This window comes from Spirochaetota bacterium (genome assembly GCA_035477215.1).
GTDB lineage: Bacteria > Spirochaetota > UBA4802 > UBA4802 > UBA5368 > MVZN01.
This window is the reverse complement of sequence record DATIKU010000053.1, coordinates 57,421-115,091: the sequence shown is the minus strand read 5'-3', so window position 1 is coordinate 115,091 and position 57,671 is coordinate 57,421. Positions and strand designations below refer to the sequence as shown.

Genomic DNA, 57,671 nt, shown 5'->3' with positions numbered 1-57,671 from the left:
GAAGTGGTTGATGAAAATATTGAGAGGATAAAGAATGTTCTTGCCAGGTCCATCGACGAGCTCGAACTTTCCGTAAGGGCGTACAACACCCTCAAGAGTCTCGACATCAATGATCTTGAGAGCCTGGTGAGGAAGACCGAGGAAGAGCTGAAAAAGTCCAAACATTACAGCGATCAGATACTCAAGGAGATTAAGGGAAGGCTGGACGTCAATCACCTGAGCCTTGGATTGAAGGAATAATCGAGGAGAGATTCAATGAGACACAAGAACAGCGTACGGCAGCTCGGCAGGACGCAGTCGCATCGCAAGGCAATGTTCGCCAACATGGTTACCTCTTTATTCGAAAAGGAGCGGATAATCACGACGAAACAAAAGGGGCGTGAGCTGAAAAGGATATCGGAAAAGATAATAACCCGTGCGAAGGATAATATAGATCTTCCCGAGGATGCGGCCGATAAAAAGCTGCATAACAAACGCATTGTCATGAAGACGATAAAAGACCGCGACGTGGTGCAAAAGCTGTTCGACGACATCGCGCCGAGATTCAAGGGGCGTAACGGCGGATATACGCGTCTGTATCTTCTGGGGAGAAGGCCCGGAGACGCAGCGGAAATGGCGATCGTCGAATTAGTAGAGCGCAAATCGGCCGCGAAGAAGGCGGGCGAGAATAAGGGCAAAGCGAAGGACAAGCCGAAGGACAAGCCGAAGGACAAGCCGAAGGACAAGTCTAAAGACAAGAAGTAGTTATTAGCAGTCAACCGGCCATAAAGAAAGCCCCGTTCCAGGGGCTTTCTTATTTTATCGAAAGCAGATATGCCAGAGTTTATTTTCCGATTGCCTGTTGCTTCCTGGTCAGACGCTCTTTTTCGATCGAGTGGATTAGCTTGATATTGTCGTTCGCATCGACCTTGAATTCTTCGGGGATGCGGTCATCGAAAATAGGCTCGAGTGTCGCGCCGGGCAGGTTATACTTGCGCTGGATATCCCCCATCTGGTGGACCTTTATCATTTTATGTATCTCGATTCCGTACTGTTTGGCCAGCCTGCAGTTTTCGACGGCAATGGAATATCGATGGATTAAAAAATCGAGGTTGGCCGATGTCTTGTTCTTTTTGGCCTTGATTACTTCAAGATCCGGGTCCGCAACGAGGTTTCGCGCGTCCTGAAGATTTTTATAGCCTCCGCGAAGATAGCGTTCGATGGTCTCCCGGCTGTGGAAAAAGTGGTATTCCTCCTCCTTATACGGTTTGATGTCTTCGAGTGGATTGAATGGCTTTCGAAAATATTTCGCCATCGGCCCCCCTCTGCCGTAATTGATAAGTATGTCGAACGAGGCCTTGGAGGTCGAATCGAGTATATCCTGCGAGCGCTTGATATACATCGCGGCGATTGTCTCCATGAAAACCGAAAGGCGCTCTTTGAGGTTAAAGAATTTTTGATACGATGAGACGAAGTTCTGGGCGTAGAATTCCTCGGAGGCACGGTTGAATACGGTTTTAATTTCATCAAACTGCTTTTTCTGCGCATCATCGCCGAAATTATCGACTATTACGCGCAACTCGCGGATGTGGTTGAGTGTGAACACGTAATCCGACTGGGATTTAACGGCGGATGACACCGCCAATCCGGGGAGGGGCGCCGAAGTTATCGCAAAAAAAATAATTGCGCCCGATACAAAGGCTTTTCGCGTGTTCATTCCGAACCTCGAATACGGTATTTTACTCATTATCGGCAGGTCCTGTTGTACTCTTAACACAGGTGAGCCATTCCGGACGGGTCGTGATTTAGGACGCGGACCGGGGTATCCGATCAATGAAAATTGCTGAAGTTGAATCTGGACAGGCGGACAGCACCGGCCGGTTTTAGGTAAAAAATATGGTTGAATTATCCTTTATGCTGTGGGATTAAATAGGCCAGCCAATGTAGAGGAATGGTTTCATCCGCGCTATGGACGAAAAGAAGATATCCTTCAGGCAGAAGGAAGCGACTAAGTGCCCGATCTGCTCGTACGAATTCCATCGGGAGGAGATGCTTACAGGCGGAGGTCGCCTGATAGCGGGTACATTGACCGATGAATTACGACGCATCTTCGAAAAAAACGCGAAATTCGGGAAAGTTTACCCGCTTGCGTACCTGGTAATCGTCTGCCCCCGGTGTTATTACGCGGCTTATCCAAGGGATTTTTCGGAAATCACCGGCGCGGAGACCGAAAAGATCAGCGCGACGACCCGGGCCCGGGTGAACTCGGTAAAAAAGTTTTTTGGCGATGTGAGCTTCGAGCGGAACAGGGACCTTCTGCTGGGGGCGGCCTCATACCTCTTGGCCGTGGATTGCTATACCTTCAGGATCAGGCAGGTGGCCCCCACGTTCAAGAAGGCGGTCTCGTCGATCAGGGCGGCCTGGCTCTTCAGCGACCTTGCGGAGGAAATGCCGGAACGGCCGTATAAAAAGATTTCCGCCTTTTTCTACCAGAAGGCCTACCGGTTCTACCAGGAGGTCCTTGAACTCGTACAGAACGGCGGCGAGACCATGGAGGCGGCGGGGAATATCGGCCCGGACTATGACAAGAACTGGAGCTATGAAGGCATTTTATACATGAACGCGGTGCTTACGCTCAAAGTGGGGGGGCTCGAAACTGATATCGCGAAGCGCATCGAAAATTTCGAGAAGACGAAACGCTACCTGAGCAGGCTTTTCGGTTCGGGGAAATCGTCCAAGTCCAAACCTGGGGCTTTAATCGATATGACCCGTAACCTCTATGACCGTATGAACCAGATGCTCGATCAATGGAAACAGCGGACCGAACCGGAAGCCTCGCCAGAATAGCGTTACTTATAGAGTACGATGGGAGCGGATTCAACGGCTGGCAGGTGCAAAACGGCGGTCGAACGGTCCAGGGAGAGATCGAACGCGCGGTAAAAATCCTTACCGGCAGGGCGTGCAATCTGACCGCTGCGGGAAGGACCGATTCCGGTGTACATGCCCTGGGGCAGGTGGCTCACCTGGATTGCTATTCGCCCGTCAGGCTCGACAGGCTCTGTATCGGCCTTTCGGGCATTCTGGATCGGGACGTCGCGATAAAAAACGCCTACGCCGTGCCGCCGGACTTCCATGCGCGTTTCGACGCCGTCGGGCGCGAATACCTCTTCCTGATATACAATGGCCGACAGCGGAGCCCCTTTATGCTGCGTCGGGCCATGTGGGTGCACCATCCTCTCGATGTGGGCTATCTCCGCGCGGCCGCGGGTCATCTTGTGGGCGAGCATGACTTCGCTTCCTTTTGTAAAAAGATATCCGCCGGCGGGGGCACGATGCGGCGAGTGGATTCCATTACGATCGATAAAAATGATGAGCTTATCGCGATTCGCATACGGGGAAACGCCTTTCTTCATAATATGATACGCATCATTGTCGGCACCCTGTGTGATATGCACAGGCGTGGCGATCCGCCGGTGCGCATGCTCGAGATACTAAAGCGGCGCGACAGGGACGAAGCGGGAGTCACCGCGCCGCCTTACGGACTTTATCTGAAAAATGTCGAGTACGATCCTGCGCTTGTGACTTTTGAGTCGGCGTATTAGTTTTAATTTAATTGACATCAGATCGGGCATTTCCGATAGTACCTCGACCGCAGACGACAGGCGGTAACATTTTTTCATCAATGGATACTGATTAATTGTACCTCCGGCACCGGCGAATGAAATCGATAAGAATAGCGGCTGTAATTGCGATAATCCTGGCAGCCTCCGGCGAGGCGTTCGCGCAGCGCAGGGCGGCGACCGATTATTTTTTGCGCCCGCAGGCGGGCGTGTGGTTCGGTCCGGTTACGCCGGTCTACACCACGCGCGATGACGTCGATACCAATCTCGGGGGCGGGCTTTATTTCCGCTATAATACGCCCTACAAGCCGCTCAAACTTGGGTTCGATGCCTCGTATCAGCGTTTTAAATCGGACGGGGTCAACGAACTGACGCTGTGGCCGGTGTACGGTTCCATGATATACCGGATCCCGATCAAGTTCGCGCTCGCCTTCCAGGTGAAGGCGGGCGCCGGGGGCGCCAACGTGGAAATCAAGCCCGATAACGAAAGCCAGTGGGACCCCATGGGCATGATTGGTTTCGAGACGTCGTTTCCGGCGGGGCGCTACATCAACATCGGGCTGCGCATCGATTATCTCTTTATTTATGAAAGCTACCTGCCGGGCGCAACGCATAACGGCCATATCGTCAATACCGGCATAACGCTGTATTTCAACCTGGGGGGGAAATGAAAAGGCCTGGCGTGAAATGGTTCGCGGTGATTGTGCCGGTCTTTATGGCGGTTTTTACCGCGTGCGGCGACCAGGCGCTGTTCGACGAGCTTGCGACCAATCGACTGAAAGTGGTGATCAAGGGAACGTACGAGTCGAACAATTCACGGCCCCTGGACACCGGAGTTATCCTCGATGATGTGGAAGTTGATGATTCCCTCAACAGCGTGGTATATGAAACCGACGGGGTTACCCCGTATGAGATGGATTTCCCGACGCGCTTTATGATCGATTTTGCGGAGCTTCGACTTGGCGGAAAGAAATTCGCAAACTATCGAGAGACTTATAACGCGGGCATGGACGACCTGGAGCCTTTTTTTACCGATGGGATAGGGTATTCGAACGACGACGTGCCCAATGGTACCTACAGCCATGTGGGTATGTATATAAGAAAGATGATATTCAACAACGCCGCCCAGTTTGAAAGGATCAGCGGCGTGTGGACTTATTCGCAGAATGTCGAGACTATTTTCGCGGAGAAGGCCGTGGAGGGCTTTGATTTTAACCAGCTCCAGGTTAACTCCTACTACGATAGCCTGCGATTGGAATCCGGCCGGGTGAACCGCATTTTCCCTTTATCGATTCCAATCGATGGCGGCCTCATTTATGACAAAGAAGACAAAGAGACCGTTCTCGAGATCAGGCTTGTGGTGAAGAACTTCATAAAAGTGTATGAATACGATTATACCGGAGGTCTGGTTCACTATTTCGGCCTGTCGGACTGGTTGCGGGATGTCCAGGCGGACGAGAAGGATATAGGCGGTAACGTGATCGCCGTGGCCCGTGCGTACGTGCCGGGGAAAACGGCGACGATTAATGATAGCGGGGCAGGCGCCAATAGCTATGTTGTTGCGATATATGCCGAGAACGACATTGCGGATTATACCTTAGCACCGGGAGCGGGGGATCGGAGTACTACCCTTTCTCCTCCCAAAGCGCCGATACTCGCGGATTCGACAGATATCGAGGCCTATCTTGATTATTTTCTTCAATACGAAGTTTACAAGGAAGACTATAACGCCTTTGCCGTTATCGTCAATGATGAGACGACGTATGAAAGTGATTATGCGGTTCCTTGGGAAGATTACAATGACGGCCTGAAATCGTTCAGGATCCCGCCGCTTGTTACCTATACGACGACTGGCACTTTCACTTTTACAAACGTGCCGGTCGGACGCACGTACCGTGTTTACTATTGGAATGGAGCGGTAAATCCGGGTGAGTTGCCGGGGCGAGGTGCGAATTTCGTTGAACTTACCGGTGTCCCTCTGGTCATTGATGAGACTGATGCCGGAACAATCGTGAATATTCCATGATCGCTTTCGTTCCAGATTATAAATATATTTATTTTAATATAAATAACTTGGAAGTGCGGCTTGTCACCCTACTGTAAACGCGCAAAAACCATCCGGCCCGGCCCGACTCTTTCCGGCCGCCCGTCTTCTGTGCCGCATTCTTGAAAATTATTGTAATGCCGGGTGAATTATAGTTGTGCAATTTAATACCAGCCGCTATTAGCGCATGATGATTTATCATTGAATTGTGTATGTACGAGGCAAGCCATGTCCGACCTTAAAATCATCGTCCAGAAGTACGGCGGCACCTCCGTTGGGACGCCCGAGCGGATAAAGGCGGTTGCCGAGCGCATAAAGACCTATGTGGGCGACGGCTATTTTGTCGTGGTGGTTGTTTCGGCGATGGGTAAATCGACCGACGCGCTCGTAAAACTTGCGGGCGAAATCAGCGCGAGTCCATCCAAACGAGAGATGGACATGTTGCTGGCCACCGGCGAGCAGGTTTCCATCGCGCTTCTTGCCATGGCGCTTCATGAAATCGGCCTGGGCGCGATCTCGTACACGGGCTCACAAATACGGGTGCTCACCGACGGCAACCATTCGAACGCGCGAATAGCGAGCATCGCCACTGAAAAAATCGTTTCGTCGCTCAAAGACAACAAGGTTGTGATCGTCGCCGGGTTCCAGGGCATCGACGCCGATGAGAACATCACCACCCTGGGGCGCGGCGGATCCGACACCTCGGCGGTGGCGCTTGCCGCGGCGCTTGAAACGCGCGATTGCGAAATCTACACCGACGTGGACGGCGTGTATACCGCCGACCCGAGGGTGATCCAGAATCCGAGGAAACTGAAAGAGATCAGCTACGACGAGATGCTCGAGCTCGCCCGGCTGGGGGCGAAGGTGCTGCATCCGCGCTCGGTCGAGTTCGCCAAGAAATTCAACGTACGACTGCACGTGCGGTCGAGTTTTATCTACGAAGAGGGGACTATCGTTATGCCAAAGGGAGAGATGATGGAAAAATTCGTCATAAGCGGCGTTACCCACAAGGCCGACGAGGCGAAGCTCACCATTCGAAACATCCCCGACCGCCCCGGTATCGCCGCCACGCTTTTCGGAAAGCTCGGAGAGAACAAGATTTCGGTAAACATGATCGTCCAGTCGACCGGGCACGACGGAATCGCGTCGATTTCGCTCACGGTGCTTAAGAGCGAGCTTAAGCGGGCGCTCGAGATTTGCGAGGAGCTGAGGGAGGAACTGGGCGGAACAAAGGTCGATTACAAGGAGGATATCGCGATCGTCTCGGCGATCGGCGTGGGGATGACCTCCAGCTACGGCGTGGCCGGGCGCATTTTCAAGGCGCTCGCGGACCACGGTGTGAACATCGAGATGATATCCACCTCCGAAATAGGGATTTCGTGCGTGATCGACGCCAAGTTTATGGAGCTTGCGTCAAAGGTCATTCACGCGGAGTTTCTTGAGAAGTAGGACATGATTAAAGTCGGATTACTCTACGGCGGAAGGTCGCTCGAGCACGAGGTGTCGCGCTGCTCGGCCGCGTCGGTGTTTTCCGCCATCGATACGGCGAAGTATGAGGTGACTGCCATCGGGATCGACCGTACCGGGCGCTGGTACGTGCAGGAACCGGCGGAGATTATTGATGATAAGGATTTCGGCAAAGTGCTTGCCATCAAAAAGACCGGCACCTGGCTTGTTAATCATTTTGAAAACGGCCGGAAACTGTGGCTGCACGATATCGACGGCTCCCGGCGGCGATATGTGGATGTCGTATTCCCGGTACTGCACGGAACATTCGGTGAAGACGGAACGCTGCAGGGTCTTCTGGAGCTTGCCATGGTGCCCTACGTGGGCGCCGACGTTATCGGCTCGGCGGTGGGGATGGACAAGGACGTCGCAAAGCGGCTGCTACGCGACGCCGGGATCGCCGTTGTGCCCTGGATAACGATTCGCAGGGCGCAATGGGAAGCTGAAGCGAAACGGATCGTTGAGCGGGTAAAGAGCGAATTCGGTTTTCCCGTTTTCGTAAAACCGGTTACCGCGGGCTCTTCGGTGGGTGTGCGAAAGGTGACCGGTGCGGCCCTGATCGAAGAAGCGGTTGAAAACGCGTTTTTGTTCGACACCAAGGTAATGGTGGAGAAGGCCGTCGGCTGCCGCGAGATTGAGTGCTCGGCGCTTGGCAATGATCTGGTCGAGGTGTCCCCGCCGGGAGAGGTGATACCGCGCCACGAGTTCTATTCCTACGACGCGAAATATATCGATCCCGAAGGGGCCGATTTGCGTATTCCGGCGGATCTGCCGGCGGAGCTGTCCGCCGGCATCAGAGACGCGGCCTCTCGCGGGTATCGGGCGCTCTGCTGTTCGGGAATGGCGCGGGTCGATTTTTTTCTCGAGAAAAACGGCACTCGATTTTATCTCAATGAAATCAACACGCTTCCCGGCTTTACCTCGATCAGCATGTATCCCAAACTGTGGAAAGCGGCCGGCCTTTCATATCCGGAGCTCATCGACCGGCTCATAGGGCTGGCTTTCGAACGTCACGGCCGGCGGGTGTCGATAACCACGGAATTAACCAAACAATAAGCGCGGACACTATATGGAAAAATGGAAAATCGCAGCACAGGTCGTTTTCTATGTCGTAATTCCGGGGATAATACTGTATTATCGCTTCCGCAAGAAGTTCAGAACCTTGTTCGCCATCGGCATGGCTCTTACATCCATTTTATTAGGTTTCCTCGTTTCGCAGAGCTTCAGGGAGTCGTACCAGGACGCGTTTGTTCGGCTGATGAATGAAGACAGGTTCGAAGAGGCCCGTGTCGAACTGAAGAAGATGCTGCAGCGGGATCCGGCGGAATTGAATGATATTAACCTGCACCGGATGATAAACCCCGTAATGTATGAGCGAATGAAAAAGGAGCTCGCCTCGTATTATGCCGCCGAAGCCGAAAAGATAGCGCGATCGATCGATATGCCCGCTGCGCTGGAATGCCGGATTCTTCACCAGCGGCGAGTGCAGTTGCACAATATGAACCATGCAATGCGCCTCTGCGGCTTCGCGGAAACCCTCGGGGCCCCTTCCCCGCGATGGAGGGACGTCATGTCGCGCCGGATCGAATCCGAGAAAGAGTTGTTGTCCCACCTTGAGGAAAAGTGCAGGTAGCGTACGCTGGGCGGATGAGCGCGTTCAGGTCCATCCTCTTCGATATGGACGGCGTGATCGTCGATTCCATGCGGCAGCACGCGGAATGCTGGATTCGGGTTTTCAGGGAACACGGGCTGACGCTCTCTACAGAGGATATTTATCTTAGGGAGGGCATGTCGGGAATCGGTTCGATAATAGACATATTCCGCTCGAAGGGCCAGGCGATCCCGTCTCCCGATGAAATGAAAAGCCTGCAGGAGAGGAAGCTCGAATTGTTCGAACGGCATCCGGTACATGTGTATCCGGAAGTGAACGGGATCCTCGAATTTCTATCAATGAAGGGGGTCGTCCTGGGCCTTGTGACGGGCTCGCTTCGAAGATCGGTCAACTATGTCCTGCCCGGGAGCATTCAGGAGCGCTTTGCAAGCATTGTAACCGTTGATGACATACAAAACGGAAAACCGCATCCGGAGCCCTATCTTAAAGCGCTCGAAGAAGTGGGTTTTCGACCCGAAGAAGTTCTCGTAATTGAAAACGCGCCGCTCGGTATCGCCTCCGCAAAATCGGCCGGACTCCGTTGTTTCGCCCTGACGACCACACTTGACGCGGAAAGGCTCGCGAATGCGGACCGCGTCTTCTCATCCCATAAGGAGCTCGACTCATGTTTTAAGGACGAGTTTTGAATCGGTCTGGCGTATCTTCGCCTTTTTTTCATTGACAGGGGGCCTGAATCCGAGTTTGTTTGTATGATGAAATCCGGGTTTGGCGCTTCGTAAGCGTTTTTACCCCGCCGTGTTTTCCGTGCGGGACGAACGGCCGCTGGCTACGTCACACTTAACAAAAGGGATCGACATGAATCTGGCGTGGATGCCCAACTCCCTGACAATGGGGAACCTTCTCTGCGGTTTTACATCGGTTATTTTTGCAAGCGCGGGTACGCCGCAGGGTTTCATGGTTGCGGGCCTTTTAATCATGGGAGCGGCCCTGCTTGATGGTCTTGACGGGCCGATTGCGCGCGCCCTCAAGGTCGACAGCACCATCGGTGCCGAGCTCGATTCCCTTGCGGACTGCGTTACTTTCGGGGTCGCGCCCGGTTACCTTGCCTATCAGGCCTACCTTTCGGGCATGATCGTACCCGTTTTCGGAAAATCTGTTGATATGGGCATTTTCCTTGCCTCGATATTCCCGATTTGCGCGGCCTACCGGCTTGCGCGGTTTAACGTAACCCATGTATCCAATTCGTTCAGCGGTCTGCCATCGCCGGTGGCGGGGATCGTTATAGCGCTGGTTCCCGTCTGTTTCCATGGGGACGAAATCCCCCGGATCGGTTTTGCCGTCTTTTTCGTGATCATCGCCCTTTTAATGGTTTCGACCTTCAGATACCAGAAGCCGCAGGCCTCGCTGCTTAAGAGCTACCACAGGGTCAAATTGCTGCTCTTTTTCGTAATTATTGTCCTGCTGATAGTTTTTCTAAAACAGTGGGCGGTGTTTGTCGTGATCTCTATTTATATTCTTTCCGGGATTTTAAGTTTTGTAATCCAGCTTATTCAGGACCATAAATACTGACAATGGCGGATTTCAGCCATTATAACGCCGAAGGGCATTCGCGGATGGTCGACGTTTCTTCGAAGGCGGTGACGGCGCGCAGCGCCAGGGCGAGCGGATTCGTCAGGATGAGTCCCGAAACGATTGAAATGATCTCCGGGAACCTGCTCCCCAAGGGGAACGCGTTCGAGGCGTCCCGGATTGCCGGGATAATGGCGGCCAAAGAAACCTCTTCCCTTATTCCGCTCTGTCATCCCCTCGTGATAAACTATGTCGATGTGCAGATGGCTGTCGATCCGGATGCCGGTGGGGTGCGGATTTATTCCGAGATTAAAACCGAGGGTAAAACCGGGGCGGAGATGGAGGCGCTGACTGCGGTAGCGGTGGCCGCTCTAACCGTTTACGATATGTGCAAGGCCGTGGATAAGGAAATGTCAATTGAAGACGTGCGCCTGCTTGAGAAAAAGGGGGGCAAATCCGATTAGCTTCGTCATACTTGAAAATATAGACAAGAGCACCGTCACAATCGAGCTGGGCGAAGCGATCGTGCTCAATAATGAATCGTTTTACGACGAGCTTGCCTCCGTCGTAAAGAAGAGCGACCGGCGTCACGTTGTGCTGGATTTTTCCAGGGTTGAAATCATCGATGACTGCGGCCTGCAGGCGGTCACCAGGCTGGTCGAGCGCTATGGCCGTAAAGGATATTCCTTCGCGCTGCGCAATCCCCGTCGCGCCATACTTAAGCTCCTCGTATTTCGCGATATGGTTGACCGGATCGACATACGCTTCACCGACGATTACCGGCCATAGCGTACGACCCTCCTCGATCTGGAGACGTTGCCATGGTTCCGATGCCGGGAGGTATGCAACCGGGGCAGATGGTCGAATGCCTCCATCGGAAGGGCGGTGCTACCGGTTTTCTCAGTGTTAATTATCCTCCCGCATACCGTCAGGGAGGGAGAAAATCGACCGTTTAAGGCATTTTTGCTGTTGTTTTTCCCCATTATTGTCATTGCTTTAAAATAATGTACAAATAATAAGGTTATAGTATATATTTCGCTTTAAACGCCTCTCATCGTCTGAAATAGTGCTTGATCGGGGATAAAGAATATGTTATTCTTAAATTATTAGCACTCATCAAACTGAGTGCTAATAATTTTCTTGACAGTTTTATGCAGATCAAATAAAACAATTTTATGCCGTTTATACCGGGGTCCCGGGGATATGCGGGTTGAGCCTGCCGGCTGTTGAGAGTATCAGGGACCGGGTTTTCCCGGCGCGAGACGTGAATACAATAGATTGGTGCAAATCGGACTGATGGGTGGTATCGCATCGGTAATGCGGGGCGAGAGCGCCATAAGACTCCGGGTTTGCGGCAATTCTACTAAAACTTTTTTATGAGAAGGAGGAGTAACGTGGCTATCAGACCATTAGGAGATCGTGTCCTCATCGAGGTGCTGGAGGAGGAGCTCCAGAAACAGGGAGCGCTTTTTATCCCCGATACCGCGAAGGAGAAACCCCAGCAGGGGAAGGTGGTTTCCGTCGGCAAAGGCCGGTTCGAGGACGGCAAGCTGGTACCCCTGGACGTCAAGGCGGGTGACGTTGTGCTGTACGGCAAATATGCCGGAACGGAAGTAAAACATGACGGCAAGGAGTATCTGATCGTGCGCGAAAACGATATTCTTGCCATACTTGAATAACATTATTACGCGAGAGGAAGGTTGAATTATGGCGAAACTGTTGCAGTACAACGAAGAAGCTCGGCGCTCCATTCTGGAGGGGGTCATAAAGCTCAGCGACGCGGTTAGGGTCACGCTCGGGCCCCGGGGCCGGAATGTCGTTATCGACAAAAAGTTCGGATCTCCGACTATAACCAAGGACGGAGTCACCGTTGCCAAGGAAATAGAGCTGGAAGACAGCTTTGCGAACATGGGAGCGCAGATGGTGAAGGAGGTCGCCACCAAGACCAATGACGTGGCCGGCGACGGTACCACCACCGCGACTATTCTCGCTGTGGCGATCTATCGCGAAGCGCTTAAGAACGTTACCGCGGGCGCGAACCCGATGAGCCTCAAGCGCGGCATGGACAAGGCGGTCGAGGCGACCGTGAAATTCATCGCCGATACCGCGCGCGAGATAAAGGACAAAAAGGAGATCGCGCAGGTGGCGTCGATTTCCGCGAACAACGACACCGAGATCGGCGACCTCATCGCCGAAGCGATGGAGAAGGTCGGCAAGGACGGCGTCATCACCGTTGAAGAAGCGAAGTCCATTGACACAAACCTGGAGGTTGTCGAGGGCATGCAGTTCGACCGCGGCTATATCTCGCCTTACATGGTCAACAACCCCGAAAACATGGAAGCGGTACTCGAAAACGCGTACATCCTCATTCATGACAAGAAAATCGCGACGATGAAAGACCTTCTTCCCGTGCTTGAGAAGGTTGCGCAGGCGGGCAAGCCACTCCTGATAATCGCCGAAGAGGTTGAGGGTGAGGCCCTTGCCACCATCGTGGTCAACACGCTCCGCAAGACCATAAGCTGCGTGGCCGTCAAGGCTCCCGGTTTTGGCGACAGGCGCAAAGCGATGCTTGAGGATATCGCGGTTCTTACCGCCGGTCAGGTCGTATCCGAGGATCTGGGCCTCAAGCTCGAGAATACCACGGTGGACATGCTCGGAAAGGCGAAAAAGATCATCATCGACAAGGAAAACACCACGATCATCGAGGGCGGCGGCAATCAGAAAGAAGTACAGGGCCGAATCAGCGTTATAAAGAAGCAGATCGACGATACCACTTCCGAGTACGACAAGGAGAAGCTCCAGGAGCGCCTTGCGAAACTCGCCGGCGGCGTTGCGGTCATTAACGTGGGTGCGGCGACCGAGATGGAGCTCAAGGAGAAGAAGGCGCGCGTTGAGGACGCGCTTTCCGCCACCCGTTCGGCTGTTGAAGAAGGGATCGTCGCCGGCGGCGGACTGGTGCTCCTGTACGCCCAGAAGGTCATAAAAGGCATGCTCGGCAAGCTCGATGGCGATGAGAAGATCGGCGCCGAGATCATCGCGAAGGCCGTTGAGGACCCCATGCGCCAGATTGCGAACAACGCGGGCGTTGAAGGCTCCGTAATCGTGGAGAAAGCCAAGGGCGAGAAGCAGGGTATCGGGTTCAACGCCAACACGATGGTATGGGAAGACCTTATAAAGGCCGGCATTATCGACCCGGCGAAGGTTGTCCGTTCGGCGCTGCAGAACGCTGCATCCATCGCCAGCATGCTCGCGACCACCGAAGTGCTCATAACCGACAAGCCCGAGGATAACAAGGGCGGACCGGCGATGCCTCCCGGCGGCATGGGCGGCATGGGCGGCATGTACTAAGCCGTCAGCGTACAGAAAACGCACAGAGAGGGGCCCCGAGGCCCCTCTCTTTTTGTGCGCGCCATGGTGTCAGGGATTAACGCAGAGCCGCCTGATCGATGTTGATGGTTTTCTTGATACGGTAGGGCGGCATTGACTGGGACTCGTGATAGGTTCGAATTGATATTTCGGCCAGCAGGCCGAGCAGGATGAACATGGTACCCAGTATTATGAGCATCACCGTAAGAAGCAGGAGTGGATTTCGTATCATGCTGTGGCCCAGTAAAAGCTTCATGAGGATGACCGCCGTGCCGCTCAACAGGCTGCCGGAGAAAAGGATGATAGCGGCCCCTCCGAAGATATAGATCGGTTTGGTCGAGAATGAGCCCATGAACTTGACCGTAAAAAGGTCGAGGATTACCTTGAAGGTGCGTACGATACCGTATTTGGATTTGCCGAAGCGGCGAGGATTGTGATTAACCGGTATTTCGGTTATGGAAGCCCCCACCCATGAGGCGTGGATAGGGATAAAGCGGTGCATTTCTCCGTATAATTTGACCTGTCGGAGCACCTCTCCCCGGTAGGCCTTGAGCGAGCAGCCAAGGTCGTGAAGGCGTACTCCGCTGACCCGCGAAATGAGCCTGTTGGCGATACGCGATGGGATGGTCCGAATAAACAGGTTGTCCTTTCTGTTTTTACGCCAGCCGCTTACAACGTCGTAGCCCTCGCGGATTTTTTCCAGGAGCCTTGCTATGTCGCGGGGATCGTTTTGCAGATCAGAATCCATGAATATAAGAATCTCACCTCTTGAATGGTTGATGCCCGCCGCCATCGCCGCGGTCTGGCCGAAATTGCGGCGAAACTGGATGAGCTTCACCCTGCGGTCGCGGCTCGCGATTGATGACAGAACCTCAAAAGACCTGTCGGTGCTGCCGTCATCGACGAAGAGTATTTCGTAGGTGACCTTGAGAGAGTCGACCGCTCGTACGATTTCGTCGTACTGGAGTTTGATATTATCTTCCTCGTTGTACAGGGGAAGAAGAATCGAGAGATAGGGCGCGGCGCTGCTTTTTTTTCGTGGGAACTGGCGCATTGCGTGCTCCTGGGAAGAAGGCTTGATGCTCCGGCGGGAGCCATGACTACAATGGTTGGGCGAATCCGGGTAATACATCAAATCATTTTCATGAATTGGGCGTATTTTTTATTTGACCCCGATAGGGACGCTGAGATGATTCAGTGGTCGAGACGAGGGTAATGGCTTGTCAGAATTCAGTCGGAACATTGGGAAGGCGGATGGACCGGTTTCTGGAATCTATGCGCGAACAACTCGGCCAGTGGGGGACGATCGCACGGGGCCATGCTGTAAGAACGGAAAACAGGCTTGTCGGGACCGTATGCGACGCGCTGCCCCGGGAGATACTCGCGGCGTTCGGAGTTGAGGCCCTTCGTGTGCCGATACTCGTTACGGAAGGCGGTTCAACCGTTTCACCCGAGGACCGGATTGCGGCAGCGCTTCAAATCTGCGATTGCGTTATCGTACCGGAAGGCTGTGCGGCGTACAGACCGGCCCTTGAATTGAATACGGGGCGGATCATCCAATTCTCGCATCCGCACGGGTATGGGGAGGATGCGGCGATTGCGTTGCATCATTCTCTCGATTCTCTTTTACAAAGGCTCGGTTTCAAAAATATCGATCAGATGGACCCCGAACGACTGGCCATTGCCGTGGCCAAGTACGACGCGGTTCGGAGGCTGGCCAGGGGTATAGCCTCGGTCCGGCATACGCGGCGGGACGCGCTTTTGCCCAGCAACCTAATGATGGTATTCGAGGCGGCGGGGGCGTTGCCGCCGGCCGTGGTGACGGAAGCGTTGGCGGGGATGCTTGATGCACTCAATGCTTGCCCCGCATCGGACGTGGCGCCGGTCGGAAGGACGGTTCTGGTGCGGGGAGGTTTAATCCGCGGGGCGGATGTACTGGACGATATCGAACGGGCGGGTTGCGTGGTTTCCGAGGATGACAGCTGCAACGGGCGCCGGCAGTTTGATGTATCGCATAACCCCGCGTCGCGGAATCTATATTACGAAATGCTTGACGCTCTGAGCTATCGGCCCTTATGTCCGTCGCTGCGACCGCCCCGGGAGCGGTTTGACCTGTTTTACCGGGACCTTAAAAATTACGGAATTGGAATGGTCGTTTTCCTCCGCGACACGATGGATGAAATTATGCTCGAGGAGATCGAGTCCCTGCGGATTCGGCTGATGAGAACGGGAGTGGATCCGATAGTGGTGGATTCGGAGGGCGCCGGGAGGGTCCTGTCGGCGTATCTGGCCGCTACCGATACTCCTTCGCCATGACCTCTCCCCTGACGACCATAAGGCCGTTCAGGGCCAGGGTTTCCATCTCGTCTTCGCCGGGATAAATCGAAACGGGGGCGAGCCTGCCCACCCGTTCGATTATGGCGTCGTTCGTGCGCTTGTTGAAGGCGATCCCTCCCGTCAGAATGATCGCGTCGACATCGCCCTTGAGCACGGTAAACATCGCTCCGATTTCCTTCGAGACCTGGTAGGCCATCGCGTCCATGATAAGCCGAGCGCGGGAGTCGCCGGCGGCGCCCATCTTTTCAATCTCATGGGCATCGTTGGTTCCGAAGTAAGCCGTGAGACCGCCTTTGCCGGTCAGCATTTTTCTTACTTCGTCGTAAGTGTAGTCGCCGCTGAAACAGAGCCGGGCAAGGTCGCCCGCGGGCAGCGTTCCGCTTCGTTCGGGGGTAAAGGGCCCTTCGCCGTCGAAGGCGTCGTTTACATCGACGATCATCCCCCTGCGGTGGGCGCCGATCGATGTGCCTCCGCCCATGTGCGCGATAATGAGATTCAGTTCTTCGTAGGCCCCGCCGATGGCCCTGGCGTGCCTGCGTGCCACGGCTTTCTGGTTAAGGGCGTGAAAGCGCGATTTGCGCTCGAAAAGGGGGTGTCCCGTGATGCGCGCGATGTCGTCCATTTCGTCAACCACGGGCGGATCGGCAATGTATGCGACCGTATCGGGAAGACCGCGCGCGATGTCGTCGGCGATAAGCCCGGCGAGGTTGCTTGCGTGCTGTGAAAATTTCAGGCCTTCGCGGAGCGCAAGTATGACGGATTCGTTTACGAAGTAAACGCCGGATGCTATCGGTTTGAGAAGCCCGCCTCTGCCGACGATAGCCGAAAGCGATGAGGGTTCAATGCCGGCGGCGGCGAGTTCGGCAAGTATTATTTCTTTTCTGAAGTGGTACTGTTCGGCCATGTCCGAGAAGGCACAGAGTTCCCCGGTGGCATGTTTAATATTTTTAATAAATAAGGGGGATTCTCCCTCGTATACGGCGACCTTGGTGGAGGTTGATCCCGGATTGATGGCGAGTATTCTTGGTTCGGGCATGATGTTTCACTCCGCTCCTGTCTGTAGTGTTCAATGCTGGATGATTGCAGGAATTCCCCTGTCTATTATGTTTTATCTGAGAGATCGACGCTTGCTTCGCGCACCATTCGTACCGACCGGATGGCCGCCTCGGTGGTGTTTTCCCAGTTTATAATGCTGATTTCAGACAGGTCGTATTTTTTCCTCGGCGAGTCCGCGAATAGTCCGTTCGCTGCCGATAAGGGTGGGGTCGGAGTTGCCGATTCTATGCGCGGTAAAGGCGGCGTTATGCACATTTTCTTATTTGGTCGCCGGTATAACGAGCCTGCATCGTATGCTGTGTTCCTTGAGATATGATTCGAGCTCGAACGATTTGTTTAACAATGTCGCCTCCGAGCTACACTGTGCCAGCCGTCCCACTTTCCGGAATTGCCGGCGGCTTGAAAACAATGTTTCATTTACTTACCCTGTCGCCATCTGCTGTCGTATGGCAAGCACTATATCGCGTACCGGGCAAAATATTAGTATAGACGAATGTGCCCCGGCGGTTTTCCGGGGCACGGTAAACTTTCAGGATGGCGGATTCGGCGATTGCTCCGCGCAAAGAAAGGTGCGGAGCAATCAACGGTGCCAATTACTGAATGCGCTCGATGTACTCCGCAGTGATATTGAAAGCCTCCCCGAGGAAAAGGTCGTTATTTATATCGATGACCTTGTCGTTATTTTCCCGTTTAAGCTGTTTTTCCATATCGCGAACCTTGTGCTTTTCGATGTTGGACTCTTCTTTCAGGCTGATCTCCTTTGTGGCAAGCAGCTTTTTCAGGGATGCTATCCTTTCGTTCAGGTCGGCGAATTCTTTCATCCCGGCGACCCTTCTTTTGGATTGTTCCTGGAGCGCTCCGATTATCTCCCTGTTCAGATAGTTGCGGTATGGGACGAAGCTGGCGCTGGGTATTTTCTCCCATGTGAGTGGATTGCGAAGCTTCGCCTCGCCGATGTCCCATGCCGCGCTGATGTCGGGGATGATGATATCGGGAGCGATACCCGTAAGCTGGTTCGAGGTTCCACCGGGCTGGTAGAAAAGCGCGGTGGTGATTTTAACTGCGCCTTTTTTGGAAGGGAGCTGGTTGTATTCCTGCACCGATCCCTTGCCGAAGGTGGCCGTGGGTCCGAGCACTATTCCCCTGCGATAGTCTTTGATGGCCCCCGCGAAAATCTCCGACGCGCTCGCGCTGAATCGGTCGATAAGCACCACAAGCGGCCCGTCGTAATAGATGCCGGGATCATCGTCGCTCAGGACTTCCATCCTCCGGGTGTTATAGACTATTTTAACCACGGGTCCCTGGTCGATAAAAAGACCCGCGACGTTGACCGCCTCCGTCAGCGCCCCTCCGGGATTCCCCCTGAGGTCGACCACCATTGCGCCGATATTGAGGTTCGAGAGCTTGTTTATCTCGCGTATAACATCGATTGATGAACTCTTTCCGGCGGGGTCGTTTTTCTGCGCTGCGTCGAAATCGAGGTAGAATGTGGGCAGTTTAATATAGCCTATTTTAATTTCCCGGCCGTCTTTTTTCATGATGTAAATGTCCGATTTGGCCGCGCGGTCTTCGAGCTTGATCTCCTCGCGCACTATGGGTATCTGCATTCGCACGGGCTTCTGGCTTTCGTCGGCCTTTCGGAAAATGGTGAGCTTGACCGTGGTGCCCGATTTGCCCCGGATCAGGTTTACGACATCGCGCAGGTCCATGTCGATAACATCAACCGATTCGCTGTCTTTCTGGGCGACGGCTACGATCTTGTCATTTGGCTTAAGCTGCAGGGCCGTCGGGAGCTTCGCTGCGGCCCCCCCGGGAATTATGGACTCGACAAGAGCGAAACCGTCCTCCGATCGGAGTATCACGCCGATTCCCTCGAGTTTCAGCTTGGTCTGGATCATGAAATCCTCATGATCTTCCTGGGACAGGTAATTCGAGTGGGGATCGAGGGCAGTTGAAAAAGCATTGACGAACGTCGAGATCATCTTGCTCTCGTTGATCTCGTCGACGCGTTTCTTGCTGAGACGGTTCTTGTTGCGAAGCTTTTCCTTGGCCTCGTTGACGTCCTTGACGGTGGTGAGATAGTTGAGGAGCTGAAGCTTGATGTTCTTCCTCCAGCGCTCCCGCATCTCCGAGGGGCTGGCGGGATAATCGATCTTTTCCCGGTCTACGGCAACGTATTCGTCCTTGTTGAAATCGTAGTCGAGCGCGAGGAGGTCGTTAAAGAGCGTCATGCTCTCATCAAAGCGTTTTTTGTAGAGTGCGAAAATTTCGAAGACAATCCCGTATTTACCGCTTTCTATGTACTCGCCGAGCTTGTTCTCGTGGGTAATGAAACCGGCGACATCGCTTTTATAGAAGTAGAACTTTCCCGGGTCGATGAAGTTGAGCAGGTTGCTCATAGTTTTTCTGGACAGCTCCTGGTCGAGACTCTGATAGCGGACGTGTTTCGACAGAAAAACCCCGACCAGCGGCTTTATATCGGTCTGTTTTACGCCGTCGGTTCGGCTGAAACATCCGAAAACGAACGCAATTACGGTAATGGCGATGAGGGTGATTTTACGCTTTTTGTTGAACATGGCGTCGGTCTGCTCCCGGCATTGCTGGATATAGATGCGCAAATGGACTGTTAAATTAGAATGGCGGCCGAGCGCCACCATTAAAGTGTAAGGTAGACCAGTCGTGGTCTAAAGTCAATAATAATTAACGACGGGGTTTTACGGCCTGAAAAAATCATTGACCCTTGTACAGCGCGCTGCCATACCATTTTTAATTGGCGCCCGCGCGGGCCATGGAGGAACGGGATGCTGGTAGAGAAAACTATTGGCGAGCTGGCAGCGCTGCTGGCGGACGGCAAGGTTTCGGCGGTCGAGATCGCGAAAGAATACCTTGCGCGGATCGGCTCGCAAAACGGAGCGATAAACGCCTACATTACGGTGGACGAGGCCCGCACGCTGAGGGAGGCCGGAGAATCGGATGAACGCCGGGGGAAGGGGAACGCGCTCTCGGCGTGGGACGGGGTTCCGATTGCCGTCAAGGACAACATCTGTACCGCGGGCCTGCGCACCACCTGTGGATCGGGCATACTTCGCGATTTCGTTCCCCCGTACGATGCCACGGTTTATCGCAGGCTTCGCCAGAGCGGCTTCGTAACACTCGGCAAGACGAATATGGACGAATTCGCCATGGGATCCACCACCGAAACGTCCTTCTTCGGCATTACCAAAAATCCCCACGATGAAAACCGCGTGCCGGGGGGGAGTTCCGGCGGGTCCGCGGCGGCGGTGGCCGCGATGATGGCCCCTGCCGCACTCGGTTCGGATACGGGCGGCTCGATCCGCCAGCCGGCGTCGTTTTGCGGCGTGGCGGGCATAAAGCCCACCTACGGCAGGGTCTCTCGCTATGGGCTGGTTGCGTTCGCCTCGTCGCTCGATCAGATCGGTACTTTCGCGCGTACGGTCGACGATGCCGCGCTGCTGCTCGGAGTGATCGCCGGCGGCGACCCGGCGGATTCGACGTCGATAGAACGCGCCGTGGATTTCACGCCGGACACGCTTGACGGAAACGTCGCGGGAATGGTAATCGGGCTTCCCGATGAGTATTTTATAGAAATAGCGCCCGGGGTTAAAGAAGCGATTTTATCGAAAGTCAAAGAACTCGAGGCGATGGGGGCGAAGATCGAGCCGATATCGCTGCAATATACGGAATACGCCATACCGATTTACTATCTGATCGCAACGGCCGAAGCGTCTTCGAACCTTGCGCGTTATGACGGAATACGCTACGGTTACCGCCCGCCCGGGATAGGCGCGCTCGCCGAGCTCTACCGCAAAACCCGAAACGAGGGATTCGGAAAGGAGGTGAAGCGCAGAATAATCCTGGGGACCTACGCGCTCAGCTCGGGATACTACGACGCTTATTATCTTAAGGCGCTGAAGGGGCGGACCCTCGTAATCAAGGATTTTCAAAAGGCGTTCTCGAAGGTCGACTGCATCCTGAGCCCGGTCACCACTACGACGGCTTTCGCCCTCGGTGAGAAGGTGGATGATCCGCTGGAGATGTATGTTTCGGACATCCTTACCATATCGGCGAACCTCGCGGCGATTCCCGGCATGAGTGTGCCGATAGGTCGCGACGAGTCGGGGTTGCCCATAGGCCTTCAGATAATGGCAAGCCATTTCGAGGAAAAGAAAATACTGAACTGTGCGAAAGCGATCGAGCGGCATACCGAACCGGTCCGCCCGGGCCTGTAGCGCGGCGCTGGCGATTGCGCTGGCCCTCGCATGCTTGTCCTGCTATCGATACCATGCGATACGGATCGAGCATCGCGCGGACGCCGCGCTCCTGTTCGCGGGAAAAGAGGCAGGGCCGGCGGAGGCGCGCGCGGCGAATGATAAAAGTACCCGGAGCGTCTATACCATCAAGCGGTTCGCCGATGTGCGCTCATCCTCTCCTGCGGCAGTGATAAACAGAAAAGGGATCGAGCACGCGCTTGAAGGACGCTTCAATGAGGCAAGGAACCTCTTCCTGGAGGCGATAAAGGAAGATGATTCGATGGCCGCGCCATACAATAACCTCGGCATAGTCTACGAGGTGTTCGGGCGGAAGGAGGAGTCTTTCGACATGTATTCGAGGGCCTGCCTTCTTGAGTCAAACAACGACTATTTTAGAAAGAACCTCCTCTACTCCGAGGCCGGTAATTAATAAAAAGCGATGGCGGTTCCGCTCGATCCTTTTCGTAACACAGGCGCCACCTTCGTTGCGCTTTTGAAGCATCGGAAATCCGGTGGATGAAAATTATTACGGCACGGCCTTCGCCGTTTTAAAGATTGCGATAATCCAGGGTTCCTGTTATAATCGCGGCGGGGAAACCGGACACTCGCTATACTGCTCTTCGTGGACGGCGAACGCGGAGATCTATCCGGGCCACGGGAACAGTTGCGGGCTCCCGGCGGCGGGAACGCGACCGTCGAAGAGATGTAACGCAATTACGACCCGGGGGTTCGGGACGCGGCCTTTGCCGTCGTTGGAACTGCGGCCGTGGACGCGGCGCCGGCCCTTCCGGCGTACGCAAGAGGGGGCGAGATGAACGGGAGGGCGCTGCCGATGCTTGAAATGTCCTGTTTTAGTGATAGAGTGATTGACAGCGGCGAGTATGTCCCCGGGTTCGGGTGCTCGATAAAGGATGTGAAATGCTGACCGATATATACAACCGTCGGCTTGACTATCTCCGGGTCTCGGTGACGGATAAATGCAACCTGCGCTGCATATACTGCATGCCGCCGGGAGGCGTCGAGTTTCTGCCTCATGAGGAGGTGCTCCGAATCGAGGAGTTCATACATCTTATCGGTGTTTTCGCCGGGTTCGGAGTGCGCAAGGTCCGTTTTACCGGAGGGGAGCCGCTTGTCCGCAAAGGCTTTATGGCAATAGTGGAGCAGGTAAGGCGGAACCACCCGGACATGGAACTGTGCCTTACGACAAACGGCATTCTGCTGGATGAAGCGCTCGACGGCCTCCGGCGTTTCGGTGTACGCAAGCTCAATATCAGCCTGGACACCATGTCGGCCGAAAGGTACCGGGCGATAACGGGTCGGGACGAGTTCGATCGGGTCATCGGGAATATTGCCCGGGCGATCGGGAGCCGGTTTTTCGACCTGAAAATCAATATGGTGCTGCACGAGGAATCGCTCGTTGAGCTGGATGATTATATAAAATTTTTCGCCGGGAAAAACGTTACACTCCGGTTTATTGAGAGGATGCCTTTCGATGACGTCTATGACGCCCCGCGGTTTGTGCCCTCGGACAGACTGGTCGAGTATTTGCGGTCCAGGGGTGATCTCATGCGAAATCATGACAATGATACCAGCGTGGCGCAGATGTATAATTTACGCGGAACATTCGGCGATATCAGGATCGGAGTGATTCCGCCAATGACGCATAAGTTCTGTTCGCGCTGCAACCGGCTGCGGCTGACATGCGACGGGATGCTGAAGACCTGCCTTCATTCGCCGATGGAGTTCGATTTGAAAACGGCACTTCGGAAAAACGAAGGCGACAGGCCGTTGAATGATATTATTGCCGCCGCTGTCCATTCCAAGCCCGAAGCGCACCGACTGGGCGACCCCCTGGAGGCGGGGGATGGGTGTATGGCGATAGTCCGTAATAGACAGATGTCGAGGACCGGGGGATAAAAAAAGAACCCCCAGTGAGGGTTCTTTTTACCGGTAACCGTGCGGGGTGTACGAGACTCGAACTCGCGACCTCCTGCGTGACAGGCAGGCACTCTAACCAAGCTGAGCTAACACCCCGGTTCACCTTGTGGGATTACTACGACTGAAAAGAGCTTTCTGTGTCAATTAAAAAATCTAATAATTTTCAAGGCCCCGCCGTTTTCGGCGGGTTGAGGGTGAACGGGGAATGGCGCTCGATATCGTAGAGGAAATCTTCCAGGAAATAAACAAGCAGAACGCGGTTGTTGGGATGCGCGCCATTCCTCATTCCGATGACTTTATCAAGTACGTGACCTCTTCACTGGGCGTGGATGCCGATTTCGTCAGAAGGGCCCTCGGGGTGCTGCTGAGCTCCCACAGGATCTTTTCGATGGAAATAGTGGCCGAAGACGGCGCAAAGGACGTGCCGCGGGTGGAGGGCTATGTCGTCACCAACATCACAATAGTTCGTCGCCTGAAAAATTATTTCCAGAGTGAGCTGATGGTGGAATACGAGAGGCAGTTCCATAAGCGCCATCTGTTCCGCCAGATCGTCAAGGAGATTTTCCCGATGATGCGAAGTCTGAACAATACCATCGTCGGCCAGCTTGCCAACAAGGCGATCATGCTGGATGAGTTTGAACGCCTGCTCGAGAAGAACTTCGGCGAATTTACAGACGAATGGAAGGAACAACACTTCGCCAGCGAGATGCAAAACGCAAATTTTCCGGCAAGTCTTGAGAAGAGCCGGGGCCCGGCGGCGACGCCCGGGACCGGAAGCACCCGGTCCGGCAAGGTCAAGCCGGTATCGCGGGCCATAGATACGAAGCAATATGAGGATTTCGTATCGAAGAGTAACAGCTATCCGTTGCAGCGGATATTGAAGATATACGGTGTGAATTTTTTCCTTCAGGTAAACCTGCGCAAGTACCAGTTCGAGTATTTAAAAAAACTTGTGGAGGACGGGCAGCTAAACCGGCGTTCGGACCTCTTGTTGCTTCGGGGTCTGATTCAGATGGTGAAGTCGAATATGCATCGTGACTCGGGAATTGCGCCCCATCTTAACGAGCTCTATGACCTCGAAAAAAGCGTAACGCATCGCCTTTTCTTCGCGGCCAGGCCTTCCTGAGCATGGGGCGTGCGTGCTCCATGTCCGGTCGTTGCGACTGTAATTTGTTCACGATTATCAATGACGTTGTTCTATGCCATGGAAATGGAAAGTTTCCTTCGCAGCAGGCGCGGAGAGGCCCGGATTCCCGGCATAACAGGCACTCTAATCACAGGAAACGGAAAAATGAAAGTCGGGATCATAGGATTACCTCAGACGGGCAAAAAGAAGTTATTTCAACTGCTCGCCGGAATGAAGTCATCGCATTCGGGGTCAGACGCGTCAAAAAGCATGACGGGGGTGGCTGAGATATTCGACCCGCGGTTTGATGTGCTGGCAGGCCTTTACAATCCCAAGAAAACCGTCCGTGCGCGCATCAACATCGACCTTCTCCCCAGGCTCGAGGCGGCATCCATCAGGGAGGGTGCTGTGTTCAAGGATATCGCCGATGTCGACGCACTCTGCCATGTGGTGAGGGCTTTCGATAATGATGCGGTGTATCATGTGAGCGGCAGCGTCAGTGCCGAACGCGACGTCGATTCGGTGAACGCGGAGCTCATCCTGCACGATCTTCTCTTTATCGAAAAAAGATTCGAACGGCTTGAGAAAGCAAAAAAGAAGGGTATGGAAGAGCATGCCCGGCGGGAGGAGGCCATTCTCGGCCGGTTCCGCGGGCACCTCGAAAAGAACCTGCCGCTGCGCCTGCTCGAAATCGAGGAGGACGATCGCAGGCTGATAGCAAGCTATCCCTTTATTACTCTGAAAAAAATGATACTCGCGCTGAACGTCTCCGAGTCGGACATTTCAAGCGGCGACGCGGTGGCGCGCATGACGGACCGGTATCGCGATTACGGAATGGAGGTCATGCAGATTTCCGCGGAACTCGAGTCACAGATCGCCGCGCTGGAGTCCGCGGAGGAGCGGGCCGAGTTTATGAGGGAAGCGGGAATCGGGGAGCCGGCGGTTAACCTTCTTTCGCGGCTGTGCATGCGCTCGCTCGGCCTTATTTCCTTTTTTACCGTGGGTGATGACGAAGTAAGGCAATGGCTGATCAGGGCGGGATCCGGCGCGCCGGAGGCGGCCGGCGCCATTCACACGGACATGCAGCGCGGATTCATCCGGGCCGAGGTGATGAAATATCCGGATATTCGCGAGTTGAAAAGCGAGGATGCGGTAAAAAAAGCCGGGCGGTTTCATGTAATGGGCAGGGAGTACATAGTTGAAGACGGCGATATCATAAGCTTCAGGTTCAACGTTTAGGGAAGGGATGCGACACGAAATCAATATCGAGGATGAAAGCATACTGGCGGGGATTGTCCGTGACAGGGTCCTGGATGCGGAGGCGATCTCGGCCTTCAGGGGGCTTGTGTATAGGTACTATGCGCGGCATGGGAAGTGAGGCTCTGACCCCTTATCATGTACTTGCATCCGAAATCATGCTCCAGCAGACGCAGTCGGACAGGGTCGCGAAGAAGTTCGACGAGTTTATTACGGCTTTTCCGGACATCCGCTCGGAGGCTCTGACCCCGCTTGAGTCGTCGGCAATTCCGGCATTACGGCACCGGCGTTAACCGCGCTAATCGGCTTCGACTCCCACGCGGTACGCACGGCGCTTGCGGAACTGGTGGAGGAGGAATTCCTTTACAGTAATGGGGATCGCTTTTTTATCAGGTGATCACTGGATGTCTTCATCAGGCAGTAAAGGGAAGTCCTGGACAGGGGAGAATTCATTGAATCCTCCCATCGGTCCATGGAAATGAGTACCGCTTGTGGATAGGACTGTACCTTCTACCAGAAAGGGTTCGTTGGAAATTGCAATAAGCTCGGAGAGCGTGATCTCGTCAAATTGCATGAACGACTTCTTGCGTTTTTTGCGACGGAATTTGCCTTCCAGGGTTTCTTCTGTCATTGTGCCCTCATAAATGGTTCGATAATGAAAAGATGGTGCAACAGTCGCATATAGTGTGCAGATATACGTGGGCCATTTTCAGCGACGGAACAATGATATATCAAATTGTTGTGGTAATATAACAAATTGTTATATTACCGTATGCGATAAGGGGACATCTTTATAAAAAATGAGGCATCACCAATTGATCGAGTCAACAGTCGACCATATTCTATTGATAGGATGTACAATGCATCATAACGATGCATTCGCAGAACATAATAGTTATCCGTATTATTTCAAGAAATTATTTTATCAAGTAATATTTTTTTTGCTTTATGCGAAATCCGATGAACGGCGTTCATAATGTGTAATGGCATTCAGTATTATGGCGAGCGTTCGCCATACAGCCTCTGCGCGAGGGGGTGCGGGGCGATACGTTCGGCCGGCGGAGGGTACTGTAGAGTCGATGGTTTATTTGCGGTTACATCGATATGTTTGCATAAAGGGGACGGGCCGGTTATCGACGGGAATATTCAGCGTATTTTATGAACACTGCAATCTTCGGTGTATATTTTGTCAGAATTATCAGATAAGCAGGAATTCAGTGGCATGCAGCAAGAGGCAACCGGGATGCATTACTTAAATCAGGGGTCAGAGCCATATTTCGTGCTATTGCGGAGGAGCTGTCTTCATCGGTACACATCTCGCTTATGTCGCAGTATTATCCGAGGCCGGCGATCAGGAATCACCCTAATCTTGGAAGAACCGTCTCCGGGGGGAGTTCTCCGAGGTTGTGGAGGAGCTAAACCTGCCTGGTTTAAGGCGGGGATGGGTCTATGATTAGGGGAGGGGCGAGCGGTTGTTTCGTCCTGATTTTTGGAAAGCACACCCTTTCGATTATTACATCATGCGGATTAATCCAGCCGTTAGTGTTAAATGATTATCGCCAGGCGCCTGCGGTACGTGTCCTCGTAGACGAGAAATCTTTTCAGCCTTTCCTCGACGGTCTTTCCCAACTGCATAAAATACCGGTGCAAATCGACTCTCACTGGGGTCCGTTTGCCAGTTTCGAGATATGAATGTATGCTGGAATACAGGTATTTCCGCGGGCTGTCCGTGGTTTTGCTCCGGACCGGATTGAAGGCGAGATACCAGAGCAACCACAGGAGGTAGTATTCGGGATTGTCCGCGTGCTCGATAATGGTGTCGTGGTATCGTTCATTCCAGAACGGGCCTATTCGTAGGGTCAGCCGGTTGTATTTTTCGGCAAAGCGGGACTTAATATACTGAACGATTTTCGAAATAGGTGCACCGCCCGGGATTGTCCTGATTACTATGTGAATATGGTTATCCATTATCTGGTATGCGGAAAGCTCGAAATCGTATTTTTCCTGCGTCTGGCCCAATACTTCAATTAAAATCTGCTTAAAAAGGTCAAGCTCCATCATCGCCCGCCATTCGATACAGCGGGAGGTTATATGGTATGTGAGGTTTTCCTGCTGGATACGGGTTTTACGGGCCATGTGACACTCCTTTAACGTATCTTAATGAGGTTCTAGAATAGATACGTTTTTGGAGGTCGCGAAGTTAAAACTTTCTGAAGGGTCAGAGCATTTTTTTTAAAAAAATGCTCTGACCCCATCTTTCGAGCCCTGGCCGGTACCACGGAAATTTTCGACGGCTCTGACCCCTCGATGTCCCCTTTATGTTGGCTTATGGCAATTGGGAGTAATCTTTTAATGCTCTGACCCCTCGGCTCTGACCCCTCGGCCCACCGGGCCATCAACGCGCCATGACCACCTTCTGGAAGGAATTGAGGATAACCTTGCCGCTCGACACGGCCTTCGCCTCTATCTGGATGTAATAAAGACCCACGCCGAGCTTTCGGTTTGCCTTGTTGTCGCCGCGCCAGCCGCCCTCCTTGATGTTCTGCCCGCCTTTGCGGAAGGCGTTATCGAGCAGGGTGGCGACGGGGCGTCCCTTGATGTCGAAGGCCTTGATGGTGACGTAGGCGTCCTCAGAGAGATAATAGGCCGGGTAGGCCACCGGATCCTTGTCGGTAATGACATTGTTCAGGATGCGCGTGGGCCAGGGCTGGAAGGTGGTGGGGGTGATAACCGAGAATGTCCATTCATAGTCATTTGGAGTTACAGGGGGAACGCCAGCAGGAATTTCGAGTTCGGAATTATGATCCGCATATGTGATGGATGCACCATGTATCATTTCGATCACAAAGCGCACATCCGTGCCAATTGTTATTAAAGTGTTAGTGTCGGGAATATGAGCAGTCCAGATGTTCGGGCCGCTCTTCGCACAGTTAATCCGATACCAAGGTTCAACGGGGATGGGATTTACCGTGCCTCCACTTATTAGGTCTGTCGCTCCATCTTGTGCCACTATTAAATTAACTGTTTCTGGCAAGGTAATGGCGGTTCCGGATATTGTTAATTTTACGCGGATCGCTGTGTCGCGAACTGGGCGTGCTGATGCAAGGGGGTTGAGAGTGAAAGAATTATCTTGGAAGATTGTTACTCCGTCGGTAATTTCAGAAAGAATGGTCAGTGGTTGTGTCTGTATTTCGCCCCACCAGTCCGCACCTGTGGGGCCGGTAATGATGCTCCCGGGAAATAATGTATAAATCTCATTTCCAAAAACGTCAACCGCTGAAACAAAATAATCATACATAGTGAGTGGCACCAATCCCTGGATTGCTGCGGTGCCGGTTGTGATGAGATCCAGTCTGAATGTTCCGGCGGGAGGCCCGTAATTTGCAGTGTTGCGATCAATCATAATCCATGGAACGGTTGTATCTTCCCGGTAATAGATTCTGTATGAATAAAAGTCGTGGTCATCATTTGCCAGTGGATTGATGGGAGTCCAGGTTAATTCAAGTGAAGTCGCAGTGGTTTGCTGGTTGACCCAGGTGGTAAACCCTCCGGCGTTTGCCCCCGGTGGATCCTCATGATCCCAATAAATCTGATACGTTCCTAACGCGGCCTGCGTAATACTTCCAAAATCGTCCTGACCCTCGGCCGCGGCCGTGTCGCCGTCATAGGCTCCGCCGAAAACGCGCACCGCGCTGTACGAGAGTACCGTCGTGTCGTTTGCGGGGATGTCGCCGGGGACCGCCGGATAGTTCGCGCTCATATCGATAACGCCCTGAGTGGCGCCGTTGGCGATTACCACGTCGTAGGTGTTGGGGGTTCCGGCGCTGTCGGATATCCTGATAGTCGTGTTTCCGACCATTCCCGTGCCGGCATTCTCGAGCTGGGCGGTCACCCGTACCTGCGTGCCGGGCAGGTTTACACTGCGGTAGTAGCGCGGAGGCGGATTGACGCCGCCCCCACCGAAAAACTCAATATTGGTCACCCGGATGCGGTCGCAGTTGATGGCAAGGGTATTCACGGAGGTTTCAGGGCCGCCTGCCGTATTCATGGCGACACGTACCGTCCAGGTGTGGTTGCCGCGCGCGGTGACCCATCCCAGGGAATTGAACCATTCGGCGCTTACGGGAATACTGAGAGCGGCCGGCGTTGCGTCGACGTGGGGCGTGATGAAGCCGGATCGATACAGCGTGGAGCCGGGGGCGGTGTACTCGCCCACACCCGCGTCGGCGACCAGATGCACCGCGTCGGCGGCGACCGCGCCCGGTATGTTGTATGCGATGGTACCGGTTACGTTGAACGCCGTGTGCCAGGGGTTTACTCGCCCGTCGGCCGCGTCGCCGTCCTGGGCGAAGCCGACAATCCGAATGGTGGAAACGACGCCGTACGATACCGTGCGGGTGTCGGTGAGGGTATTCACGGCCGGATTGTTGGTGGTGGCGGATCCGATGACATTTCGGGCGGCGGCCCAGGCGGATGCGGGGGTGTCCCATCTGAATGTTACGGTGAATCGCACGGTAAAGTTGTTATAGGTGCTGCCGGCGGTGACCAGGCCGGCGGCATCCACGGTCCCCGAGTCCACCGTTACTGCGAATGGCGTATCGGCAACGAGAGGAGATGCTCCGAAGCCGAAGGCGACCGTGTTTCTTACTACAATATTGGTTGTGTTAGCGATAGTCATTCTGGCATCGGTGATCTGGTTCCAGGCGGTGACATCCGGATCGACCACGTTTATCGTAAAGGTATATGCCTTGCCCGCCAGGTAATACCCCAGGGTGTTCGACATGGTGGTCGGGTTGGCCGGCGTGAGGATGATCGAGGTGATGGTTCCACGACCCGCTTTCTCTGTCAACAGCAGAGAAAGGGCGGTGATGAGCAGCAGCGGGAGAAATCTAATTTTTTTACGGAGCATGGTCTAAATTATTATTGCCTTAATCCCGATTTCTTCTGTAATATATAGGATCGAGAAGGTGTATGTTGATTCTGTGCCGATATGCAGCATACATTGATAAATACATGCCGCAACGATTAAAATGTAAAGAAAAACTGTATGCCCCCTGCAAAAAAACGGAAATTCGATGTTTCCCCGCTCAAAGGGGGGTGATGTGATGCGAACACTCCGATACCGTCCGGCGCTATCCTTCATGCTCCCGGCCGTCATGGCGCTGCTTTTCCACGCCTGCGCGCCCGAAGCGCCGAACGTCGACCTCAGCGCAACGGGAGGGACCGTTCCGGGCTCGAGCCCGGGGACCGAGTTTCTGCAGGTTGAGTCCATCTATCCGGACGCGCCGCTTCCCGCTACCGACCGGTTTCCGATCGACACGGACGTTGTCATAATATTTTCAAAACCGATTTATGATGTCGCTGATATTACCCCAGCGAGCGTGGACATTCCGGGCAATCCGGGGTTCGCTTCGGTAACCGGCTTTGCTGCGGACGGTTCCGGATATTATAGGGCTGTGCGGATAGCATTTACTGGAAATCTCGCATATTCAACTCCCTACACCATTGAGGTCGATCCTGCGGCAATTCGTGATTCCGGTGGGCTTGATACCGGTATACCCGGCAACGATACCGCGGAGTTCACCACCGGTGATGATGATTCTGGTGACTATGATCCGGTCGTCATCGCCACCTCCCGGTATCCGGTTGGTGCCGGGCCGTACAGCCGGGGCGTGGGCTATGTGGTGGTATCGTTCAATAAAGAGGTTCAGAACGTGACCGCCGCCACCTTTACCATCGCTCCGGCGGCCGCGTCGGTAGCCCCCTATTTCAGCCTCGATCAGAAAACATGGTATCTCCCACTGAATACTCTCACCTATGCGCAGGTCTATACGGTCGACCTGGATGACACTCCCGGAACGGGGATCAGAGATACGGGACTTCGTGACCTGGTGGTAAGCGTCAATAACACCTGGACCTTCACCGTGGAGGCCGACCCCAATCCGGGCGGTCCCATTACGATCGGCTCGGTATGGCTTACGGAAGTCACGCAGAATTCAGTCAGGATCAACTGGACAACAACGCGCCCGGCTACCGGTTTTACCGTTAACTATGGGCTCACCACGGTTTACGGCTTCACCAAGGCGGAGGCGGGGACCCCGACGGTGCACTACGCGGATATTACGGGCTTAACGACGGCAACCAGGTACTACTTCATCATCGATCACGCGACGATAGTGACGCAGACCGGCAATTTCATGACGGCAAACGATACCGATCCCGCCATTAATGACGAACGTCTCAATGCCGTCGCGGCCGGCCCGCCGGCGGCAAACATCTCCGAGTTCACCGTTCATCAGAACACGGATGCAACGGCCTATGTGGCCTGGGTGGATGGGACCAGCGTGCGCGCAACCTATATCAACGCAACCGGTGTTCCCAACGTAAACTGGCACCCGGGCCAGCTTATCGATAACGCCCACGGATTGAGCGACCCGCGGCTGTTCCCGGATGGCTACGGTGGTGTGTTCGTCGTTCTCGAGGATGGTGCGAGCGGATTTTACGTGAAATATGTTACCGGGGGGGCGACGGGCCTCGGTTTCAGCACCTACTGGAGCGATAATACCGCCGCCGGTTTCGGGAATACGTTCGGCCATACGGCCGGTTACCAGGATGCGTCGGCGATTCCCATGTATTATCGCTATGGGGCCGGTCTCGATAACAATGTTTATAATGGTTTCGTAACGCGGATTCACAACGGCACCGGCGTCGGGTCTACCCACAACATCCCGGCTAATCCATTTTATGATTTTGACGTCAATCTGAGAAATGCGGTTATACAGAACGACGATCGTATTATGGACGTCACCGATCACGTGGGAGCGGTGGCGACGCGCTCGACGAATTTCAGGCATGTGCTCGGCCAGAGCGCGGGGGTGGTCACCACCGGGAACGTGTACCGGATCGCCGATGGGGTTACCAGCTTCACCAGTTTCCTGACCGATGATCACGCCATGAATGTTACGCCTCCAACGCAAACGAGCACGGCCAACAGGGTCATTACCGAACATAATTATGCGCCGCCGGCCTGGATGGGGGTCGGGGATGTGATTCATTCGGGTGCGACCTACGTATATATCAATTCCCTGAACGGGGTAAACATGGCGGCCGATTACAGCGGGGCCGAGGAACCCGTGGTGCTGTACGATCCGGACGTTGATTTTACGGCACTGGGTGTCGCGGTCAATGACGTGGTCGTGAATATCAGCGCTGGTCCTCCAATCAGCTATGCCCGCGTTACTGATGTGAATACGGACATGCTCGCGCTTGACGCCGATATCTTCCCCCATACGGGAGACCAGTACGACATTTACCGGTTGATTGACGAAGGAACGGCGGAAGCAAGCGCCGACAGTCTGATCGATAGTACCAATCTTGATGATTGGACGGCCTTGGTCGTGCCCGGGGACTGGGTGGCGAATATCAACGATAATACGTATGGTCAGGTTACCGTGGTGGTTTCAGCTACGGAGCTCACGATCCCGGGTCTTAATTTCGACGCCGGCGAAGGCTATATGATCGTCGAAGATCCTCCAATTGTTGATAACGGAACCGAAAATGCTTTCGGCGCCAATCCACTCGTCGATTATACCGCCGACTGGAGCGCGATCGCGGCAAACGCGCTCGTCTATAATCTTACCACCCCCGACAGCGCTTTCGTTTCCGCGTCCTCGACCCGCGTGCTTAACCTTTCCGACCCGATATTCAGTCTTGGGGCCGAAAACTATAGTATTTATAATAATTATTGCACCACACACGCCGCCAGTCCCGTCGATCCCTTCTATCGGATACTGGTCGATCTGGCAACATTTAACGTAGGTGATAACGTAACGGTCGATGTGTACAATTACCGGACAATCACCGGTACGGCCGACACTCCCCCCGCCAATCCGCTCTATGACGACAATGCGACTTTCGTCACGACCGGTGTGGTCAATAATGACGTGCTGGTAAACGTCACCGACACGTCTATCGCGCGGGTCACTACGGGCACTTTTGCCGTGAGGGAGCGCGCGCTCGATATAAACGGCGCCGCCGCCTTCATGTCCGACGCGGATCTTTACTGGCTTCTCAGGTTCGTCACGCCCGCGGAGACGTGGCTCAAATACGGCAAGGCTTCGGCCCTGAGTGCCGGGCTTCTCGTGTCGGCGGGTGCCGCTTTTGATGTTGCCGGCGTGGAGAACGGCGACCTGGTATACAACATCAGCGACAACCGGTTCGCGGTTGTGGTCAGCAGGGATTCGCCGACTCAGCTTACGCTGAATAAGAATATATTCGATACCGGTAACGAGGACTATCTCGTTTTCGCGAGCACGGAACCGCTGGTGGCCACGGGAACCATTTCCGCGGTTGCCGGCAACCAGTTCACCGACGGCGATGTGCTCACCAACTTCCAGCTGGCCGCCTACCGCGTCCATCCCGGCGATGTGGTGAAGATCGTGGGCAATAACACCGTCGGCATAGTCCAGTCCGTCGACTCCGCCACCCAGATAACGCTTCGTGCCGCCATTCCCGGATGGGCCGCTACGCAGCGGTATTACATTTATCGTCAGCGACTCTTCTTCGCATGGGAGAGCGGCGGCAGCATCCTCGGTGCCGTAATAAACATGGGGAACGGATCGGTATACTCCACATCAACGCTCTATACCGCCGGGGATGTGATGGATAACGTCAAGCTTCTCCACGCCAATGGCGATAACGGAGGCGCCCGTGTGATTTTTGAGTCCAATACGGACGGTAATATCTATTACAAACGGGTGAATTCCTTCGGAACCGTGGTTCTTGGTGCCGCAGCTAACGGTGGTCGGGGGCTGCTGTTGTACAATGGAACCGCCGCGGAGATTATCGACGTCAGGGCCGCTCCTGATAACGCGAATTTCCGTTTCCTGGTGCTCTACCGCGACGGCGCAAACATCTATCTCGCGCGCTACAACAGTGCCACTGGAGCCCTGGCCGATTGGGGGACGAACCCGATCAGCTTCGCGGGGGCGGTCGACGCGGCCATTACCTTCGATACATCGAACAATCCCGTCGTCGCCTATGCGGACAGTCTCGGGCGCATTTACGCGGAAAAATTTACCGCGGCCACCGGCGTGCAGGCGAATTTTGGAACACTTCTGGATGTCGCCGGTACCGGTTCCTATGTCTCCAACCTCTCGATCGCCAGCGACGGGCTCAATGGCGCCGTTGTAAGCTGGATGGATAACAGGTATTATTACTCGGTCGGCTACGTCATAGTGGCCCAGGCCGTCATCCCCAACGCCGGCGCCTGGACGCTCAACTGGTTTGACGACGTTGCCGATGATGACGGCGTAGTGGTCGGTATTGTTTCGTCGTGGGATGATGACGAACTTTCATTAAAGGGACTGTACTATAATGATGGTGGCACTCCTTATGGCGGATTGTTCCTTTGGAAGGATTACCGAAACGCCACCACGCCGACCGAAGCGGACATATTCTATGATGTCAGGGCCAATCCTTGAGCCGTCCAGGAAACATAAAAAAGTAGTATATGCGTTGTGCCGGGGCTCTGACCCCCTCCCGCTAAAACCACTCGATTTTTGCGCGGCCGGACGGCCCAACCCGGTCTTCGAGCTCCCTCGATGCGCTGATACGCATGTCCTCGTCGATAAGAATGACCTTTATCTCCGGGTGAGCAAGGGCGAATTCGCGGGCTCTGACCCCTCCCATCACGAAAAGGGCCGTGGCGTAGGCGTCGGCCAGCACGGGGTCAGAGCACAGTACCGTCACCGATGCCAGCCCCCGGGCCGGGAAGCCCGTCTTGGGATCGATTATATGATGATATCGCTCTCCATTGAAGAAGGCGAATCGCTCGTAATCACCGCTCGTCACGACCGAATCGCCGTCGCGGGCCGCTATTGTGAGGAGGATTTCTTTTTTGCGCGGATGCATAAGGCCTACCCGCCATGGCTCGCCGAACTTGTCGCCGGTCACCTGGAGATCACCCCCCGCGTCGACTATCGAGGCTCTGACCCCTTCCCGGCGGAGGGCCCCGACCGCCCGGGCTATGGCGTATCCCTTCGCTATTCCGCCGAGGCCGACCCTCATCCCCGGCAGGGCGAAAGAGACCCGGCGCGATTCCGGATGCAGTGTGATCTTCCGGTAGTCGACCAGCGGAAGGAGGCGCGCGGTCTCGCGGTGCCCCGGCGGGCGGAAGTCGTCGCTTGCCAGATTCCAGAGGTGGCCGAGCGAGGCGAAGCTAATGTCGAAGGCGCCGTCGGTCCGGTGCGACACCTCGATGGACTTTTCGATCAGCGCGAAGGTCTCGTCCGAAACGGTGACGTGGATGCGACCGCCATCGCGGTTCAGCCGCGCGACGTCGCTCCCGGCCAGCCGCGGACTCATCAGGGCCTCTATCCGGGCAATCTCGTTAAATGCCGCTTCCGAGGCTCTGACCCCTGCCTCGCTGGAATCTGCGATAATCGTAATGGTAATGATGGTGCCCAGCATCGGCCGGTTGAAGGTAATGAGCTCGCCCTTACGGCAGCCGATTGCGCCGAGGAGGAGCGCGAATGGCAGAGCACAGCGGACGAAGCGTGGGATTGATCGCATGATCGGGTTTCTCCTGCGGCATCGGGACGCGAGTTGACTGTACCCGGTGCGCTTTGGGACCGTATATCAACGTGGAAACCGATACGCAAATATTTTTCTTGACATCGGGGGGGAAATATGGTAATACAATCTTACAACAGGGATGGGTGCCGGGAGGCCCGGGGGACGGGGGTCCCGTGGAGAAAGGTTCAAGGCTTTTATACAAAGTATTCGGCGTCATCTGGGGGCATCGCGAGCGATGCCCTTTTTTATTTCTTGACTGGTCTGTAACGCGGCGGTGTCATATCCCGGCCTGTGCCGGCGATCGGGGGTGACGGTATCGATACCATGGTTCAAATAGGAAGCCTGCGGCTTAAAAATCCGGTAACGGTCGCCTCGGGGACCGCCGGTTACGGTGAGGAACTTTCGGCATACTACGACATCGCCCGCCTCGGGGCCGTTTTTACCAAGGGGCTTTCGCTTGCGCCCCGTCCGGGCAACAGGGGGCCGCGCATCATCGAGACGCCGTCGGGGATGCTCAACTCCATCGGGCTTGAGAACGTGGGGCTCGATGCGTTTCTGGAAAAAAAGCTGCCCTTTTTACTATCAAAGGGCGCGACGGTTATCCCGAACATCGCCGGTCATTCGGTCGATGAGAACGTGGAGCTCTGCCGTGTCCTCGGGCATACGGCCGGGATCGCCGCCCTCGAGCTCAACGTCTCATGCCCCAACGTAAAGGAGGGCGGAATCGCGTTCGGGCGCAACCTCTCCACCTTCTCGGCGCTGGTTGGCGCAGTCCGCAAAGTCACGCCGGTGCCGCTTATCGTGAAGCTCTCGCCGAACGTCACCGACGTTACCGAGTTCGCCGCGGCGGCGAAAGACTGCGGGGCCGATGCGGTCTCGGCGGTAAATACCTTTCTCGGGATGAAAATCGACGTCGCCACGGGCAGGCCCCATTTCGTAAACCGCGTGGCGGGGCTCAGCGGCCCGGCCATACGGCCCATCGCCGTGCGCATCGTCTACGAGATATTCGCGAAGGCGGACATTCCCGTCATCGGAATCGGCGGGATCGGTTCGCTCGATGACGTGCTCGAGTTCCTGATGGCCGGGGCGAGCGCCGTGTCGATCGGGACGATGAGCCTGGTAAACCCCCGCACGGCGATCGACTGCGTCGAGGGGCTCGAGGCGTACATGAGGGAGCGAAATATTGGCCGCCCGGACGAGATAATCGGCGCGGCGCACAGGGTATAATCGGGAGTCCGCGAAAACAGGCCTTCTCGTCATGTTGCGGGCATAATTTCCGTTATCGATTCGTGCAAAGTCTGACAATCAAAGGAGTCACCGGTGAAGTACTGGAACACGCGACTTAAAAAAATGGCCGAGTACATTCCCGGCGAGCAGCCGGAAAGCCTCGATGAGTTTATAAAGCTCAACACCAACGAGAGCCCATTTTCTCCCTCGCCTGTGGTGCTCGACGCGATAAAAAGGGCCGCCGACGCGTCGCTTCGCCGCTATCCCAATCCCACGACGATGTCGGTCCGCGAGGCCTTCGCGAAACGTAACGGGCTTACGGCCGAAAATGTCTTCGTGGCAAATGGATCGGACGAGATATTCACGCTCCTCCTGCGGGGCTTCGTTGATCCGGAAGCGCTTGCCGCGTTCCCCTATCCCTCCTATTCGCTCTATTACACCCTCGCGGAGGCGAACGGCGTGCAGTACGAACGGATACCGCTTACGAAAGATCTCGATATCAATTTCGCGGATTATTTAAAGAAAAAATACGCGCTGGTCATCGTCTGCAATCCCAACAATCCCACCGGTCGGGGCGTCGATCTCGACTCGCTTATAAATTTCGCCGGAAAATTCAAGGGACTTCTGGTGGTCGACGAGGCCTATGTCGATTTTTACGGCGAGACGGCCATCGGCCTGGTGCGCGAATTCGACAACATCATCGTAACGCGGTCGTTCTCGAAATCGTATTCGCTCGCCGGCCTGCGCGTCGGCATAGCGGCCGCGCACGCGGACATCATCCGCGGCTTCATCAAGCTCAAAGACTCGTACAACGTCGACCGGCTGGCCGAGGCGGGGGCGCTCGCGGCGCTCGCCGACCAGAAGGGGTTCAAATACAATATCGGGATGGTGCGCGACAACAAGGAATATCTCGAGGAACGGCTGGAGGAGCTCGGTTTTTCGATCGTGCCTTCGAAGGCGAACTTTCTCCTTGTCAGGCATCCCGATGTTCCGGCGAAAAAGATATACGAGGAACTGTACGCGCACAAGATCCTTGTACGCTATTTCGCGGGCCCGGTGCAGTCCGAGTACGTGCGTATAAGCGTCGGAACGATGATGGAGCTTCGAGCGCTGGTGAAGGAGATTGAGGCTATAATAAAAGGCGGATGAGCTTTCCCTCGGTGTTGGTGATGTAGCTCCGGCTGATCAGCTCCTTCATGGTGAGCTGCTTGTTCTCGTAGCGTACCACGTCCCGTTCGTCGATCCAGATGTTGATGGACGAGCGCTGTTCCTTTATCTTCCAGTGGAAACCCACAACCATGCCGATAATCTCGCTCTCGCCGAAGATGGTGGTGCACGAGTTGATGACGACGAGCACATCTTTCAGGTAGGTTTCGAGCGCCGTCACCGCTATATGCTGGTACGACGAGCCCGCATGCGCCGATTCGTCGAGGGGAATCTCGATATCGATGCCCAGGTAGAGCCGGTCTCGCAGATTGAGCTTTTTATCGAAATAAAACCCGATGCTGTTTTTCGCTATGGAGAACTTGTAATCGGACGAAAGCATGCGGGCGATGCCGACAAGGTGGTTCAGGTATTTTTCGTGGTATACGGCCCCGTTGGTCGTGTACTGCCCCGGGTCAATGAGAAATTCCTGGTAGCGGGAGGCCTCGCTCTTCGAGAAGGCGAGTATGCTCTTTTCCCTTTCGCCGGTCGTCGCGCACTGCATGGATGAAACGATGAAAAAGCCCGCGAGTATATTCAGAAGCATTGTTCTTCCCGTCGAATGATGCAGGTATTTTCCGTTTTTCATGGCCGCCGGAGCGAAGCGCTTTCCGCTGTTGCATACAGGCAAATCGGCCTCCTGTCAAGCAAATATCGCGAAAACGCCCGGCGCCGCGTTAAAATCGGCCTGCGAAATCCTTGACGGCGTTCGATATACATACTGATACTGTCTTGAGTGAGACCGGACAAAACCGCCAGATCATTACACGAGGTGCGCATCGGTGAGAAAAACCGCCCGCTGGATTGTGTTCGCCGTCGCCGTGTCCGTTCTTTTTGACTGCGCGTCGCCCGCCGTCTACAACCTGCCCGCCAGGAGACAGAAGCGCGTCTACTCGGGGCTCGAGAACTTCATCGCGGGCGGTGCCGAAGAATACAGGGGGAAGAAAATCGCGCTGGTCACCAATCATTCCGGCGTCGATTTCAATCTCAGAAAGAACATCGATCTCCTGCGACGGCAGGGTCTCGAGATCGTGCTGGCCTGCGCGCCCGAGCACGGGCTATACGGTTACGAGAACGATTACGATTCCATGCTGTACCAGGCGGACTCGAGGCTGAACGTGATCGTCTACAATCTGCACCATCTTTCCATCGGACAGCTTCGCCACCTGTTCGGACCGGTCGAAGCGGTGATCTTCGACATTCAGGACATGGGGATGCGCTGCTACACCTATGTGTCGTCCCTGAAGCAGGTGATGGACGCGCTTAACGGGACACCGATCGGGCTGGTGGTGCTCGACAGGCCCAATCCCCTGGGTTTTCTCGGTATCGACGGCGCGTATCTTCACGAAGGATTCCAGTCGCGCCACATCAGCGCCTTTCCATCAACGTTCATCTACAACATGACGATGGGCGAGGCCGCGCGCTTTTACCGGGCGGGCTATGCCCGCGACGTGCGTCTTAAAGTTGTGCCGCTCAAGAATTACCGCCGCGATTTAATGTACAACGAAACCATGCTGCCCTGGGTGCCGCCCTCGCCAAACCTGCCCACCTACGAATCGTCGGTCGTGTACTCGGCCATCGTGATGCTGGAAGGCGTGAACCTGTCGGTCGGGCGCGGCACCACCAAGCCGTTCGAGTACATCGGCGCGCCGTGGATCGACCCGCGCGAGCTCGCAAGGCGGCTCTCCGATCTCAATCTTCCCAATTTCAGGTTTCGCCCGGTTTATTTCTCTCCGACCTTCTCGAAGTATGCGGGGATGCGCTGCGGCGGTGTTCAGATTTTTTACATGGGCGGGGCCTTCAGTCCGATGGAGGTTTCGTATCGCATCATAACATTTCTGAAAAACGCGTACCCGGAATTTCACTGGGACCGGCACAGAGACAGATACCATGTGGATTTTCTGGCCGGAACCGACGCGTTCCGCCGGTATATCGACGAAGGGCGGCCCTTCGCGGAATTCGCCGGTCAGATAGCCGTCGGGCAGAAGGAATTCAACCGGCAGCGGAAAAAACACCTGATGTATTGAGGGATGGGTTCATTCGCTACATATCGAGGAAGTCCATGAAACGCTGGATCGCCTCGGGGAGAGCGCCGGTCTCGTCGGTGTACTTCTTGAACCTGCGCTGGTAGGCGGTCGCGTCCCTGGTGTGGATGTTCTTGACCTTGGCGGCGATCTCGCTGAAGGCGGGCATATTTTCGAGCTTGCTCCGGACGTCTTTCCTGAACGGTATATGGCGGTAAAACATCTCGCGCACCACGGTGTTCAGCTTCATGATGCCGTCCTTCTCGAAGAGCACCCACATTACGTAGTCCTCGGCGAAGCGGTCGCGGTTGGTGCGTATGCTTTTAAAGCGCTCGGCGATCTTTTCCTTGGCCTCGGTCGAGAGCTTGGGGTTCTTCTTGAAGAAATTGACGTAATCGAAATAGATGCCGCTAAGCCCGCCCTCGACGGGGTCCGCCCACATGGCGCCCTTCAGCGAGCGGTTGAGCTCCCAGCGGAAGCATGCGATGGTGTGCGCAAGGCTCTTCATGATGTCGCCCATAAAAAGGATGGGGATGACGATTCGCCCCCTGGTTTTGCGGTTGGTACCGTCGAGCTCCTGCCACAGCATGGTCTTGGTGCCGAACGACGGCAGCAGGATGAAATTCGGGATCACCTCGTCCTGGATAATCTCGCGCGCCTCGCCGATCCGCTCGACGGTTTCGCGGTAGAAGGCGGAGAAATCGATTTCTCGAAGCGCCAGTACCGTGGATTCGAGCTTCTTTTTTGAAAGGTGGAAGTTGGCCGGATTGCCCCGCATCACCATGGAGCTCAGGATGGGAAACGCGGTGGCGGTCGAGCCCGAACACACGGCGATGGTGTGGAGGAGCCGGTGATCGATCTCGTACATCATCTTGCTGATGCCTTCCTCGTCCGCCGCCGGCTTTTGGGTGCTAGCCCTTTTCTTATGCTTCTCCTCCTCGCGGAGGTGTGCCTCGTAGGTGAGTCCCATCTCGGTGATGCTGGGATTGTCCTTGCCCTCGTATATCCGCTTTAGAAATTCGTGTTCGTGGTAGATGGGAAGGCGCGACGATTCCGCCGAACGCATGGACATCTCGTGCAGCTCGTCGATCTGCTCCTGTTCGAGCATCGTCTCGTCGAGAAAGCCGAAGTTGAGCATGAGGCGCACGGGCGAGGGCATGGTCGATTCGTTCTGGCTGCGCAACAGTACCTGTTTGTAGAGGTCGAGATACAGGCGTGTTATGAAGCGCCGTATCTTTCTTCCTTCGGGCTCCGTGTTGAACGGGTTCTGCATCTTCTTGAAGTCGTTGAGCACCTTCAGGAAGTTGTTCTGGAATTCCTTGTCGATGAGCGAAAATTCGAATATCTGCTGGATGGAATTGACATAATCTCTGCCGAGGGAGCTCACCTTCCTGGCCGCGGGGCGTTCCCCGGCCGCGCCCCTGTCCTTCTGCGAAACGTAGAGTTCGTGAAGCTTCTTGAACCCCGGGAAAATCTCCGAAAGCTTTTTGCCGGAAAGCTCCTCGAAGAAGGTATGCACCTTCACCGAGACCGAGAGGAAATTTTTTAGAAAATCCGTCGAAAGCCTGCCGGTGCGCTGCCAGGTGGCGAACGCGCCCGAGTCGATGAGCACGTTCGTCCAGCTTCCCTCCTGGCCGAACAGCACGGTGAGCTCCTCGTCGATCAGCGTGTGGATGGCCTCGATCCGGTCGAGAACTTTAAGAAGATTGTCCGAAACAGTCTCGAACATGTATGTGGCTATGGAGGGGTCCCGTTTAACGACCCCGATAAGAACATTTATATCGAGTTTTATGAACTTGTTGATGAAATTGCACTGCTTCAGGTCCAGGATGGTTTCCATGGGGAGGCCGGGAAACGAGTATTTTTTCCTGAGCATTCCGCTGTTGTCGGCTATTACGAATTTCGCGTCGAAACTCCCCGGGAAGCTCCCGCCGTTCTGCACGTAGATGTCGTGAAGGGCGTCGGCCCGCTGTTGGAGCTTTTCGGGAAGGGCTCCCTGCGAGAGCGCCTTGTGCATCAGGCAGACGTTGTCGTTGATGCGGGCTATGTTCTGGTATAGGTTCGCGTAGCGCGACGCGTCCGGTATTGAGAGCTCGAGCCTGCGGAAGAGGTTGGACAGGATGTCGACCGCGAGCGGGGTGTTGTCGGTTGCAATCTGCCCGAAGCCCCCTTCCTTTATGGGGTACTTCGAGACATACGAGTCTTCGATGGCCCGTATGGACTTCTTGTACGGTTCTGCGAAGAGGATGCTCAGGCCCGAGATCAGGTTCTTTTCCTTGATGGTGCCGACCCTCTTGCTCCTGGAGAGGAGGATGTCGGTGTGGAGCTCTTCATACTCGGGCGGTGCCGAAAGTATCTCGAGCGCGCCGCTGTGCATGTAGTACATAAACCGGGGCTCCTCGCCCTGTCGGATTAAAAGCTGTCCTTTTTTAAAAAGGTCACCTTTCGAGCTGTCTGTGCTGGGGGTCATTGTCTGCTTTCTCTGTTATCGTTTTGATACGGCGGCATCCGGCATGGCTCCTGATCGTCTCCCGCCGGCGAAGGTGACCGCACCCCGCTCCGCGGCATTTCCGGTATTTACCCGGATCGAATCGAGGCCATGGCAACGGGGAATTATGATATATTAAATAACGGCATTTTCAATAAATAAATTTAGAGGGTCCTCTTTTTTATCGAACAGAGGTATTCGTCCCATTCGGCCGGAAGCAGGTTTTTCTTTCTGTTGTTGCACTCCTTGCATGCCGCCACGATATTGAAGCGCTCCGATTTTCCGCCGCGCGAGAGCGGGATAAGGTGGTCCATGGTGAGGGCGGCCGGTTGCACGCGGTTCCCGCAGTAATGGCATATGCCCGAGGCGATTTTCTTGCGCCACCAGGCGGTCGCGCGCAGTTCGCGCGCCCGGTGCTTTTCGCGTGACGCGTCTTCTTCCGCCGCGGCGAGGAATTCTCCGGCGCTCGCCGGGCGTTGCCGACGGCCCTTTCGCCTGTCATCGTGCCGCGTCATCGGTTCTTCCCGTATCCCCGCTCCATTTACTCAAAACGGTCATTCGCCGCCGGCCTGTAGCCGTTTATGAACGAGAGGCCGTCCATCACCCTTTTGGTCTCGGGCTGAAGCGACAGTATCTCGATCCAGCCGTCCTCCGTTCCCACAAGCAGCCGCTTCTTCTCATGAACGAGCACTCGTCCGGGCGCGGCGGGCTCAAGGGGTCCGCCGTCTGCAATCTGTGCGGTCTTCCAGATTTTGATATGGGCGCCGCGAAAACTTGTCCATGCCCCCGGGCGCGGGTTCAACCCGCGTACAAGATTATGGATTTTCGTCGCGCCGGCTTTCCAGTCGACATGGGCGAGTTCGTGGTCGATCTTGCCGCAATAGGTGGCTTTCGCATCGTCCTGGGGGCGCGGCCTGGCGGTGCCGGCGCCGAGCAGGTCGATCGCCTTCAGTAAAAGTCCCGCTCCGAGCGGCCGCACCGCGTCGTAGAGGTCTGCGGCCGTAAAGCCGGCGGGGATGGGAAGCTCCTCCTGAACGACGATGTCGCCCGCGTCGAGGCGTTCGTTGATCATCTGCACCGTAACGCCCGTTTCGGTATCTCCGTTTATGAGCGCCCACTCCACGGGGGCCGCTCCCCGGTAGCGCGGCAGAAGGGAAGGGTGGAGGTTGATGGTGCCCAGGCGCGGAATTTCGAAGACCTCGCGAGGAATAATGCGGCCGAACGCGACGACGACGAACAAATCGGACCCTTCGAGCCTGAGAGCTTCGATGAAGGGTTTTTCTTTCAGGCTTCCAGGATGATAAAACCGTATGCCGTGCTCGAGCGCGACCTCCTTGGCGGGGCAGCACCGGACTTTCAGATGGCGGCCGCAGGGCTTGTCGTCGTTGCTGACGATAAAGGCGACATCGTGGGTCCCGACCAGTTCCCCGAGGCAGTAGGCCGCTATCTGCGGCGTTCCGAAAAAGCCTATCCTCATTTCCTTTTGTTGAGCTTCTTTATTTTTTTCAGTTCGGCGGTGAGCTCTTTGCGGTCATGGTCCTCGAGATAATCGATGAAGAGCTTGCCGTCGAGATGGTCGATTTCGTGCTGGATGACGCGCGCGAGCAGGCCCCTTGCGTCGAAGTTTATTCCCTTCCCGTCGGGGGTCACGGCGGTTACCGATATTTCGAGCGGCCGCGTAATTATGGCGTTGATGCCCGGCACAGACAGGCAGCCTTCCTCGTAAGGGCCCAGTCTGTCCGAGCGGGCCGTGATGACCGGGTTGATGAGCGTAAGGGCCGGCCCTTTGTACGATTCGATATCGAGTATCAGGAGCCGCCTGGACACGCCCACCTGCGGCGCGGCAAGGCCGATTCCGTGCGAACCGTACATCACGTTAAACATGGACTCGACGAGGTCGATCGTTCCCTGGTCGATATTGCTGATCTCCCGGGCTATTTCCCGGAGGGTTTCGTCCCCGTAGAAGAGGAGATGGTTGTTGGTGCCTTCCATCATCAGTATTCCCGCACTGCCAGGTAGATGGTGTCCGGTCGCCGCGCGGCCGAAGCATGCGGTGTTTGCGTCCCGCTTCCGGCCGGGTGTTTCCGGATTTTTGGATAGTTACAATATATCATGAGATACATATTAATCAAGTCTCCGACGGTTTCTTTTCCGCGCGGCGGCGTAACTTTCGCGCGGTGCGGATATTTAATCAAGAAATTATTTGCCCTGGGCGTTTCGCATGGAAAAGTATTGACACCTAATTCTTCAGGTATGAACGTGCATATTCCCGCCGATCGAAAAGGAGAGGTTCCGGGTCGCGCGGCAGAAGCTATTAACCATGACGGGAGATTTCCGGAGAATGAAGGAAGGCGGGGGCAGGCATTGCGGAGTTGTTTTTCGGCTGGCTGTCGTTTTTGCGGTAGTCGTGCTGTGCGTTCCGCCGGCGGCCGCGGCCGAAGACTCCGCGCCGGCGAAGCAGATCGAGCGGGTGCTCTCCGACTACGCGAGCGTACTTTCCGCCAGGGGCTGGAGGGTCTTTCGCGATGATCCGGGCGCGCTCAGGGCGTACCGCCTGCATAACGATTACGAAGAACTTAGGGCGGCGCTTTCGGGCTCGTCGGACGGCGAGTTCGAGATCTATGATGCCCGTGTATCCTATGATGGGGCGCAACGTGAGCGGAGCTTTCGCATCCGCAAGCCCGGCCCGGAAGATTCCGGCACCGACCCCCTTCGCGTAATTCTGCCATATCTCATCGAATCGCTCGGAAGCCGCGGTCCGCGCCGCTTGAGCGCCTACGAGGCCTCGGTTTCGGCCGGCTATAACCGTTTTCACGAATTCGAGCCCTATCCGCGCTGGCGGATAGGGACCCTCCAGCTTGGGGCCGATCTGTTGCACGACCCGGCCCGGCACATGAGCGAGCGACGCTCTAATCTCGGGTTCGGCGATTATTTCCATTTCCGCGGGCATTTGAACCTCAGCCCCGAGTGGAAGGACGTGTGGTACGACTTGATCCTGCTGCTCGCCGGCATGCAGACGCTCGCCGTGGACGATGATCGGCCTGCGCGGTCGGTTGTCGGACTGTTCTCCGGCATAGAGCTTTCCCGTCCCTCGCTCAATTTCAAGGAATTCATGTGGAGCGACGGCATCTACGAGGACCATCCGCATATTCAGTATTTTTTGCTTAAGCCGGTCATTCCGGGGTTTATCCACCAGTGGGGGCGGGACCGGCGCTATAGACTTTCGGCCTTCGGCTCGGCGGCGCTGTCGGTGAACTCTTCTCTCTGCGCGACGAATATCTCCAAAGCGGAGGAGGATGCGCTGAGCCCCATATTCCGCTCAAAGTTCTATGGAGACCGCAGGCAGAATTTCTATTACAGCTGGTCGGTCCCCCTGGCCCTGTCGTTCGCGGCGGACCGGATCGGTCCGTTCCGGATAAAGACGGAATACCGGTTCTATTATTTTTCGCCAGTAGAAGCGGAGCGGGCGTACGACGTGCTGAACGTTCCCGGTGGATATATCGGATGGTATCTCTCGCGCGGCGTGCTTGTCACCGCAGGATATGAGTATTGGAATGTATACAGCCGTCTCCGGGACAAAACCAGGTATTATTCATGGCACAGGGTGTTCTTCGGCCTGGAGTGTAAAATAGGCGAGGACGCGCATTCCCCTGGAAACGGATAACATACGGTGATTGTTATGAATTTATTGCGCTCGCTAATGTGCAGGGCTCCCGCGGCCGGGACGCTCGCCATGGCAATGCTCGTTGCGCTCGTAATCACCTTCGAGGTGCCGCTGAACGCGGAGGCGCGGCGGGAATCGATTAACCTCAATCTCGTCGACTCCGATCCGGCATTTCCGGTGCTCGGCAATTTTTATATGAAGGGCTTTTTCGACAGGTATGTCGCCGCCGTGCGCTATGTGCGCACCGCGGACGTCCCGGGGGTGGATGAGGGTATTTTGCTGACCAGCAAACGGGCCCACTGCGAGGGCCTCCACGGGGTTGTTTTCGCCCTGTATCCGAAAAACCACGGGGGGGTTGTTTCCCGTGTGCAATGGGCCATTCCGGACGGCAGGGATTTCGGGCGCGACAGCGTCGAGGCGCTTCGGGGAGTTCTCGAAGTCGCCCTGCCGCCGGTGAACGGGGAACGGAAAGAGTCGGTGCTCGCGTACGCGCTCGCGTCCGGTGACCGGCGCATCAGCGACCTGGCATACGAGGAAAGTGACGGTGAGACGGTCATTCGGCACTATACTCTCGACGTGACCGTCCCGCCCTCGCATTCGGCGAGGTTCTGGCGATCGTTCGGGGGGATCGTGCTCCTCAACGGGCTGGGCGCGATCGATTATATGATGAACCTGGACACCAACACCGACGACTGGAAATATCCCATTTCGGCCGCCGGCTTCAAGCGCAAGCTCGCCGACGGCATGACGCTGGACGCCAACAATTTCACCACGAACTGCGTGGGTCATGTCTATTCGGGTAATTTATATTATAATGCCGCACGAAGCAACGGCTACGGATTTTACGGGTCGATGATGTTCGCGATCGCCGGGAGCCTCATGTGGGAATACCTGGGCGAATTCAAGGAGGAGGCCTCGCTCAACGACCTGTTCGCCACCGGAATCGGCGGCCCCCTCTTCGGCGAGACCCTGCACCAGACGGGCCTCTTCGTGGAAAAGAACATGGATCCGGGATTCTTCCGAAGCGTTCTGGTGCTGGTGCTCGACCCGCTTCGAGTGATCAACCGGGCGCTCGACCGTTCATCCACCTCCAGCTATAAAATCAATGTAAGCTTCATCAGTCCCGCTCAGGCGGCCGCGGAGGGCCTTCGCAGGCGGCAGTGACCGGCCCTCATTAAATTTTTAACGTGGCCCTTTTCCGTGGTATTAAAATATAATTGACATTATTGGCTTTAATGACACTGAATCCTTCTTTAAATAATTGAATTGATGCGATAATGGGCGATGTCTCCATTTTATAATTTTTCCGGGCGTTCGGCGGGTGCCGGCGCCGAAGTGCATCAGAAACGGGTGCGGGGAGAACTGCCGTGAAAATGACGGGTGCTGAAATAATCGTTGAATCCCTCAAGAAGGAGGGGGTGGAGCATGTCTTCGGCTATCCGGGTGGCGCGGTCATCCCCATCTTTCACCAGCTCTTCAACGCGCCGCTCAGGTTTTACCTTGCGCGGCACGAGCAGGGGGCCGTGCATGCCGCCGACGGTTACGCGCGCGCCTCGGGCAGGGTGGGCGTGGTGATCGCGACCTCCGGCCCTGGAGCGACCAACCTGGTTACCGGTATCGCCACCGCATACATGGACTCGGTTCCGCTGGTAATATTTACCGGGCAGGTCTCGACCGAGATGATCGGCAACGACGCCTTCCAAGAGGCCGATATCACCGGCATCACGCGGCCCATCTCCAAGCACAACTATCTCGTCCAGAACGTGGGCGATCTGGCGCGCATCATCAAGGAATCCTTTTACATCGCCTCGACGGGCCGCCCGGGTCCGGTCGTCATCGACGTGCCGGTGGATGTCTCGAAGGCGGAGACGAAATTCGCCTACCCGGAGCACGTTCACCTTCGAAGCTATAAGCCGGTTTACAAGGGACATGCGCTGCAGATCGGCAAAGCCTGCAGGCTCATCGAAGAGGCCAGGCGTCCGGTCATCTACTCGGGCGGGGGCGTGATAAGCTCCAATGCCTCGCAGGAATTGCGCGAATTTGTGGAGAAGACCGGCATTCCCATTACCACCACGCTCATGGGGATGGGGGCATACCCCGAGACCGATCCGCTCTCGCTCAAGATGCTCGGCATGCACGGCACCTGTTACGCCAATCAGGCCGTGCACGATTCCGACCTGCTCATCGCCATCGGAGCGCGCTTCGACGACCGCGTTACCGGAAAGATCTCGGAATTCATTCCCGAGGCGAGGGTGATCCATATCGACATCGATCCGTCGTCGGTCAGCAAGAACGTGCAGGTTGATATTCCGATCGTCGGCGACTGCCGCCACGTGATCGCCGAGATAAACAAATCGGTGAAGGCCCCGGACATCGGCGAATGGATCGAGCGCCTGCGAAAACTCAAAGCGGAAAACCCGCTGACCTATAAGGACAGCGAGGCGAAGATCAAGCCGCAGTACGTGGTGGAGCGCATCTATGCGCTCACGAAGGGCGAGGCCATTATCTGTACCGAAGTGGGGCAGAACCAGATGTGGGCCGCCCAGTTTTTCGAATATACCGAGCCGCGCACTTTTATATCGTCGGGGGGGCTGGGCACCATGGGCTTCGGCTTTCCCGCGGCCATCGGCGCGCAGATCGCCCGGCCCGACCGGCGCGTGTTCGACATCGCCGGCGACGGCTCCATCCAGATGAATATCCAGGAGCTCATCGTCGCGGTGCAGCACCGGCTTCCGATCGTCATCGCCATACTCAACAACGGCTTCCTGGGCATGGTGCGCCAGTGGCAGCAGCTTTTCTATGATAAACGATATTCGCACACCTGCATCAGCTTCGCCCCGGATTTCGTCAAGCTCGCCGAGGCATATGGCGCGGCGGGCATCCGCGTGGAGAAGAAGGGCGAGGTGGACGAGGCCATCGCAAGGGCGCTCTCAATCACCGACCGGCCCACGGTCATCGACTTCCGCGTGGACAGGGAGGAGAACGTCTATCCGATGGTCCCGGCGGGCAAGACCATCAAGGATACCATCACAATGGAGCTGTTATGAGGCACGTAATATCCGTCAAGGTGGAAAATAAATCCGGCGTCCTCGCGCGCGTGGCGGGCCTCTTCTCCGCGCGCGGTTATAACATCGACTCGCTTGCGGTCAGCCAGACCGAGCAGGAAGACGTGTCCATGATGACGATCGTGGTACGGGGCGACGACCGCATCATCGAGCAGGTGAAAAAGCAGCTCAACAAGCTCATCGATGTCATAAAGGTGTCGGACCATTCCGACTACCCCTCGGTCCAGCGCGAGCTCGCTCTCGTAAAGGTGAACGCGCAGCCCGCCAAACGCCCGGAGGTGTACCAGCTGGCCAGGATATTCGGGGCTGAAATAGTTGACATATCGCTTAAGACCATTACACTCGAGCTTCCCGGCGAACCGGAGAAGATCGATAACTTCATCGAGCTCATGCGCCCGTACTCCATTAAGGAGCTCATACGGACGGGCCGGATATCGATGAACAAGGAATAGCGCGTAAATTCGCCTCGCCGGCGTCGCGGCCGCGAATTCCCGAATCGAAGAGAACCGTCCGCGGCACGCCGCGTGCCGCGATTTGGGGAAGGCGTGGGGCGATGAGGCGGCGGGGCGTTATCACAGGAGCGATACAATGGCGAAGATGTATTACGACAACGACGCGGACCTCGGCGTTCTGGGAAATAAATTGATCGCGGTCGTCGGCTACGGAAGCCAGGGCCACGCGCAGGCGCAGAATCTCCGCGACGGCGGACTCAAGGTGATCGTGTCGGAGCTTCCCGGCACGGACAACTTCAAGCTGGCCCAGTCGCATAATTTTTCACCGGTTTCGGCGAAGGAAGCGGCCGAAAAGGCCGACGTAATCCAGATACTGGCGCAGGACCACATCCAGGCGAAACTGTACAAGAGCGAGGTGGAGCCGAGCCTCAAGGCCGGCAAGACGCTGGTCTTTTCGCACGGTTTCAACATCCACTTCGGGCAGATCGTGCCGCCGAAAGACGTCGACGTCATCATGGTGGCGCCCAAGGGGCCGGGACACCTGGTGCGCAGCGAATACGTAAAGGGCGGCGGCGTGCCATCGCTCATCGCGATCCACAACGACGCCTCGGGCAGGGCGAAGGCGACGGCGCTCGCCTACGCAAAGGGCATCGGCGCGGCGAGGGCCGGAGTCCTCGAAACGACATTCAAGGAAGAGACCGAGACCGATCTTTTCGGCGAGCAGGCGGTGCTCTGCGGCGGCGCCTCGGAGTTGGTTAAGGCCGGGTTCGACACCCTCGTTGCGGCCGGATATCAGCCGGAGATCGCCTACTTCGAATGCCTGCACGAGCTCAAGCTCATCGTCGACCTGTTCTATCAGGGAGGCATCAACTATATGCGTTATTCGGTGTCCGACACCGCCGAGTACGGCGACTACGTGAGCGGGCCGCGCATCGTCAACGACGCCACCCGCGCGGAGATGAAGAAGATCCTCGCCGAGATTCAGGACGGCTCGTTCGCGCGCCGCTGGATAAAAGAGAACGAGGACGGACGTCCCTTTTTCAACAAGGTAAAGGAAGCGCAGCGCGATCACCAGATCGAAAAGGTGGGCTTCGAACTTCGCAAGATGATGAAGTGGATCGACGCGAAATAAGCCCGCGAAAGGCGAAATAACGATACGGCAAAGGCGACGATTCGAATCGTCGCCTTTGTTAAGGCGGTTTATCATGACTGCGCAATCGATGTCGTTCAGGGACAGGTTCACCCTCTCCCTCCTCTTTGTAATGAGCATGCTCCTCTTTGCCGACCAAATGATCATGTCGGCCATCCTCCCGGAGCTCTCCAGGGAATACGGCGCGAGCGAGACTACCCTGGGCCTTATCGGTTCCGCCTTCACGCTGGTGGGCGCATTCGTCAGCATCGTATTTGGCTATCTGACCGACAAGGTCTCGCGCAAGGCGCTCCTGGTGTTCGTCGTCCTCCTGGGGGAGGTTCCCTGTATTATGACGGGCATCCCCTTTTTCACGCAGGATATCGGCTCGTTCACCGTGCTGCGCATACTTACGGGACTCGGGCTGGGCGGCATCTTCCCGCTTTCCTATTCCATCCTGGCCGATTATTTCAAGGAGGAGCACCGGGCCACCGCCTCGGCGTGGATGACAGTGGCCTGGTCTGTCGGCGGCATACTGGGCGTTATGATCGCCGGCTATCTGACCAACATCTACGGCTGGAGGCTTTCATTCATCCTGGTCGGCGCCCCGAACGTGCCGATTGCGATTTTCTTCGCCCTGTACGCCAGGGAACCCGAGCGCGGCAGGACCGAGGACGCGCTGGAGGACCTTATACGGCGGGGCATCATCTATCGCCAGACCATCCATCCACGCGACTTTAAGGTGATTTTTCTGAATAAAACCAACATCTACACCTTCCTCCAGGGCCTGCCGGGCACCGTTCCCTGGGGAATCCTCACCTACTGGATCATCACCTTCTTCCAGGAGTACCGGAACGTGTCGAAGGAAACGGCCACCACCATCTTCCTTGTCGTCGGTATAGGCTCCGTGCTTGGCGGGCTCGCCTTTGCGTACGTCGGCGAATGGCTGTACAAGAAACGGCCGTCGTACATGCCGCTTCTGTGCGGCATCGGGGTGATCGCCGGGATAGTGCCGGCCCTCCTCCTCGTCAACATGTCCATGGAAAACGTCCCGGCATATCTCGCTCTGGGTTTCGTTACCGGGGCGCTGGTCTCCGTGGCGGCGGCCAACGTTCCCGCGATGATAATGAACGTCAACCGGCCGGAACACCGCGGCACGGTGTTTTCGGTGTTCAACATCACCAATAACATAGGGCAGGGTTTGGGGCCCGCAATCGGCGGACTCCTCGCGCCGATGGGGTACCTCTTCATGATGAACTTCGCCGTTTCGTGGTGGGTGCCGTGCGGGCTGCTGCTCCTTATGGTCGCGCGCTATATCACCCGGGACCGGGAAACCCTGCGCGTGCTGCTGGCAGAGCGCGCCGGGGAGATGGAGGCCGATGGCGCGGGCGCCAAGCGGAGCTGAACGCTTCGGGGAGCATTCGGCTGAAAGGCGTTTCGGGTTGGTTTCATTCCATCAATTCGCGAATCATCGATATCGCCTCCGTTTCCGCGCGGGGTGTGCGTGATGGATGCAAGACCGGCGAGGTGCACAATGTTATATAAAGATCACTGGGAATCCGCAAAAAAACGTTTCGAGGCCTTCTGGGCGCGCGATATGCTGGACCGTTGCTGCATTTCGGTTACGGCGCCGAGAACCATTCCGCTGGCGACCAATGCTGAACTGCGGGTCGCGAATGACCTGTTCGGCCAATGGACCGACCCGGAAATCGCCTACGGCGCATACGACTTCGTGTTCAGCCTCGGATACCATGGCGGCGAGGCGCTCCCCATTACATCGGCGTACATGGGACCGGGGGTCGTCGCAGCCTTCATCGGCGCCGATTACACGCTTCGTCCGGAAACGGTCTGGTTTGGCCGCGAACCGGCAATACAAAAGTGGGAGGGCCGGCGGCCATTGCGGCTTATTGAAGACCACGAATTATGGAAGGCGGCGCTTGGAATGACGAGATATTATTCGGAACGCGCGCCGGGCAGGCACCTTGTCGGCATGACCGATCTGGGCGGCGCGTTCGACATCGCGGTCTCGCTGCGCGGGGCGCAGGAACTGATCTTCGACCTGATCGACTGCCCGGAGGAGGTTGAGAGGCTTGTCGGGGAAATAGACGAGGTATGGTTCCGGTGTTTCGACGAGCTGTACGCGATCATGTCCGGATGGACGGGCGGGATGTCGGCGTGGATACCGCTCTATTTCGAGGGACGCTGGTATCCGCTGCAGTGCGATTTCTGCGCCAACCTTTCGCCGCGCATGTTCGACAATTACGTCAGGCCGTCGCTCGAAAGGGAGGCCGCCAGGCTCGACAGGGCCGTCTATCACCTCGACGGCCCGGACGCGCTCAAGTTCGTCGATTCCATCCTGGACATCGACCGTATCGACGGCATACAGTGGGTGCCGGGCGACACGGGCGTGCCGGAATCGTCGTTAGCCCACGACGCGTGGTTCCCGCTCTACGAGAAAATCCAGAAAAAGGGGAAGTGCCTGGTCCTCATGGACGTCAGGCCGGAGGAGGTCGAGAAGATACTTTCCCGCGTTTCCTCGAAGGGGCTCTTCATCACGACACGCTGCGATTCCCAGGACGATGCCGACGAGCTGATCCGCTGCGTGGGCCGGTGGAGCAGGGGGTAAGAACATAAAGCGAAGGCGACGATTCGAATCGCCCCTGAAATTTACATATTTTGGATTTTTTTGGTTAATTACGCGTATGTTCATTCACCGTTCGTCTGAGGGCGGAAATTATCTATTTGGACGATGGTACGATCTTTCTTGGTGAAATCAAAACGACCACCAGCGACGGAGTGGTCCTAAATACCTTCGGGGAGACGATCACAATCCACCCATCGAGGTGACCTTGCTTGTCGATACGGGAGCGGGACTGACAAAACTCATTTTACGGCAGATCCTTTTTTCGGATTATGCACTGCTCGTCACCAACCCCGAGGCCAGGGCGATTATTGACTGCTACAAACTTATAAAATTCCTGACCGTTGAAAATCCTAAATTCAAAAAAATCGACATATGCGTCAACAGAGTGAGGGATTACCTGCTTAAAAAAACCTATCCAAAAAAATGGAATCTTTTTTCGAAAAGATATTCCTTTAGAATTCTTGCAATTTTCGCATATCCAGTGCATTTTTTAAACCATGAAAAAGGACTTGAAAGCATCCGACCGCCAGGAGCTCGAAGCCCTTCGTAAACGCGTAGCGGATATGGAGGCGGTGGAGCGGAAGCTCTGGATGGCCATGGAAACACTGTCATCCACCGAGCGGCAGTACCGCGATCTGGTCACCTTTGCCACCGACCTGATTTACATAACCGATATCTACGGGCATTTCACCTTTCTCAACCGGTGGTCGGAGCGTATTACCGGATACGACACGGCGGAGCTCCTGGGGCGTCATTTTTCCACTGTGATCCATCCGGACCATCTCGACCGGGCGCTGGCGTTTTTTAAAAAACAATTCCTTGAGAAGATTCCCGTCACCTATATGGAGTTGCCGATCACCACGAAAAAGGGGGATACGGTATGGCTGGGAATCAACACCCGCGCCGCCCTGGAGAACGACGTCATCATAGGATATCAGGCCATCGCACGCGATATCACCGACCAGCGATTGGCCGAGGAGATGATCCAGGAGCAGATCCGGTTCCAGCAAATACTTATGGATTCGATTCCATTGCCGGTATTCTACAAGGACACCGGGGGCGCATATTTGGGATGCAACAAATACTTTGAAAAATACATTGGCAGATCCAAAGACGAAATTCTGGGGAAAACAGTTTTTGATCTGGCGCCATCCGATGTGGGCGAAACGCATCATCATCAGGATATGGAACTGATCGGGAACCCCGGCACCCGGGCGTATGAGTCCCTGGTGAAAACGGGCGACGGTTTATTACACGATGTGATTATGAACAAGGCGACTTTCCGGAAAAGCGACGGTACGATCGGCGGTGTTATCGGTATCATCCTCGACATTACCGAGCGCAAAAGAATGGAAGAGGCGCTGCGCCTGTCCGAGGAAAGATTCCGTCTCATCTACGAGGAATCACCCATCGGCCTGGAGCTCTACGACCTTACGGGCGCACTCGTGGATGTCAATCGCGCGTGCATGGATATATTCGGGGTTTCCGGAAGCGAGGCGGTGAAGGGCTTCCGACTGTTCGATGACCCTAATATCCCAGATAGCGCGAAGGAAAGTCTTCGAAAAGGATTGAGCGCGCGAAATGAAATTATTTTCTCTTTTGATACGGTCAGGGAGAAGAAACTGTACCCCACATCCAGAAGCGGAACCATCTTCATAGATACGCTCATCACGCCGCTGGATATGCACGAGGGCGTCGCCCGCGGAGGGTACCTGGTGCAGGTGCAGGACATCACTGCAAGGAAGATGTTCGAAGAGCGCCTTAAGTACATGAGCATGCACGACGCCCTGACGGGTCTCTACAACCGGACGTACTTCGAACAGGAGATGGTGCGCATCGACAGGGGTCGCAACCCGAAAGTCGGGGTGATCATGTGCGATGTTGACGGGCTCAAGACGATCAACGACACGCTGGGGCACGACCGGGGAGACGAGCTGATCCGGCTCGCCGCGGCCACCATCGCCGGAGCATTCAGGACGGGCGATGTGGTGGCGCGGGTCGGCGGCGATGAGTTCGCGGTGGTGCTGCCTGATCGCGGCGGCGATTGCGTGGGCATGCTGCGCGCCAGGTTGCAGAGCGCCATCAATCGATATAATTCGGGCACGCCCGCACTCCCGCTTTCAATCGCGATCGGAACCGCCTTCAGGGATGACGCCTCCAGGAGCATGGAACAACTCCTCAAGGAGGCCGATGAAAGCATGTACCTCGACAAAAATTCACGCCGCGACGCGGTTAAAAGCATCATGCGGAATTATTTCGACCACCTGCACTGAGACTATTTAGCCTCTCGTTCATTTTTTCGCAACCTTTTCCCCCTCTTCCCTGTCGGTACGGATATCTGTCTTATAATCCAAATATCCGTACGGGGGTTTTGCGATGCGAAAACAACGGGTGCTTCTTGTCTACCCTGAGATACCGACCACCTACTGGAGTTTCAAGTACGCTTTGTCGTTCGTCGGCAAGAAATCGGTGCTGCCGCCGCTGGGTCTGATCACCATCGCGGCGATGCTTCCCGATTCCTGGGAGTGCCGGCTTGTCGATATGAACGCGGAGACACTGGACGACGGTGCGATCGAATGGGCCGACATGGTCTTCGTCTCGGCGATGCTGGTGCAGCGTGCGTCGTTCGAAGAGGTCGTCGCGCGGTGCAACCGGCTCGGGCGGACGGTCGTGGCCGGGGGACCGTTTCCGACGGCGATGCACGGTGATATCGAAGGAGTCGATCACTTCGTGCTCAACGAAGCGGAGATCACGCTTCCGCTGTTTCTTGGGGACTTCGAGAACGGCGGGCCGCGCGGCGTGTACTCCGACGAGACCAGGCCGGACATCACCTCGACGCCGGTTCCGCGATTCGATCTTTTAAATATCGATTATTATTCGACGATCTCGCTCCAGTATTCGCGCGGCTGTCCCTTCAACTGCGAGTTCTGCGACATTGTCGAGATGTTCGGACGCACGCCGCGCACCAAGACGCCGGAGCAGTTCCTCGGGGAGATGGAGGCGCTCCACGCGACCGACTTCCGCGGGCCGCTCTTCATCGTGGACGACAATTTTATCGGCAACAAGCGGAATGTGAAACAGCTTCTGCGCGCCATCATCCCCTGGCAGAAGGAGCGCGGCTATCCGTTCAGCCTTTCCACCGAGGCGAGCATAAACCTCGCCGAGGACGATGAGCTTCTGGACCTCATGGTCGACGCCGGCTTCATGATGGCCTTCGTCGGTGTCGAGACTCCCGTGGAGGAGTCGCTCGCGCTTACCGGAAAGAGCCAGAATTTAAAGACGAACATGCTCGAGAGCGTGCGCAAGATCCAGGAGCGCGGAATAGAGGTGACCGGCGGCTTCATCATCGGCTTCGACAGCGATCCGGAGGACATCTTCGAGCGGCAGATACGGTTTATACGGGATTCGGCGATACCGACAGCGATGGTGGGACTGCTCATGGCGCTTCCCAATACGCGGCTCTATCGGAGACTGGAGGCCGAGGGGAGGCTTCTCGGGCTTTCGACCGGCAACAACACC

Annotated in this window: 49 protein-coding genes and 1 tRNA gene (2 of these 50 only partly in view); 36 read left to right on the top strand and 14 right to left on the bottom strand. The window is 55.7% G+C overall.

All coding sequences use genetic code 11. The features are described 5' to 3' along the window. Together VLM75_13235 and rplQ are read left to right on the top strand one after the other, a co-directional pair. On the top strand, nucleotides 1-240 hold the end of the coding sequence (locus VLM75_13235; protein HSV97879.1) for a DNA-directed RNA polymerase subunit alpha. 726 nt of this gene lie to the left of the window's left edge; 240 of the gene's 966 nt are visible here — the last part of the coding sequence; its start codon lies off the left edge, out of view; it ends in the stop codon at nucleotides 238-240. A gap of 15 nt (nucleotides 241-255) precedes the next feature. Next, a complete protein-coding gene (gene rplQ, locus VLM75_13230; protein HSV97878.1) occupies nucleotides 256-744 on the top strand; it encodes a 50S ribosomal protein L17 in 489 nt (162 codons plus the stop codon). A gap of 79 nt (nucleotides 745-823) precedes the next feature. On the opposite strand, the gene VLM75_13225 is transcribed toward rplQ, so the two are convergent. After that, nucleotides 824-1,696: a hypothetical protein gene (locus VLM75_13225; GenBank protein HSV97877.1), complete on the bottom strand. Its 873-nt coding sequence runs from the start codon at nucleotides 1,694-1,696 to the stop codon at nucleotides 824-826. 251 nt (nucleotides 1,697-1,947) lie between these two features. Between VLM75_13225 and VLM75_13220 the strand changes: the two genes are divergently transcribed. From VLM75_13220 to groL, 13 genes are all read left to right on the top strand, one after another. After that, nucleotides 1,948-2,826: a DUF2225 domain-containing protein gene (locus VLM75_13220; protein HSV97876.1), complete on the top strand. Its 879-nt coding sequence runs from the start codon at nucleotides 1,948-1,950 to the stop codon at nucleotides 2,824-2,826. Continuing rightward, on the top strand, nucleotides 2,787-3,581 hold the full coding sequence (gene truA / locus VLM75_13215) for a tRNA pseudouridine(38-40) synthase TruA (protein HSV97875.1): 795 nt from the start codon (nucleotides 2,787-2,789) through the stop codon (nucleotides 3,579-3,581). The genes VLM75_13220 and truA overlap by 40 nt, the downstream gene beginning before the upstream one ends. A 116-nt stretch (nucleotides 3,582-3,697) precedes the next feature. After that, complete coding sequence (locus VLM75_13210; protein ID HSV97874.1) at nucleotides 3,698-4,270, top strand: outer membrane beta-barrel protein; 573 nt, start codon at nucleotides 3,698-3,700, stop codon at nucleotides 4,268-4,270. Continuing rightward, complete coding sequence (locus tag VLM75_13205) at nucleotides 4,267-5,625, top strand: hypothetical protein (protein HSV97873.1); 1,359 nt, start codon at nucleotides 4,267-4,269, stop codon at nucleotides 5,623-5,625. Before VLM75_13210 ends, VLM75_13205 begins: the two co-directional genes overlap by 4 nt. 246 nt (nucleotides 5,626-5,871) lie before the next feature. Then, nucleotides 5,872-7,092: an aspartate kinase gene (locus VLM75_13200; GenBank protein ID HSV97872.1), complete on the top strand. Its 1,221-nt coding sequence runs from the start codon at nucleotides 5,872-5,874 to the stop codon at nucleotides 7,090-7,092. Between the two features lie 3 nt (nucleotides 7,093-7,095). Next, the gene (locus VLM75_13195) at nucleotides 7,096-8,205 is read left to right on the top strand and encodes a D-alanine--D-alanine ligase family protein (GenBank protein HSV97871.1); all 1,110 of its coding nucleotides are present in this window, start codon (nucleotides 7,096-7,098) and stop codon (nucleotides 8,203-8,205) included. Nucleotides 8,206-8,218: 13 nt separating this feature from the next. Continuing rightward, a complete protein-coding gene (locus VLM75_13190) occupies nucleotides 8,219-8,782 on the top strand; it encodes a hypothetical protein (protein ID HSV97870.1) in 564 nt (187 codons plus the stop codon). A 14-nt stretch (nucleotides 8,783-8,796) separates the two neighbouring features. Continuing rightward, nucleotides 8,797-9,447 (top strand): HAD family phosphatase, encoded by a 651-nt coding sequence (locus VLM75_13185; protein ID HSV97869.1) that lies wholly within the window; start codon nucleotides 8,797-8,799, stop codon nucleotides 9,445-9,447. A 169-nt stretch (nucleotides 9,448-9,616) separates the two neighbouring features. Next, the gene (pssA, locus tag VLM75_13180; protein HSV97868.1) at nucleotides 9,617-10,330 is read left to right on the top strand and encodes a CDP-diacylglycerol--serine O-phosphatidyltransferase; all 714 of its coding nucleotides are present in this window, start codon (nucleotides 9,617-9,619) and stop codon (nucleotides 10,328-10,330) included. A 2-nt stretch (nucleotides 10,331-10,332) separates the two neighbouring features. Next, nucleotides 10,333-10,794, top strand: a complete 462-nt coding sequence (gene moaC / locus VLM75_13175) for a cyclic pyranopterin monophosphate synthase MoaC (GenBank protein ID HSV97867.1) — start codon at nucleotides 10,333-10,335, stop codon at nucleotides 10,792-10,794. Further along, the gene (locus VLM75_13170) at nucleotides 10,766-11,119 is read left to right on the top strand and encodes an STAS domain-containing protein (GenBank protein HSV97866.1); all 354 of its coding nucleotides are present in this window, start codon (nucleotides 10,766-10,768) and stop codon (nucleotides 11,117-11,119) included. The genes moaC and VLM75_13170 overlap by 29 nt, the downstream gene beginning before the upstream one ends. Before the next feature lie 587 nt (nucleotides 11,120-11,706). Next, nucleotides 11,707-12,009, top strand: a complete 303-nt coding sequence (gene groES, locus VLM75_13165) for a co-chaperone GroES (protein ID HSV97865.1) — start codon at nucleotides 11,707-11,709, stop codon at nucleotides 12,007-12,009. A 28-nt stretch (nucleotides 12,010-12,037) separates the two neighbouring features. Continuing rightward, on the top strand, nucleotides 12,038-13,678 hold the full coding sequence (gene groL / locus VLM75_13160) for a chaperonin GroEL (GenBank protein HSV97864.1): 1,641 nt from the start codon (nucleotides 12,038-12,040) through the stop codon (nucleotides 13,676-13,678). A 76-nt stretch (nucleotides 13,679-13,754) separates the two neighbouring features. On the opposite strand, the gene VLM75_13155 is transcribed toward groL, so the two are convergent. Then, nucleotides 13,755-14,750 (bottom strand): glycosyltransferase family 2 protein, encoded by a 996-nt coding sequence (locus tag VLM75_13155; GenBank protein ID HSV97863.1) that lies wholly within the window; start codon nucleotides 14,748-14,750, stop codon nucleotides 13,755-13,757. Nucleotides 14,751-14,950: 200 nt separating this feature from the next. On the opposite strand from VLM75_13155, the gene VLM75_13150 reads away from it, so the two are divergent. Next, a complete protein-coding gene (locus VLM75_13150; protein HSV97862.1) occupies nucleotides 14,951-16,012 on the top strand; it encodes a 2-hydroxyacyl-CoA dehydratase family protein in 1,062 nt (353 codons plus the stop codon). Here VLM75_13150 and buk read toward each other — a convergent pair. Together buk and VLM75_13140 are read right to left on the bottom strand one after the other, a co-directional pair. Beyond that, complete coding sequence (gene buk / locus VLM75_13145; GenBank protein HSV97861.1) at nucleotides 15,990-17,069, bottom strand: butyrate kinase; 1,080 nt, start codon at nucleotides 17,067-17,069, stop codon at nucleotides 15,990-15,992. The two genes, VLM75_13150 and buk, sit on opposite strands and share 23 nt — an antisense overlap. Before the next feature lie 613 nt (nucleotides 17,070-17,682). After that, on the bottom strand, nucleotides 17,683-19,665 hold the full coding sequence (locus tag VLM75_13140; GenBank protein ID HSV97860.1) for a carboxy terminal-processing peptidase: 1,983 nt from the start codon (nucleotides 19,663-19,665) through the stop codon (nucleotides 17,683-17,685). 225 nt (nucleotides 19,666-19,890) lie between these two features. Here VLM75_13140 and gatA point away from each other — a divergent pair, with 225 nt between their 5' ends. The 3 genes from gatA to moaA all read left to right on the top strand — a co-directional run bounded on the left by gatA (nucleotide 19,891) and on the right by moaA (nucleotide 23,277). Continuing rightward, complete coding sequence (gene gatA, locus VLM75_13135; GenBank protein HSV97859.1) at nucleotides 19,891-21,339, top strand: Asp-tRNA(Asn)/Glu-tRNA(Gln) amidotransferase subunit GatA; 1,449 nt, start codon at nucleotides 19,891-19,893, stop codon at nucleotides 21,337-21,339. Beyond that, nucleotides 21,290-21,790 (top strand): hypothetical protein, encoded by a 501-nt coding sequence (locus tag VLM75_13130; protein HSV97858.1) that lies wholly within the window; start codon nucleotides 21,290-21,292, stop codon nucleotides 21,788-21,790. The genes gatA and VLM75_13130 overlap by 50 nt, the downstream gene beginning before the upstream one ends. Before the next feature lie 488 nt (nucleotides 21,791-22,278). After that, complete coding sequence (gene moaA / locus VLM75_13125; GenBank protein ID HSV97857.1) at nucleotides 22,279-23,277, top strand: GTP 3',8-cyclase MoaA; 999 nt, start codon at nucleotides 22,279-22,281, stop codon at nucleotides 23,275-23,277. Between the two features lie 42 nt (nucleotides 23,278-23,319). Here moaA and VLM75_13120 read toward each other — a convergent pair. Beyond that, a tRNA-Asp gene (locus tag VLM75_13120) sits at nucleotides 23,320-23,394 on the bottom strand. Between the two features lie 109 nt (nucleotides 23,395-23,503). Here VLM75_13120 and VLM75_13115 point away from each other — a divergent pair. The 3 genes from VLM75_13115 (at nucleotide 23,504) to VLM75_13105 (ending at nucleotide 25,802) form a co-directional block, all read left to right on the top strand. After that, a complete protein-coding gene (locus VLM75_13115) occupies nucleotides 23,504-24,424 on the top strand; it encodes a hypothetical protein (protein HSV97856.1) in 921 nt (306 codons plus the stop codon). 165 nt (nucleotides 24,425-24,589) lie between these two features. Beyond that, complete coding sequence (locus tag VLM75_13110; protein HSV97855.1) at nucleotides 24,590-25,663, top strand: DUF933 domain-containing protein; 1,074 nt, start codon at nucleotides 24,590-24,592, stop codon at nucleotides 25,661-25,663. A gap of 7 nt (nucleotides 25,664-25,670) precedes the next feature. After that, the gene (locus VLM75_13105; GenBank protein HSV97854.1) at nucleotides 25,671-25,802 is read left to right on the top strand and encodes a hypothetical protein; all 132 of its coding nucleotides are present in this window, start codon (nucleotides 25,671-25,673) and stop codon (nucleotides 25,800-25,802) included. 276 nt (nucleotides 25,803-26,078) lie between these two features. Here the strand turns inward: VLM75_13105 and VLM75_13100 are convergent, their stop codons facing one another. From VLM75_13100 to VLM75_13090, 3 genes are all read right to left on the bottom strand, one after another. After that, nucleotides 26,079-26,312 (bottom strand): hypothetical protein, encoded by a 234-nt coding sequence (locus VLM75_13100; protein HSV97853.1) that lies wholly within the window; start codon nucleotides 26,310-26,312, stop codon nucleotides 26,079-26,081. 914 nt (nucleotides 26,313-27,226) lie between these two features. After that, on the bottom strand, nucleotides 27,227-27,817 hold the full coding sequence (locus tag VLM75_13095) for a transposase (protein ID HSV97852.1): 591 nt from the start codon (nucleotides 27,815-27,817) through the stop codon (nucleotides 27,227-27,229). 259 nt (nucleotides 27,818-28,076) lie between these two features. Then, entirely contained in the window at nucleotides 28,077-30,590 is a 2,514-nt protein-coding gene (locus VLM75_13090) for a fibronectin type III domain-containing protein (protein ID HSV97851.1), read from the bottom strand. Between the two features lie 196 nt (nucleotides 30,591-30,786). Between VLM75_13090 and VLM75_13085 the strand changes: the two genes are divergently transcribed. Further along, a complete protein-coding gene (locus tag VLM75_13085; GenBank protein HSV97850.1) occupies nucleotides 30,787-35,163 on the top strand; it encodes a hypothetical protein in 4,377 nt (1,458 codons plus the stop codon). A gap of 61 nt (nucleotides 35,164-35,224) precedes the next feature. Here the strand turns inward: VLM75_13085 and VLM75_13080 are convergent, their stop codons facing one another. Next, nucleotides 35,225-36,253: an FAD:protein FMN transferase gene (locus VLM75_13080; protein HSV97849.1), complete on the bottom strand. Its 1,029-nt coding sequence runs from the start codon at nucleotides 36,251-36,253 to the stop codon at nucleotides 35,225-35,227. 327 nt (nucleotides 36,254-36,580) lie between these two features. Here VLM75_13080 and VLM75_13075 point away from each other — a divergent pair, with 327 nt between their 5' ends. Next, the gene (locus VLM75_13075) at nucleotides 36,581-37,483 is read left to right on the top strand and encodes a dihydroorotate dehydrogenase (GenBank protein HSV97848.1); all 903 of its coding nucleotides are present in this window, start codon (nucleotides 36,581-36,583) and stop codon (nucleotides 37,481-37,483) included. A 93-nt stretch (nucleotides 37,484-37,576) separates the two neighbouring features. Further along, on the top strand, nucleotides 37,577-38,632 hold the full coding sequence (gene hisC / locus VLM75_13070; GenBank protein ID HSV97847.1) for a histidinol-phosphate transaminase: 1,056 nt from the start codon (nucleotides 37,577-37,579) through the stop codon (nucleotides 38,630-38,632). Here hisC and VLM75_13065 read toward each other — a convergent pair. Further along, a complete protein-coding gene (locus VLM75_13065; GenBank protein HSV97846.1) occupies nucleotides 38,613-39,317 on the bottom strand; it encodes a hypothetical protein in 705 nt (234 codons plus the stop codon). The two genes, hisC and VLM75_13065, sit on opposite strands and share 20 nt — an antisense overlap. A gap of 151 nt (nucleotides 39,318-39,468) precedes the next feature. On the opposite strand from VLM75_13065, the gene VLM75_13060 reads away from it, so the two are divergent. After that, nucleotides 39,469-40,713 carry a DUF1343 domain-containing protein gene (locus tag VLM75_13060; protein HSV97845.1) on the top strand — a complete coding sequence of 415 codons (1,245 nt, stop codon included), beginning with the start codon at nucleotides 39,469-39,471 and terminating at the stop codon, nucleotides 40,711-40,713. A gap of 16 nt (nucleotides 40,714-40,729) precedes the next feature. Here the strand turns inward: VLM75_13060 and VLM75_13055 are convergent, their stop codons facing one another. The 4 genes from VLM75_13055 to def all read right to left on the bottom strand — a co-directional run bounded on the left by VLM75_13055 (nucleotide 40,730) and on the right by def (nucleotide 45,193). Continuing rightward, nucleotides 40,730-43,180, bottom strand: a complete 2,451-nt coding sequence (locus VLM75_13055; protein ID HSV97844.1) for a cyclic nucleotide-binding domain-containing protein — start codon at nucleotides 43,178-43,180, stop codon at nucleotides 40,730-40,732. Between the two features lie 182 nt (nucleotides 43,181-43,362). Further along, on the bottom strand, nucleotides 43,363-43,713 hold the full coding sequence (locus VLM75_13050) for an HNH endonuclease (protein HSV97843.1): 351 nt from the start codon (nucleotides 43,711-43,713) through the stop codon (nucleotides 43,363-43,365). Between the two features lie 26 nt (nucleotides 43,714-43,739). Beyond that, nucleotides 43,740-44,675, bottom strand: a complete 936-nt coding sequence (gene fmt / locus VLM75_13045; GenBank protein ID HSV97842.1) for a methionyl-tRNA formyltransferase — start codon at nucleotides 44,673-44,675, stop codon at nucleotides 43,740-43,742. Next, nucleotides 44,672-45,193 (bottom strand): peptide deformylase, encoded by a 522-nt coding sequence (gene def, locus VLM75_13040; protein HSV97841.1) that lies wholly within the window; start codon nucleotides 45,191-45,193, stop codon nucleotides 44,672-44,674. Before def ends, fmt begins: the two co-directional genes overlap by 4 nt. 346 nt (nucleotides 45,194-45,539) lie before the next feature. Between def and VLM75_13035 the strand changes: the two genes are divergently transcribed. The 10 genes from VLM75_13035 to VLM75_12990 form a co-directional block, all read left to right on the top strand. Beyond that, complete coding sequence (locus VLM75_13035; GenBank protein ID HSV97840.1) at nucleotides 45,540-46,862, top strand: hypothetical protein; 1,323 nt, start codon at nucleotides 45,540-45,542, stop codon at nucleotides 46,860-46,862. Nucleotides 46,863-46,931: 69 nt separating this feature from the next. Then, a complete protein-coding gene (locus tag VLM75_13030; protein ID HSV97839.1) occupies nucleotides 46,932-48,026 on the top strand; it encodes a DUF3943 domain-containing protein in 1,095 nt (364 codons plus the stop codon). A gap of 209 nt (nucleotides 48,027-48,235) precedes the next feature. Continuing rightward, nucleotides 48,236-49,909, top strand: coding sequence for a biosynthetic-type acetolactate synthase large subunit (ilvB, locus tag VLM75_13025; protein ID HSV97838.1), 1,674 nt, complete (start codon nucleotides 48,236-48,238; stop codon nucleotides 49,907-49,909). Beyond that, on the top strand, nucleotides 49,906-50,379 hold the full coding sequence (gene ilvN, locus VLM75_13020; protein ID HSV97837.1) for an acetolactate synthase small subunit: 474 nt from the start codon (nucleotides 49,906-49,908) through the stop codon (nucleotides 50,377-50,379). The genes ilvB and ilvN overlap by 4 nt, the downstream gene beginning before the upstream one ends. A gap of 136 nt (nucleotides 50,380-50,515) precedes the next feature. Continuing rightward, nucleotides 50,516-51,511 carry a ketol-acid reductoisomerase gene (gene ilvC / locus VLM75_13015; GenBank protein ID HSV97836.1) on the top strand — a complete coding sequence of 332 codons (996 nt, stop codon included), beginning with the start codon at nucleotides 50,516-50,518 and terminating at the stop codon, nucleotides 51,509-51,511. Nucleotides 51,512-51,584: 73 nt separating this feature from the next. Then, on the top strand, nucleotides 51,585-52,913 hold the full coding sequence (locus VLM75_13010; protein HSV97835.1) for an MFS transporter: 1,329 nt from the start codon (nucleotides 51,585-51,587) through the stop codon (nucleotides 52,911-52,913). 129 nt (nucleotides 52,914-53,042) lie between these two features. Then, nucleotides 53,043-54,134, top strand: coding sequence for a hypothetical protein (locus VLM75_13005; GenBank protein ID HSV97834.1), 1,092 nt, complete (start codon nucleotides 53,043-53,045; stop codon nucleotides 54,132-54,134). A 223-nt stretch (nucleotides 54,135-54,357) separates the two neighbouring features. Further along, nucleotides 54,358-54,702, top strand: a complete 345-nt coding sequence (locus tag VLM75_13000; protein ID HSV97833.1) for a hypothetical protein — start codon at nucleotides 54,358-54,360, stop codon at nucleotides 54,700-54,702. Next, on the top strand, nucleotides 54,662-56,425 hold the full coding sequence (locus VLM75_12995; protein HSV97832.1) for a PAS domain S-box protein: 1,764 nt from the start codon (nucleotides 54,662-54,664) through the stop codon (nucleotides 56,423-56,425). The genes VLM75_13000 and VLM75_12995 overlap by 41 nt, the downstream gene beginning before the upstream one ends. Before the next feature lie 103 nt (nucleotides 56,426-56,528). Then, nucleotides 56,529-57,671: the 5' portion of a B12-binding domain-containing radical SAM protein gene (locus VLM75_12990; protein HSV97831.1), read on the top strand. The gene runs 615 nt beyond the window's last position; the window shows 1,143 of its 1,758 coding nt (coding positions 1-1,143); it begins with the start codon at nucleotides 56,529-56,531; its stop codon lies off the right edge, out of view.

What these genes read in the sequence shown, in the direction of transcription:
- def (HSV97841.1), bottom strand. Translation starts at nt 45,193, where the DNA reads ATGATGGAAGGCACCAACAACCATCTCCTCTTCTACGGGGACGAAACC.
- VLM75_13220 (HSV97876.1), top strand. Translation starts at nt 1,948, where the DNA reads ATGGACGAAAAGAAGATATCCTTCAGGCAGAAGGAAGCGACTAAGTGC.
- VLM75_13225 (HSV97877.1), bottom strand. Translation starts at nt 1,696, where the DNA reads ATGAACACGCGAAAAGCCTTTGTATCGGGCGCAATTATTTTTTTTGCG.
- VLM75_13005 (HSV97834.1), top strand. Translation starts at nt 53,043, where the DNA reads ATGTTATATAAAGATCACTGGGAATCCGCAAAAAAACGTTTCGAGGCC.
- groL (HSV97864.1), top strand. Translation starts at nt 12,038, where the DNA reads ATGGCGAAACTGTTGCAGTACAACGAAGAAGCTCGGCGCTCCATTCTG.
- VLM75_13190 (HSV97870.1), top strand. Translation starts at nt 8,219, where the DNA reads ATGGAAAAATGGAAAATCGCAGCACAGGTCGTTTTCTATGTCGTAATT.
- VLM75_13055 (HSV97844.1), bottom strand. Translation starts at nt 43,180, where the DNA reads ATGACCCCCAGCACAGACAGCTCGAAAGGTGACCTTTTTAAAAAAGGA.
- VLM75_13075 (HSV97848.1), top strand. Translation starts at nt 36,581, where the DNA reads ATGGTTCAAATAGGAAGCCTGCGGCTTAAAAATCCGGTAACGGTCGCC.
- VLM75_13210 (HSV97874.1), top strand. Translation starts at nt 3,698, where the DNA reads ATGAAATCGATAAGAATAGCGGCTGTAATTGCGATAATCCTGGCAGCC.
- VLM75_13080 (HSV97849.1), bottom strand. Translation starts at nt 36,253, where the DNA reads ATGCGATCAATCCCACGCTTCGTCCGCTGTGCTCTGCCATTCGCGCTC.
- moaA (HSV97857.1), top strand. Translation starts at nt 22,279, where the DNA reads ATGCTGACCGATATATACAACCGTCGGCTTGACTATCTCCGGGTCTCG.
- VLM75_13105 (HSV97854.1), top strand. Translation starts at nt 25,671, where the DNA reads ATGCGACACGAAATCAATATCGAGGATGAAAGCATACTGGCGGGGATT.
- ilvN (HSV97837.1), top strand. Translation starts at nt 49,906, where the DNA reads ATGAGGCACGTAATATCCGTCAAGGTGGAAAATAAATCCGGCGTCCTC.
- VLM75_13090 (HSV97851.1), bottom strand. Translation starts at nt 30,590, where the DNA reads ATGCTCCGTAAAAAAATTAGATTTCTCCCGCTGCTGCTCATCACCGCC.
- VLM75_13010 (HSV97835.1), top strand. Translation starts at nt 51,585, where the DNA reads ATGACTGCGCAATCGATGTCGTTCAGGGACAGGTTCACCCTCTCCCTC.
- VLM75_13095 (HSV97852.1), bottom strand. Translation starts at nt 27,817, where the DNA reads ATGGCCCGTAAAACCCGTATCCAGCAGGAAAACCTCACATACCATATA.
- buk (HSV97861.1), bottom strand. Translation starts at nt 17,069, where the DNA reads ATGCCCGAACCAAGAATACTCGCCATCAATCCGGGATCAACCTCCACC.
- VLM75_13155 (HSV97863.1), bottom strand. Translation starts at nt 14,750, where the DNA reads ATGCGCCAGTTCCCACGAAAAAAAAGCAGCGCCGCGCCCTATCTCTCG.
- VLM75_13140 (HSV97860.1), bottom strand. Translation starts at nt 19,665, where the DNA reads ATGTTCAACAAAAAGCGTAAAATCACCCTCATCGCCATTACCGTAATT.
- VLM75_13205 (HSV97873.1), top strand. Translation starts at nt 4,267, where the DNA reads ATGAAAAGGCCTGGCGTGAAATGGTTCGCGGTGATTGTGCCGGTCTTT.
- truA (HSV97875.1), top strand. Translation starts at nt 2,787, where the DNA reads ATGGAAACAGCGGACCGAACCGGAAGCCTCGCCAGAATAGCGTTACTT.
- VLM75_13185 (HSV97869.1), top strand. Translation starts at nt 8,797, where the DNA reads ATGAGCGCGTTCAGGTCCATCCTCTTCGATATGGACGGCGTGATCGTC.
- VLM75_13035 (HSV97840.1), top strand. Translation starts at nt 45,540, where the DNA reads ATGAAGGAAGGCGGGGGCAGGCATTGCGGAGTTGTTTTTCGGCTGGCT.
- VLM75_13100 (HSV97853.1), bottom strand. Translation starts at nt 26,312, where the DNA reads ATGACAGAAGAAACCCTGGAAGGCAAATTCCGTCGCAAAAAACGCAAG.
- gatA (HSV97859.1), top strand. Translation starts at nt 19,891, where the DNA reads ATGCTGGTAGAGAAAACTATTGGCGAGCTGGCAGCGCTGCTGGCGGAC.
- VLM75_13150 (HSV97862.1), top strand. Translation starts at nt 14,951, where the DNA reads ATGGACCGGTTTCTGGAATCTATGCGCGAACAACTCGGCCAGTGGGGG.
- rplQ (HSV97878.1), top strand. Translation starts at nt 256, where the DNA reads ATGAGACACAAGAACAGCGTACGGCAGCTCGGCAGGACGCAGTCGCAT.
- VLM75_13050 (HSV97843.1), bottom strand. Translation starts at nt 43,713, where the DNA reads ATGACGCGGCACGATGACAGGCGAAAGGGCCGTCGGCAACGCCCGGCG.
- VLM75_13200 (HSV97872.1), top strand. Translation starts at nt 5,872, where the DNA reads ATGTCCGACCTTAAAATCATCGTCCAGAAGTACGGCGGCACCTCCGTT.
- VLM75_13115 (HSV97856.1), top strand. Translation starts at nt 23,504, where the DNA reads ATGGCGCTCGATATCGTAGAGGAAATCTTCCAGGAAATAAACAAGCAG.
- ilvB (HSV97838.1), top strand. Translation starts at nt 48,236, where the DNA reads ATGACGGGTGCTGAAATAATCGTTGAATCCCTCAAGAAGGAGGGGGTG.
- VLM75_13110 (HSV97855.1), top strand. Translation starts at nt 24,590, where the DNA reads ATGAAAGTCGGGATCATAGGATTACCTCAGACGGGCAAAAAGAAGTTA.
- ilvC (HSV97836.1), top strand. Translation starts at nt 50,516, where the DNA reads ATGGCGAAGATGTATTACGACAACGACGCGGACCTCGGCGTTCTGGGA.
- VLM75_13195 (HSV97871.1), top strand. Translation starts at nt 7,096, where the DNA reads ATGATTAAAGTCGGATTACTCTACGGCGGAAGGTCGCTCGAGCACGAG.
- moaC (HSV97867.1), top strand. Translation starts at nt 10,333, where the DNA reads ATGGCGGATTTCAGCCATTATAACGCCGAAGGGCATTCGCGGATGGTC.
- pssA (HSV97868.1), top strand. Translation starts at nt 9,617, where the DNA reads ATGAATCTGGCGTGGATGCCCAACTCCCTGACAATGGGGAACCTTCTC.
- fmt (HSV97842.1), bottom strand. Translation starts at nt 44,675, where the DNA reads ATGAGGATAGGCTTTTTCGGAACGCCGCAGATAGCGGCCTACTGCCTC.
- VLM75_13085 (HSV97850.1), top strand. Translation starts at nt 30,787, where the DNA reads ATGCGAACACTCCGATACCGTCCGGCGCTATCCTTCATGCTCCCGGCC.
- VLM75_13030 (HSV97839.1), top strand. Translation starts at nt 46,932, where the DNA reads ATGGCAATGCTCGTTGCGCTCGTAATCACCTTCGAGGTGCCGCTGAAC.
- groES (HSV97865.1), top strand. Translation starts at nt 11,707, where the DNA reads ATGAGAAGGAGGAGTAACGTGGCTATCAGACCATTAGGAGATCGTGTC.